49 protein-coding genes, 4 tRNA genes and 1 pseudogene (2 of these 54 only partly in view) are annotated in these 57,260 nt (G+C 69.0%); 21 read left to right on the plus strand and 33 right to left on the minus strand.

Going from position 1 to position 57,260, the window contains the following annotated elements:
• The 3 genes from recN to ligA form a co-directional block, all read left to right on the plus strand.
• Positions 1–386: the end of a DNA repair protein RecN gene (gene recN, locus DBV35_RS04145; protein ID WP_108658961.1), read on the plus strand. Its footprint begins 1,270 nt before the window's first position; the window shows 386 of its 1,656 coding nt (coding positions 1,271–1,656); its start codon lies beyond the left edge, outside the window; the stop codon is at positions 384–386.
• A gap of 69 nt (positions 387–455) precedes the next feature.
• Entirely contained in the window at positions 456–851 is a 396-nt protein-coding gene (locus tag DBV35_RS04150) for a hypothetical protein (protein ID WP_157961573.1), read from the plus strand.
• A gap of 15 nt (positions 852–866) precedes the next feature.
• The gene (gene ligA / locus DBV35_RS04155) at positions 867–3,032 is read left to right on the plus strand and encodes an NAD-dependent DNA ligase LigA (RefSeq protein WP_108658963.1); all 2,166 of its coding nucleotides are present in this window, start codon (positions 867–869) and stop codon (positions 3,030–3,032) included.
• Between the two features lie 19 nt (positions 3,033–3,051).
• On the opposite strand, the gene DBV35_RS04160 is transcribed toward ligA, so the two are convergent.
• Complete coding sequence (locus tag DBV35_RS04160; protein WP_157961574.1) at positions 3,052–3,741, minus strand: hypothetical protein; 690 nt, start codon at positions 3,739–3,741, stop codon at positions 3,052–3,054.
• Between the two features lie 279 nt (positions 3,742–4,020).
• Between DBV35_RS04160 and DBV35_RS04165 the strand changes: the two genes are divergently transcribed.
• From DBV35_RS04165 to DBV35_RS31365, 5 genes are all read left to right on the plus strand, one after another.
• Positions 4,021–4,096 (plus strand) — tRNA-Ala (locus DBV35_RS04165).
• 61 nt (positions 4,097–4,157) lie between these two features.
• Positions 4,158–5,111: a GDP-L-fucose synthase gene (gene fcl, locus DBV35_RS04170; RefSeq protein WP_108658965.1), complete on the plus strand. Its 954-nt coding sequence runs from the start codon at positions 4,158–4,160 to the stop codon at positions 5,109–5,111.
• Positions 5,112–5,135: 24 nt separating this feature from the next.
• On the plus strand, positions 5,136–6,674 hold the full coding sequence (locus DBV35_RS04175) for a glycosyltransferase (RefSeq protein ID WP_108658966.1): 1,539 nt from the start codon (positions 5,136–5,138) through the stop codon (positions 6,672–6,674).
• 43 nt (positions 6,675–6,717) lie between these two features.
• Entirely contained in the window at positions 6,718–7,761 is a 1,044-nt protein-coding gene (locus DBV35_RS04180; protein WP_108658967.1) for a glycosyltransferase, read from the plus strand.
• 120 nt (positions 7,762–7,881) lie between these two features.
• Positions 7,882–9,486: a hypothetical protein gene (locus DBV35_RS31365; protein WP_342752346.1), complete on the plus strand. Its 1,605-nt coding sequence runs from the start codon at positions 7,882–7,884 to the stop codon at positions 9,484–9,486.
• 252 nt (positions 9,487–9,738) lie between these two features.
• Here DBV35_RS31365 and DBV35_RS04195 read toward each other — a convergent pair whose 3' ends face one another.
• Entirely contained in the window at positions 9,739–10,953 is a 1,215-nt protein-coding gene (locus DBV35_RS04195) for an NADP-dependent isocitrate dehydrogenase (protein WP_108658968.1), read from the minus strand.
• Positions 10,954–11,018: 65 nt separating this feature from the next.
• Between DBV35_RS04195 and DBV35_RS04200 the strand changes: the two genes are divergently transcribed.
• Together DBV35_RS04200 and DBV35_RS04205 are read left to right on the plus strand one after the other, a co-directional pair.
• A complete protein-coding gene (locus DBV35_RS04200) occupies positions 11,019–11,786 on the plus strand; it encodes an RNA methyltransferase (RefSeq protein WP_108658969.1) in 768 nt (255 codons plus the stop codon).
• 19 nt (positions 11,787–11,805) lie between these two features.
• The gene (locus DBV35_RS04205) at positions 11,806–12,102 is read left to right on the plus strand and encodes a HigA family addiction module antitoxin (RefSeq protein ID WP_108660543.1); all 297 of its coding nucleotides are present in this window, start codon (positions 11,806–11,808) and stop codon (positions 12,100–12,102) included.
• Positions 12,103–12,112: 10 nt separating this feature from the next.
• On the opposite strand, the gene DBV35_RS30125 is transcribed toward DBV35_RS04205, so the two are convergent.
• Complete coding sequence (locus DBV35_RS30125; protein ID WP_170134868.1) at positions 12,113–12,784, minus strand: hypothetical protein; 672 nt, start codon at positions 12,782–12,784, stop codon at positions 12,113–12,115.
• A gap of 92 nt (positions 12,785–12,876) precedes the next feature.
• Between DBV35_RS30125 and DBV35_RS04215 the strand changes: the two genes are divergently transcribed.
• Entirely contained in the window at positions 12,877–13,275 is a 399-nt protein-coding gene (locus DBV35_RS04215) for a DUF6915 family protein (RefSeq protein ID WP_108658971.1), read from the plus strand.
• Here DBV35_RS04215 and DBV35_RS04220 read toward each other — a convergent pair.
• The 9 genes from DBV35_RS04220 to DBV35_RS04260 form a co-directional block, all read right to left on the minus strand.
• On the minus strand, positions 13,272–13,766 hold the full coding sequence (locus DBV35_RS04220) for a redoxin domain-containing protein (protein WP_157961576.1): 495 nt from the start codon (positions 13,764–13,766) through the stop codon (positions 13,272–13,274). The genes DBV35_RS04215 and DBV35_RS04220 overlap by 4 nt on opposite strands.
• A 23-nt stretch (positions 13,767–13,789) precedes the next feature.
• Positions 13,790–14,548: a 2-keto-4-pentenoate hydratase gene (locus tag DBV35_RS04225; protein WP_108658973.1), complete on the minus strand. Its 759-nt coding sequence runs from the start codon at positions 14,546–14,548 to the stop codon at positions 13,790–13,792.
• A 5-nt stretch (positions 14,549–14,553) separates the two neighbouring features.
• Complete coding sequence (locus DBV35_RS04230; protein WP_108658974.1) at positions 14,554–15,993, minus strand: aldehyde dehydrogenase family protein; 1,440 nt, start codon at positions 15,991–15,993, stop codon at positions 14,554–14,556.
• Positions 15,994–16,199: 206 nt separating this feature from the next.
• A complete protein-coding gene (locus DBV35_RS04235; RefSeq protein WP_108658975.1) occupies positions 16,200–17,174 on the minus strand; it encodes an aldose epimerase family protein in 975 nt (324 codons plus the stop codon).
• A 13-nt stretch (positions 17,175–17,187) separates the two neighbouring features.
• Positions 17,188–17,814, minus strand: coding sequence for a LysE family translocator (locus DBV35_RS04240; protein ID WP_170134869.1), 627 nt, complete (start codon positions 17,812–17,814; stop codon positions 17,188–17,190).
• Positions 17,815–17,846: 32 nt separating this feature from the next.
• Entirely contained in the window at positions 17,847–18,659 is an 813-nt protein-coding gene (locus tag DBV35_RS04245) for an NAD-dependent epimerase/dehydratase family protein (protein WP_108660545.1), read from the minus strand.
• Positions 18,660–18,772: 113 nt separating this feature from the next.
• Positions 18,773–19,744 carry a GNAT family N-acetyltransferase gene (locus DBV35_RS04250; RefSeq protein WP_108658976.1) on the minus strand — a complete coding sequence of 324 codons (972 nt, stop codon included), beginning with the start codon at positions 19,742–19,744 and terminating at the stop codon, positions 18,773–18,775.
• On the minus strand, positions 19,707–21,197 hold the full coding sequence (locus DBV35_RS04255; RefSeq protein WP_108658977.1) for a radical SAM family RiPP maturation amino acid epimerase: 1,491 nt from the start codon (positions 21,195–21,197) through the stop codon (positions 19,707–19,709). The genes DBV35_RS04250 and DBV35_RS04255 overlap by 38 nt, the downstream gene beginning before the upstream one ends.
• A gap of 100 nt (positions 21,198–21,297) precedes the next feature.
• Positions 21,298–21,708 carry a Nif11-like leader peptide family RiPP precursor gene (locus DBV35_RS04260; RefSeq protein WP_108658978.1) on the minus strand — a complete coding sequence of 137 codons (411 nt, stop codon included), beginning with the start codon at positions 21,706–21,708 and terminating at the stop codon, positions 21,298–21,300.
• 243 nt (positions 21,709–21,951) lie between these two features.
• Between DBV35_RS04260 and DBV35_RS04265 the strand changes: the two genes are divergently transcribed.
• Positions 21,952–23,919: a RiPP maturation radical SAM C-methyltransferase gene (locus DBV35_RS04265; RefSeq protein WP_205648463.1), complete on the plus strand. Its 1,968-nt coding sequence runs from the start codon at positions 21,952–21,954 to the stop codon at positions 23,917–23,919.
• Positions 23,891–25,036 (plus strand): homoserine O-acetyltransferase MetX, encoded by a 1,146-nt coding sequence (gene metX, locus DBV35_RS04270; protein WP_157961577.1) that lies wholly within the window; start codon positions 23,891–23,893, stop codon positions 25,034–25,036. Before DBV35_RS04265 ends, metX begins: the two co-directional genes overlap by 29 nt.
• On the opposite strand, the gene DBV35_RS04275 is transcribed toward metX, so the two are convergent.
• The 9 genes from DBV35_RS04275 to DBV35_RS04315 all read right to left on the minus strand — a co-directional run bounded on the left by DBV35_RS04275 (position 25,008) and on the right by DBV35_RS04315 (position 37,484).
• Positions 25,008–26,486 (minus strand): AprA-related methyltransferase, encoded by a 1,479-nt coding sequence (locus DBV35_RS04275; RefSeq protein WP_108658980.1) that lies wholly within the window; start codon positions 26,484–26,486, stop codon positions 25,008–25,010. The genes metX and DBV35_RS04275 overlap by 29 nt on opposite strands.
• On the minus strand, positions 26,483–29,344 hold the full coding sequence (locus DBV35_RS04280) for an ATP-binding cassette domain-containing protein (protein ID WP_108658981.1): 2,862 nt from the start codon (positions 29,342–29,344) through the stop codon (positions 26,483–26,485). The genes DBV35_RS04275 and DBV35_RS04280 overlap by 4 nt, the downstream gene beginning before the upstream one ends.
• The gene (locus DBV35_RS04285; protein ID WP_157961578.1) at positions 29,341–31,581 is read right to left on the minus strand and encodes an NHLP family bacteriocin export ABC transporter peptidase/permease/ATPase subunit; all 2,241 of its coding nucleotides are present in this window, start codon (positions 31,579–31,581) and stop codon (positions 29,341–29,343) included. The genes DBV35_RS04280 and DBV35_RS04285 overlap by 4 nt, the downstream gene beginning before the upstream one ends.
• A gap of 34 nt (positions 31,582–31,615) precedes the next feature.
• The gene (locus DBV35_RS04290; RefSeq protein ID WP_108658983.1) at positions 31,616–32,866 is read right to left on the minus strand and encodes an NHLP bacteriocin system secretion protein; all 1,251 of its coding nucleotides are present in this window, start codon (positions 32,864–32,866) and stop codon (positions 31,616–31,618) included.
• 31 nt (positions 32,867–32,897) lie between these two features.
• A complete protein-coding gene (locus DBV35_RS04295) occupies positions 32,898–33,686 on the minus strand; it encodes a CPBP family glutamic-type intramembrane protease (protein WP_108658984.1) in 789 nt (262 codons plus the stop codon).
• A gap of 385 nt (positions 33,687–34,071) precedes the next feature.
• Positions 34,072–34,146: transfer RNA gene (locus tag DBV35_RS04300), tRNA-Glu, on the minus strand.
• Between the two features lie 204 nt (positions 34,147–34,350).
• Positions 34,351–35,817, minus strand: a complete 1,467-nt coding sequence (locus DBV35_RS04305) for a lipopolysaccharide biosynthesis protein (protein ID WP_108658985.1) — start codon at positions 35,815–35,817, stop codon at positions 34,351–34,353.
• A gap of 12 nt (positions 35,818–35,829) precedes the next feature.
• The gene (locus DBV35_RS04310) at positions 35,830–37,089 is read right to left on the minus strand and encodes a polysaccharide pyruvyl transferase family protein (RefSeq protein WP_108658986.1); all 1,260 of its coding nucleotides are present in this window, start codon (positions 37,087–37,089) and stop codon (positions 35,830–35,832) included.
• Positions 37,090–37,409: 320 nt separating this feature from the next.
• Positions 37,410–37,484: transfer RNA gene (locus DBV35_RS04315), tRNA-Glu, on the minus strand.
• 206 nt (positions 37,485–37,690) lie between these two features.
• Here DBV35_RS04315 and DBV35_RS04320 point away from each other — a divergent pair.
• Complete coding sequence (locus DBV35_RS04320) at positions 37,691–38,788, plus strand: ABC transporter ATP-binding protein (protein WP_245943834.1); 1,098 nt, start codon at positions 37,691–37,693, stop codon at positions 38,786–38,788.
• 6 nt (positions 38,789–38,794) lie between these two features.
• Here the strand turns inward: DBV35_RS04320 and DBV35_RS04325 are convergent, their stop codons facing one another.
• From DBV35_RS04325 to DBV35_RS04335, 3 genes are read right to left on the minus strand one after another with little or no spacing between them, the layout of a single operon-like run.
• Positions 38,795–40,498, minus strand: coding sequence for an ABC transporter permease (locus DBV35_RS04325; RefSeq protein WP_108658988.1), 1,704 nt, complete (start codon positions 40,496–40,498; stop codon positions 38,795–38,797).
• A 1-nt stretch (position 40,499) separates the two neighbouring features.
• Positions 40,500–41,474: an ABC transporter substrate-binding protein gene (locus DBV35_RS04330; protein WP_108658989.1), complete on the minus strand. Its 975-nt coding sequence runs from the start codon at positions 41,472–41,474 to the stop codon at positions 40,500–40,502.
• 55 nt (positions 41,475–41,529) lie between these two features.
• Complete coding sequence (locus DBV35_RS04335; protein ID WP_157961579.1) at positions 41,530–43,374, minus strand: patatin-like phospholipase family protein; 1,845 nt, start codon at positions 43,372–43,374, stop codon at positions 41,530–41,532.
• Between the two features lie 352 nt (positions 43,375–43,726).
• On the opposite strand from DBV35_RS04335, the gene rpsD reads away from it, so the two are divergent.
• Positions 43,727–44,344 carry a 30S ribosomal protein S4 gene (gene rpsD / locus DBV35_RS04340; RefSeq protein ID WP_108658991.1) on the plus strand — a complete coding sequence of 206 codons (618 nt, stop codon included), beginning with the start codon at positions 43,727–43,729 and terminating at the stop codon, positions 44,342–44,344.
• Between the two features lie 160 nt (positions 44,345–44,504).
• On the opposite strand, the gene DBV35_RS04345 is transcribed toward rpsD, so the two are convergent.
• Entirely contained in the window at positions 44,505–45,071 is a 567-nt protein-coding gene (locus DBV35_RS04345) for a hypothetical protein (RefSeq protein ID WP_108658992.1), read from the minus strand.
• Between the two features lie 298 nt (positions 45,072–45,369).
• Here DBV35_RS04345 and DBV35_RS04350 point away from each other — a divergent pair, with 298 nt between their 5' ends.
• A complete protein-coding gene (locus DBV35_RS04350; RefSeq protein ID WP_108658993.1) occupies positions 45,370–45,636 on the plus strand; it encodes a hypothetical protein in 267 nt (88 codons plus the stop codon).
• Positions 45,637–45,736: 100 nt separating this feature from the next.
• Positions 45,737–47,224, plus strand: coding sequence for an Asp-tRNA(Asn)/Glu-tRNA(Gln) amidotransferase subunit GatB (gene gatB, locus DBV35_RS04355; protein ID WP_108658994.1), 1,488 nt, complete (start codon positions 45,737–45,739; stop codon positions 47,222–47,224).
• A 39-nt stretch (positions 47,225–47,263) separates the two neighbouring features.
• Here the strand turns inward: gatB and DBV35_RS04360 are convergent, their stop codons facing one another.
• Both DBV35_RS04360 and DBV35_RS04365 read right to left on the minus strand, forming a co-directional pair.
• Positions 47,264–48,184, minus strand: coding sequence for a hypothetical protein (locus tag DBV35_RS04360; RefSeq protein WP_157961580.1), 921 nt, complete (start codon positions 48,182–48,184; stop codon positions 47,264–47,266).
• Positions 48,181–49,245, minus strand: a complete 1,065-nt coding sequence (locus DBV35_RS04365) for a GSCFA domain-containing protein (RefSeq protein WP_108658996.1) — start codon at positions 49,243–49,245, stop codon at positions 48,181–48,183. The genes DBV35_RS04360 and DBV35_RS04365 overlap by 4 nt, the downstream gene beginning before the upstream one ends.
• A gap of 221 nt (positions 49,246–49,466) precedes the next feature.
• Here DBV35_RS04365 and DBV35_RS04370 point away from each other — a divergent pair, with 221 nt between their 5' ends.
• Both DBV35_RS04370 and DBV35_RS04375 read left to right on the plus strand, forming a co-directional pair.
• Positions 49,467–50,636, plus strand: a complete 1,170-nt coding sequence (locus DBV35_RS04370) for an isovaleryl-CoA dehydrogenase (RefSeq protein WP_108658997.1) — start codon at positions 49,467–49,469, stop codon at positions 50,634–50,636.
• Positions 50,637–50,640: 4 nt separating this feature from the next.
• Positions 50,641–51,186: an AAA family ATPase gene (locus DBV35_RS04375; RefSeq protein WP_108658998.1), complete on the plus strand. Its 546-nt coding sequence runs from the start codon at positions 50,641–50,643 to the stop codon at positions 51,184–51,186.
• On the opposite strand, the gene DBV35_RS04380 is transcribed toward DBV35_RS04375, so the two are convergent.
• Positions 51,170–52,123 carry a glycosyltransferase gene (locus tag DBV35_RS04380; RefSeq protein ID WP_108658999.1) on the minus strand — a complete coding sequence of 318 codons (954 nt, stop codon included), beginning with the start codon at positions 52,121–52,123 and terminating at the stop codon, positions 51,170–51,172. The two genes, DBV35_RS04375 and DBV35_RS04380, sit on opposite strands and share 17 nt — an antisense overlap.
• On the minus strand, positions 52,102–53,082 hold the full coding sequence (locus tag DBV35_RS04385; protein WP_108659000.1) for a LysR family transcriptional regulator: 981 nt from the start codon (positions 53,080–53,082) through the stop codon (positions 52,102–52,104). Before DBV35_RS04385 ends, DBV35_RS04380 begins: the two co-directional genes overlap by 22 nt.
• Positions 53,083–53,594: 512 nt before the next feature.
• Here DBV35_RS04385 and DBV35_RS04390 point away from each other — a divergent pair.
• Positions 53,595–53,975: a VOC family protein gene (locus DBV35_RS04390; RefSeq protein ID WP_108659001.1), complete on the plus strand. Its 381-nt coding sequence runs from the start codon at positions 53,595–53,597 to the stop codon at positions 53,973–53,975.
• Between the two features lie 30 nt (positions 53,976–54,005).
• Here the strand turns inward: DBV35_RS04390 and mgtE are convergent, their stop codons facing one another.
• Together mgtE and DBV35_RS04400 are read right to left on the minus strand one after the other, a co-directional pair.
• A complete protein-coding gene (gene mgtE, locus DBV35_RS04395) occupies positions 54,006–55,376 on the minus strand; it encodes a magnesium transporter (protein ID WP_108659002.1) in 1,371 nt (456 codons plus the stop codon).
• Between the two features lie 268 nt (positions 55,377–55,644).
• Positions 55,645–55,729: transfer RNA gene (locus DBV35_RS04400), tRNA-Leu, on the minus strand.
• Positions 55,730–55,859: 130 nt separating this feature from the next.
• On the opposite strand from DBV35_RS04400, the pseudogene lipB reads away from it, so the two are divergent.
• A pseudogene (gene lipB, locus DBV35_RS04405) lies at positions 55,860–56,546 on the plus strand (lipoyl(octanoyl) transferase LipB); the annotation flags it as partial.
• Positions 56,547–56,551: 5 nt separating this feature from the next.
• On the opposite strand, the gene DBV35_RS04410 reads toward lipB, so the two are convergent.
• Both DBV35_RS04410 and DBV35_RS04415 read right to left on the minus strand, forming a co-directional pair.
• Positions 56,552–56,827: an acylphosphatase gene (locus tag DBV35_RS04410; RefSeq protein WP_108659004.1), complete on the minus strand. Its 276-nt coding sequence runs from the start codon at positions 56,825–56,827 to the stop codon at positions 56,552–56,554.
• On the minus strand, positions 56,824–57,260 hold the end of the coding sequence (locus DBV35_RS04415) for an acetyl-CoA carboxylase biotin carboxylase subunit (RefSeq protein WP_108659005.1). It continues 1,546 nt past the right edge of the window; 437 of the gene's 1,983 nt are visible here — the last part of the coding sequence; its start codon lies off the right edge, out of view; it ends in the stop codon at positions 56,824–56,826. The genes DBV35_RS04410 and DBV35_RS04415 overlap by 4 nt, the downstream gene beginning before the upstream one ends.

Raw genomic sequence — 57,260 nt, forward strand, 5'->3', positions numbered from 1 at the left:
TCATGAAGATCGCCTCCGGCGGCGAGCTCTCGCGCTTCCTCCTCGCCCTCAAGGTCTGCCTCGCGGACAAGGGGTCGGCCTCGACTCTCATCTTCGACGAGATCGACACTGGGGTCGGCGGCGCCGTCTCCGACGCGATCGGCGCGCGCATGGCCCGCCTCGCCGAGGCCGTCCAGGTCATCTCCATCACCCACGCCCCGCAGGTCGCGGCGCGGGCGGAGAGCCATCTCCTCATCGCCAAGGCCCACGGCAACGGCGCGACCACCTCCACGAGCGTGCGTCCGCTGGAAGGGGAGGCGCGGCGCGAGGAGATCGCCCGCATGCTCGCCGGCGCCACCATCACCGACGAGGCACGCGCCGCCGCGGACAAACTGATCAGCGCATAAGTCGCCCTTCCGGGACGACGCGCGCGAAACTTCGCGTATGGTGTCGGCGGCTCAAGGAGGGGGTGTCCGATGCGTTCGTTGTGCGTCGTCGCGTTTGCGCTGCTGGCCGGTCCTGCCCTCGCGTCCGGGACGACGGACTGCGAGGCGCCCGAGGATCCGGCGGTCTTTGTCCACCTCTCCACCACGCGCGCGGGCGGCGACATTCTCGGCATCCTGTCCGCCGAGTTCGAGGCGGAGGGCCAGGCCTGGTCGACTGTGGAGGCCGAAGGGAAGACCCCGCTCCTGATCGCCCATTCCTTCCTCGATGCGCGCACCTTGATCGCGGAGTTCACCGATCCAAATGTCGAACGCATCGCGGTGTCGCTGCGCCTGCAGCGCGGGGCGACGGAAGATTTCTATGCGGAGGCCGGGGTTCTCCTCATCGAAGGGGTCGGGGCCTGGGCCGTCACCTGCATTGATGGCTGAGGCAAGAGGACGGCCGTGACCGACGACACGATCAAGGCGCGCCACGCCGCGCTCGCCGCCGAAATCGCCGAGCACGACAAGCGCTACTTCCAGGAAGACAACCCGTCCATCTCGGACGCGGATTACGACGCGCTGCGCCGCGAGCTGGAGGACATCGAGTCCGACCATCCCGAGCTCGCCGACGGGTCGATCACATCCGGCATCGGCGCGGCCCCGTCGGGCGCGTTCGCGACCGTCGAGCATCCGGTGCCGATGCTGTCGCTGAACAAGGCGCTCGCCGAGAGCGAGGTCGCCGACTTCATCACCCGCGTGCGCCGCTTCCTGCGCCTCGGCGCGGACGACCCGCTCGCCTACACCGCCGAGCCGAAGATCGACGGCCTCTCGATCAGCCTTCGCTACGAAGCGCGCAAGCTCGTCGTCGCCGCGACGCGCGGGGATGGCGCGCAGGGCGAGAACGTCACCGCCAACATCGCCTATGTCGACGCCGTGCCGCAGACGCTCGGCAAGGACGCGCCCGACGTGTTCGAGGTGCGCGGCGAGATCTACATGACCCACGCCGACTTCGAGGCGCTGAACCGGCGACTCCTGGAAGACGGCAAGCGCCCCGTCGCCAACCCCCGCAACGCGGCGGCCGGGTCGCTGCGCCAGGTCGATGCGGCGAAGACCGGCGACCGCCCGCTCCAATTCTTCGCCTATGGGTGGGGCGAGGTGAGCGTGCTGCCCGCCGACACGCAGGAGGGGATGATCGCGGCGCTGAGGGCCTATGGCCTCCCGGTCAACCCGCTGACGCGCCATTGCGAGAGCCTCGACGAACTGTTGGCGGCCTATCTCGCGGTCGAGACCGAGCGGGCGAACCTGCCCTATGACATCGACGGCATGGTCTACAAGATCGACCGGCTCGACCTGCAGCGCCGGCTCGGCGAGCGGGAGCGGCGGCCGCGCTGGGCGATCGCGCACAAATTCCCCGCAGAGCGCGCCATCACCGAGCTGGAGGCGATCGAGATCCAGGTCGGGCGGACGGGCGCGCTGACGCCGGTCGCGCGGCTCCTGCCGATCACCGTCGGCGGCGTCGTCGTGCGCAACGCGACGCTCCACAATGCCGACGAGATCGCGCGGCTCGACGTGCGGCCGGGCGACACGGTGGAGATCCAGCGCGCCGGCGACGTCATCCCGCAGGTCGTGCGGGTCTTGAAGGAGAAGCGGCCGAAGGGCACCGAGCCCTACGTCTTCCCCGACCATTGCCCCGTGTGCGGCAGCCAGGTGGTCGCGGAGATGAACCCGCGCACCGGGCGGCCCGACGTCGTGCGCCGCTGCACCGGCGGCCTCGTGTGCGAGGCGCAGCAGGTCGAGCGGCTGAAGCACTTCGTGAGCCGCGCCGCCTTCGACATCGAAGGCCTTGGCGCGAAGCAGATCGCCGCCTTCCACGCCGAGAAGCTGATCAAGACGCCGGCCGACATCTTCACCCTCGCCGCGCGTGACGCCGCGCGGCCGGAAGCGGAGCGCCTCGTCAACAAGGAGGGCTATGGCGAGACGAGCGTCCAGAACCTCTTCGCCTCCATCGAGAGCCGGCGCACGATCTCGCTGCGGCGCGTGATCTACGCGCTCGGCATCCGCCGTGTCGGCGAGATCTCCTCGCGCGTGCTGGCGCTCCACTTCAAGACGTGGGAGGCATTCCGCGAGGCGATGGGCCTGCTCGCGACCGCCGCGAAGGAGCGGAGCGCGCGGGAGGAGGCGATCGCCAAGGGCACTTCGCTCGACGACGTCGCCGGATGGAGCGAGGCGGCCGAGAAGGGCCTTGCCGTGCGCGCGGAGCTGGAATCGATCGACGGCCTCGGCGCGGTCGTCGCCGACGCGCTGGAGGCCTTCTTCGGCGAACAGCACAATATCGACGCAGTGGACGACCTCGCGGGCGAGATCAACGTGGAGGACGAGGTGGCGCGCGCCGTCGACTCGCCAATCGCCGGCAAGGCGATCGTCTTCACCGGCTCGCTGGAGGGGATGACGCGCGACGAGGCGAAGGCGCGGGCCGAGGCGCTCGGCGCGCGCGTCGTGGGGTCGATCTCCAAGAAGACCGACATCGTCGTCGCGGGGCCGGGCGCGGGCTCGAAGCTCGCCAAGGCCCAGGCGCTCGGGCTCGAGATCTGGGACGAGGAATCCTGGATGAAGAACGCGCGGGGCTGATCCCCGCGCGGGCGACGGCTCAGGCCTTCGCCTTGCCCTTCGTGCGCAACACCTTCGCCCCGGCCATCAACTCCTTCTCGATGACGTGCATCAGGTGGATGTCGTGGCCGTTGGCGGTGGTGAGGAGCTCCCGCAGGTCGGGCGCGAGGCGCGCGGGCTGGCGCAGGCGAAAGCCGCGCGGCTCGATCGTCCCGCTCGGCAGGTCGAGCGCCTTGCAGAGCGCCTCGGTGAAGGCGCGCGGGTGGTCCGGATGGCCGACGAGGAAGGGCCGCTCCTTGAGCGCCGCGAGCGCGCTCGCCGCCGACACCGTCTCCCCGGCGGGGGTGAGGGCGAGGGTCGTCCCGTTGCAGAACTGGCCACGGAGCGGGTGCTGCTCCTCGATCATCTCGCGCAGCGTGAAGGTGTGCGTGACGGCGTGGAAGGGGTGGTTCGGATCGCGCGAGACGCGCTCCCACATCGTCACCGTCCGCGCGACCGGGTCGGACAGCATGATCGCGAAAAGGTCGACCTCGCCGAGCTTCTGCGTGCAGTTGAGGCCGAACGGGCCGCCGAGGATCTTGGGCCTCGCCTCGCCGAGGCCGGACTCGCGCAGCACCTTGATGCGGAGCGTGCGCCCGACCCAGACGACGTCCTCCTCGGCCATCGCGGGGGTCAGCATGTCGTAGAGGGTTCCGCCGGGGCCCATCGGCACTTGCAGGTAAACGATCACACCACGCTCTTCATCAACGACCATCATCATACGCCGGGGCCCGCCGGGCGGCGAAATCCCCTGCGGGGCGGCATTCCTTAGCGTGCTTTGGCGCCGAGGGGAATCGACCGGCGCAATGTCCCGCCCAGCCAGCCGCCGGGGTGCGGCGAGTCGTCCCTCTCCGTGGCGCGCCGCGTGCCTCTCGACATCGCCGCGAACGCCGCCACCTGTGTGTGCCTGACACGACTTGCATTCTTCGTGTTGACATTGTCGTCGGGCGATCACATACGAGCGCCCAGAGGGGCCGTAGCTCAGTTGGGAGAGCGCTGCAATCGCACTGCAGAGGTCAGGGGTTCGAATCCCCTCGGCTCCACCAGCCAGCTGACAGCGGGGCGTCCTTCCCCTAAAGTTCGCGCCGACCATCGACGTGGGGAAGAATGCGCGAACTCTTCAGCCTCAACGGGAAACGAGTCTGGGTTGCCGGCCACCGCGGTATGGTGGGCCAGGCGATCGTCCGCCGTCTCGCCGAGGAGGGCTGCTCGGAAATCCTCACCGTCTCGCGCGCCGAACTCGACCTTCGTGACCGCGCGGCCGTGAAGGCCTGGCTCGCCAAGCACCGCCCGGACGTGGTGTTCGACGCCGCGGCCCGCGTCGGCGGCATCCTCGCCAACGACACCTATCCCGCCGATTTCCTGTTCGACAATCTGGAGATCGAGACCGCGATCATCCGCGGCGCGTTCGAGGAGGGGGTCGAGCGGCTGATCTTCCTCGGCTCGTCCTGCATCTATCCGAAATTCGCCGAGCAGCCGCTGCGCGAGGACTCGCTCCTCACCGGCCCGCTGGAGCCGACCAACGAGTGGTACGCGATCGCCAAGATCGCCGGCATCAAGATGTGCCAGGCGCTGAACCGCCAATATGGCGCGCGCTACATCTCGGTGATGCCGACCAACCTCTACGGCCCGGGCGACAATTTCGACCTCCAGTCCAGCCACGTGATCCCCGCCCTGATGCGCAAGGCGCACGAGGCGAAGGCGGCGAACGCCGACCACATGGTGATCTGGGGCTCCGGCACGCCGAAGCGCGAGTTCATGCACGTCGACGATTGCGCCGCCGGCATCGTCCACGCCGCGAAATATTATGACGCGTTCGAGCACCTCAATATCGGCATCGGCGAGGACGTGACGATCCGCGAGATCGCCGAGCTTGTGATGGAGACGGTCGGCTTCGGCGGCCGCCTGGAGCTCGACACCTCCAAGCCCGACGGGACGCCGCGCAAGCTGATGGACGCGTCCCGCCTGATGGCGCTCGGCTGGCGCCCGCAAATCAGTCTTCGCGACGGCCTCAAATCAACCTATGAGTGGTTCGTCGAACACCACGCCGCCGTGGCCTGACCCCACACCGGACCACTGATTCCTATGAGCATCACTGTCGCGACGGTCGCCCTCAACGCTGCCGAAGACCTTCCGATCACGCTCGAAAGCATCATTGCGCAGGACCATCCCGATATCGAGCTGCTCGTCGTCGACGGCAGCAGCTGGGACCACACGCACGAGATCCTGGATCTCTATCGCGATGACATCGACCGGCTCGAGATCATCGAGGATGCGGGCATCTTCGACGCGATGAACCGGGCCGCCGAGTTCGCGTCGAAGGACTACATCATCTTCCTGAATGCCGGCGACCGCTTCTATACCGAGCGCTCGCTGTCGAAGATCTGGGAGCGGCGGCGCGAGTCGGCCGACATCATCTTCGGAAACCACGTCTATCGCGCCGGCGGCGTCGACCGGTTCGAGGCGTCGAGCGATTTTCACGACCACATGGCGCAGCTTCGCAAGGGTGAGCTGACGGCCTCCTGGCTCTCCCACTTCCCGGCGCACCAGGCGACCTTCACGCGCACCTCGCTCCTGCGCCAGGAGAAGTACGACACGGCGCTGCGCATCTGCGCGGACCACGACTTCCTCCTGCGCGCCGTCTACAAGGGCGCCGAGCCGCAGTACATCGACGAGATTGTCAGCCACTATATGGGCGGCGGCTTCTCGGCCCAGCGCACGGACCTGTGCCGGCTCGAATGGAACGCCGTCTATCGCCGCTATTCGGAGCGGCCGGAGGCGATCGACCGCTTCTTCTATCGCGACCACTCGCCCTTCGCGCGCAAGCGCTCGCCGCTCGCGGGCGAGGTCCTCATGGGCCTCGAGGCGCCGCGTACCGACGAGGAGATCCTCGACTACGAGGAGGAGTTCGACTGGGTGGTCGGCTCGGGCCTGCGCCTCGTCAGCCCCGAGCACCGGGCCGCGACGGCGCTCCACATCAGCGGCTTCAACCATTTCGCCTCGCAGACGGTCGAGGTCGTCGACAACGGGCGCGTCATCGCGCGCCAGCGCGTCCCGACCGGCGAGTTCCACACCGAGGTGAGCTTCGGCCGTCCGGTCGAGCCCGGCACCATCATCGACCTCATCCCGTCGGACTCGGTGCGCCTGCCCGAATCCTCGGTCATCGCCGCCTTCGCGCTGTCGGAGCTGCGCTTCGAGATCGAGGCGGAGATCATGCCGCGCGCGGTGAACGACCCGATCTTCTTCACCGTGCAGACCGCGCACGAGACGGAGAATTATCTGATGTCCGGCTGGTGGACGCCGGAATCGACGCACGTCTGGTCGAAGGGCGACAGCAGCGACCTGAAGCTGTCCTCGCTGGAATCGGTCAGCGCCCTCGCGATCCGTGCGCGCGCCAACCCGGCGGTGCCCGGCCAGACGCTGCAGATCTCGGTCAACGGCAAGGTGGTCGGCGAGAGCGGGACGACGAGCGGCAGCGAGTTCTATCTCGTCCTCCCCGTCGCCCAGCATTGGCGCGGCGCGGGCTACGCGAACCGCATCACGCTGCGGCCGTCCCGCGCGTCGAATGTCGGCGCGGACCATCGCGTCCTCGGCGTGTCCCTCGTGAGCGTGGAGCTCAAATGACGCAGCAATTTCTTGCGATCCGGACGAGCCGGGGAGTGGCGCGGTGAAGATCTGTTTCGTCGGACACACCTTCCACGGGCGCACGAAGTCGAGCGCGTTCATGCAGGACATCCTGCGCGGGCTCGGCGACCTCACGGTGCTGAACTCCTCGCCGGACGATGCGGGGGTCTCGGACGACGCGATCATCGAGCACTATCTCAACAACACCTACGACCTGTGGGTCTTCTGGCAGACCGAATATGTCGCCGCGCGGCTCATCCCGCTTGGCCTGCGCAACGCGGTCATCGCGCCGATGTATGACGGCGCCTGGGCGCGGCCCGACGCCTTCTTCCAGCAGTTCGTCACCTGCCGCTTCGCGTCCTTCTCGCGCGAGCTGCACAAGCGCCTCCTGACGCTCGACTGCCGCTCGGCCTGCTTCGAATATTGGCCGGAGCCGGGCGAGGCGATGGAGCGCTCGTTCGACCGCACCAAGTGGTCCGCCTTCTTCTGGGAGCGCCGCCCGCAGGAGACGCCGAACGCGCGCACCGTGATCCAGCAGTGCCGCACGCTCAGCATCGGCAAGCTGCACCTTCACGCCGCGCCCGACTTCCCGAAGGACGCGCTCGGCGCGCACGGCTACCGCTTCCGCGAGAAGGTCAACGGCGTGAACGTCACCGCCACGACCTGGTTCGAGGATCCGGGCGAGTATCACGCGGTGAGCACGACGCCGCTCTTCTACTTCGCCCCGCGCCTCTATGAGGGCATCGGCATGGCGACGCTGGAGGCGATGGCGCGCGGGCAGATCGTGGTCGCGCCCGACAAGCCGACGGCGAACCAATATATCGGCCAGCTCTCGAGCGGGATCCTCTACGACCCGGCGCGGCCCTACGCGCTGCCCATCGTCAACGAGACCCAGGCGGCCGAATTGTCGCGTGCGGCACGCACGCGCGTCGCGCGCGGCCGCGAGGAGTGGGAGATGGATCGCGAGCGCCTCGTCTCGTTCCTCCTCGAAGACGGACGGCGCTGGGCGAACACCGATTTGTCTGCCCATTTCGGAAACAGACTTCGCCGCGCGGTGCGCGATCGGCGGTTGAAAGGTGCGAAATAAGCGGTTGGATTCCAGCTTTGCGAAAGCTTAAGCTGGTGGAATATCCGAGAATCTATCATTCTGACCCTTGAGGGTGCAGGCCCGCGCCGTACTTGCGCCTTTGAGCGGAGGATTGGTGACATGATGGAAGCGGACGTCACGCGCGATCGCGAACGGATCAAGGCCTGGGCAGAAGAACGAGGGGCGCGGCCCTCCGTTGTGACCGACACGGCCAACAACGGTCGCGACGGCGCCATTCTGAGATTTGATTTCGGGAAGAAGGACGACTCGCTCAGCGAAGTGAGCTGGGCCGAGTTCTTCACGATCTTCGATGACAACAAGCTCGCCCTCGTCCTGCAGGACAAGACGAAGGCCGGGAAGGTGAGCCGGCTCTGCCGCTTCGTCGACGCCGAGGCGCACGGCCTCTCCGTCGAGGCGCCGAAGGCGGCGCCCGCGGCGAAGAAGGCCCCGGCCAAGAAGGCGGCAGCCCCCAAGGCGGCAGCGAAGCCCGCGAGCGCGAAGAGCGCGCCGGCGAAGGCGCCTGCCGCGAAGGCGAAGGCGGCGCCCAAAGCCGCGCCGAAGGCTAGCCCCGCGAAATCCGCGACCACGAAGAGCGCGCCGGCAAAGGCCGCCGCCACGAAGGCCGCACCGGCAAAGGCTGCTGCCGCGAAGGCGTCGCCTGCAAAGGCCGCCGCCGCGAAGGCCGCGCCCGCGAAAACCGCTGCTGCGAAGGCCGCGCCGGCGAAGGCCGCGACCAAGTCCGCGGCGAAGCCTGAGGCCGCGAAGAGCGCCCCGGCAAAGGCGAGCGCCCCCAAGGCCGCGGCCAAGTCCGCCGCGCCGAAGAGCGCCCCGAAGGCCGCTGCGAAGCCCGCACCGGCCGCCCCCGCAGGCGACCCGTCCGAAGCCGTGATGCTGACCGACCACGACGCCATCAAGGCCTGGGCCGATGCGCGCGGCGGACGGCCCGCCGTCGTCAGCGAGACGCAGGGCAAGGGCAGCGGCGGCGTTCTGCGCCTCGATTTCGGCAAGCCCGATCCGAAACTCTCCGAGATCGGATGGGACGAGTTCTTCAGCACCTTCGACCAGAGCGGTGTCGCCTTCCTTTGTCAGGAGAAGACGAAGGCCGGCAAGATCAGCCGCTTCAACAAGTTTGTGGAGCCAGCGATGACGTCAGCGCCCGCTGCGAAGGCACCGGCCAAGAAAGCCACCGCGCCGAAGGCCGCGGCGGCGAAGTCCGCCTCGACCACGACGAAGTCGCCGCCTGAGAGGGCCGCGAAGGCCCCGGCGAAGCCGAAGGCCGCCGCGAAGGCCCCCGCCAAGGCGGCCGCGACGAAGACCCCCGCCGCGAAGGCCCCGGCCAAGGCGAAGGCGAGCACGGCGAAGGCCGCGCCGGCCAAGAAGTCCGCGCCGAAGGCTGCGGCGGCGAAGGCCCCCGCGGCGAAGGCGAGCGAGCCGGCCAAGGCCGCGACCGCCGAGAAGAAGGCGCCGGCGAAGAAGGCCGCGCCCGCGAAGGCCGCGACGAAGGCGGCCCCCGCCAAGGCCGCGACGAAGGCCAGCCCCGCCAAGGCCAAGGCCGCTCCGAAGGCCGCGCCCGTGAAGGCCGAGAGCGACACCGCGAAGGCTCCGGCCGCCAAGTCCGCGCCGAAGACCAAGACGGCGGCGGCCAAGGAGGCGGCGAAGCCCGCGGCCGCGACCGCGGCGAAGAAGCCCGCCGCCAAGAAGCCCGCCAAGCCGAAGGCCAGCTAAAGCCGCTCTCGCTCGACCGGGCTCGAGAGAGCGGGAAGCCGCTCGGGCATTGACGGCCGGATCACCCGGTCCGCGCTCGATCGGGCGCGCGATGATCTGACCGGCCATCCGCACGCGGCCCTCGTGGCCGCGAACGGTCCAACAAAAAACGGCGGCCCGCTCGGGACCGCCGTTTTTTGCGTTCTGTGCCGGGCGGACCGCCCGGCCGACTGGCAGGCGCCGCCCGGAGGCGACGCCCGCGCGGGGCGGTGATCAGGCCGCCATTTCCTTCTCGAGGCGCTTCGCGACCGAGTCGAGGAAGCCGGTGGTCGACTCCCACGCCTGGTCCGCGCCGACGAGGAGGGCGAGGTCCTTCGTCATGTGGCCGTCCTCGATGCAGCCGACGGTCGCCTTCTCCAGCGTCTCGGCGAAGGCCTTGAGGTCGGCATTGTCGTCGAGCTTGGCGCGGTGGGCGAGGCCACGCGACCAGGCGAAGATCGAGGCGGTCGAGTTGGTCGACGTGTCCTGGCCCTTCTGGTGCTGGCGGTAGTGGCGCGTCACGGTGCCGTGCGCGGCCTCGGCCTCGACGGTCTGTCCGTCCGGGGTCATCAGCACCGAGGTCATCAGGCCGAGCGAGCCGAAGCCCTGGGCGACGGTGTCGGACTGGACGTCGCCGTCATAGTTCTTGCAGGCCCAGACATAGCCGCCCGACCACTTCATCGCGGAGGCGACCATGTCGTCGATCAGGCGGTGCTCGTAGACGAGGCCCTTCTTGTCGAACTCGGCCTTGAACTCGGACTCGTAGATGGCCTGGAAGATGTCCTTGAAGCGCCCGTCATAGGCCTTCAGGATCGTGTTCTTCGTGGACATGTAGACCGGGTAGCCGCGCAGGAGGCCGTAGTTCAGCGAGGCGCGGGCGAAGTCGATGATCGACTCGTCGATGTTGTACATCGACATCGCGACGCCGGGGCCCTTGAAGTCGTAGACCTCACGCGTCTCCGGCTCGCCGCCTTCCGGGGTGAAGGTGACGGTGAGCTTGCCCGGACCGGGGACGACGAAGTCGGTCGCGCGATACTGGTCGCCGAAGGCGTGGCGGCCGATGATGATCGGCTGCGTCCAGCCCGGAACGAGGCGCGGGACGTTCTTGCAGATGATCGGCTCGCGGAAAATCACGCCGCCGAGGATGTTGCGGATCGTTCCGTTGGGGGAACGCCACATTTTCTTCAGCCCGAACTCTTCGACTCGGGCCTCATCCGGCGTAATGGTGGCGCACTTGACGCCGACGCCGTGCTTCTTGATGGCGTTGGCGGCGTCGACGGTCACCTGGTCGTCGGTGGCGTCGCGGTGTTCCATGCCGAGATCGTAGTATTCGAGCTGGATGTCGAGATAGGGGTGGATGAGCTTGTCTTTAATGTACGCCCAAATGATGCGGGTCATCTCGTCCCCGTCCAGTTCCACGACGGGGTTTGCCACCTTGATCTTCGCCATTCCAGGACCTTGCGCGTTGTACGATTGGGATTGCCGCGATAGCCGCGGCCTGAGTGGCGTTTAGCATGGTCGACCTGATGGGGGAAGCAGCCGGAGCCCCGCCGGCCATCGTTCTTGTCGAGCCCCAGCTCGGCGAAAACATAGGGACGGCCGCGCGCGCGATGGCGAATTTCGGCGTGACCGACCTGCGGCTCGTGACGCCCCGCGACGGCTGGCCGAACGAGAAGGCCGTCTACGCCTCCGCGGGCGCGGTCCACGTGATCGAGAATGCGCGCGTGTTCGACACGCTCGACGCCGCGATCGCCGACCTTTCCTTCGTGATCGCGACGACGCGTCGCCCCCGCCACATGACGAAGCGCGTGGAGGGGCCGGCCGAGGGGCTCGCCGAGCTGACCGCCGTCGCGCGCGCCGGCCACGGCACGGGCATCCTCTTCGGGCGCGAGCGCTGGGGGCTCGAGAATGACGAGATCGCGCGCGCGAACATCATCGTGTCCTTCCCGGTGGATCCGACCTTCGCCTCGCTGAACATCGCCCAGTCGGTGCTCCTGATGGCGTACGAGTGGCGCCGCATCGCCGCCGCCGCGCCGACGCTGCCGGAGCCGAAGAACCCGCCCGCGACGCGCGAGGAGGTGACCGGCCTCTGGGAGCACTTCAAGCGCGTCCTCACCCCGACCGGCTATTTCCGCCCGCCCGACATGGCCGAGAAGATGGAGCGCAACCTCCTCCTCCTCCTCTCCGACGCCAACTGGGACCGCCAGCAGGTGCGAACCCTGCGCGGCGTGCTGGGACATATCGAGAAGCCGCGCGGGGAGGGGGATGACGGGGAGGGGTGATGGATCGAGGGATGCAATGATGTTCGCACGCACCGTCCATCCGGGCGCGGTCCTGAAGGAGGAGTTTGGCGAAGCCGGTCTTTCCGTCGCCGCGTTCGCGCGTCAGATCGCCGTGCCCCCCGACCGGATCCGCCAGATCATGGCCGGCAAGCGCGCGATCACCGGCGACACGGCCCTGCGCCTCGGCCACTGGTTCGGCATGGAGCCGCAATTCTGGCTGAACCTGCAAACCCAGCACGACCTCGCGCAGGCGGCGAAGGATGCCGGCGAGGCGATCCAGCGCCTGCCGACGCGGCTGCGCGGAACTCCATCCTAGCGTTACCCCGTCACCCTGGAGGGGGGCCGATATCCATCTCATCCCGGATCACACACGTGACCAGGTCGACACGGATCGCGCCGTACGTCATTGGCTGGGCCGTCCCATAGTAAGGGAGCATGAGGCACCAGACGAACAGCAGCGCAATTGCGGTCTCGAGCGCGTCGAAGGCGGGGTCGCGCGAGAAGGTAATCAATCCGACCGCTTGGCCAAGTTCGGCGAGTTTGTCATTCGCGCTCTTGTCGAGGACCGAGTCGACGAATGCGCGTGGATCCAACTGGCGGTTGTCCGCGAGACGAAGCCACTCCACCTTGGCGAAGCCTTCATCACCCCCGCCATTGTACCGGCACCGCAATTCGACGACGCCGACTTCTCGCGCGAGCTTGACGAAAAACTGCAGCAATCTGAGCTGTGCCTCGGTCTCCTCAACGCTGCTAAAGCGAGGTGGTATCACCGATGGGTTGAGTGTACCGGTTGTCACGTCGGCAAATGACAATGGACTGGGATTGCCGCCGAGTTCGGGCGGTGTAAGGTATTCTGGATCAGAATAAATCGGCGGTGGAAGTTTTTTGTGAAGTTCTAATAGATCGAACGTCTGATTTTTTGCGATCGAATCCATGATTAGCTTATCATAGGCTTCTTCAATTTCGTCAGCATTCGTTTCTTCATAAGTATAAGGCAAAGTATTCTCCATTCATTGACAGAGAACCTGCATAAATTCGTTTTCGGAATGGGCTGCGGCCGACGAAGCGATCCATCCCAAAGGAGACAGCCGTGGCTCATCCCTATCAGCATGCCGTTCGCTCGAGCCGGCTGTTCGGGGGCGTCCCCGAGGACTACCTCGCGATCCATGCCTGGTTTGACGAGAGCAAAGCGCATTTCGCTGATCTGCGCCATCGCGCGTTGCGCCATCACAGCGAAGGCATTTTCCTGGCCGAGGCGACGTTTGGCGTCACCGTGACGAACAGCGACGGGAAGGTCGTGCCCGTTCGCACGGTCGGGGAGCAGCACGTTCTCGACGATCTCGGATGGATCCCGAGCGTGAAAGATTGGCTCCAGCACATTCAGTTCCAGCCCTGGATGGGCCGAACGCCCTTCCGCCCGAGCAGCGATCAGGCCGGTGCGGAAAAGGCGGAAGAGGCAGGTGAGGCGAGCCGGACGCAGCCCGCCTAGCCAAGCCCCCGCAGCCCGCGGATCGGCAGATCATTCTCCTGCGTGCTGATGATCCCGTCGAGGAGGACGTCGAGGTCGGGGCGGCAGGAGGCGGTGTTCGAGACGCTGAGGATGTGGATCAGCCCGTTCGGGTTGATCACGAAGAGGCCGGGCTCGGCGAAGGGGCGGTCGGTCTCGGTCGGGGAACGCGGGTCGGAGATGTAGAGGCCGAGCGCCTCCATGTCCGCGAGCGACAGGGAGTGGCCGATCCCGAAGCGCCAGCCGAACTCGCGGAAATCCGCCTCGGCCTTCTCGCGCGGATCGGCCGAAGTCGCGACGACGCTCACCCGACGCGCGGTGAACGCGTCGAGCAGGCTGTCGAGCTTGCTGAGGTAGGTCCTGCAGCGCGGGCAGTGCCGGCCGCGATAGACGACCAGCATCGTCCAGCCCGGATAATCGAGGCCGAAATGCCGGACGGTGCCGTCCAGCAATTCGACCTTGATGGGCGGCATGGGATTTCCAGGCCGCGCCGGGATCATGACCAGGGCTCGGAGAGGCGGGTCGCGACGTGGCCGATGCCCTCGAACGTCGCCACCACGAGGCCGGGGCCGGTCGGTGTCGGCGCCGTGTGGGTGCCGGTCGTGATGATGAGCCCCGCGGGCAGGCGATGGCCGCGCTCCGACACGAAGCGGGAGAGGAAGGCGATGACGCCGAGCGGGTCGGGCCGGCCCTCCGCCGGAAGCGCCGGCACGATCGTCCCGTCGCCGAGCTTGGTCGTCACCGTTGCCGCGATCGCCTCCTCGAGCTTCTCGATCGGCATCAGCTCGCCGACGACGAGGAGGCCGCACGAGTTCATGTCGGCGATGTTCGAGGGAATGCCCATCCCCTTCTTGTCGACATAGCGCGTGTCGGCGATCTCGATCGCGAGGCGGATGCCCTTCGCGGCCGCGCGGACCTCTTCGCGGCTCACCGGCCCGTCGATATCACGGGCGAGCTCGATCGCGATCTCGGCCTCGGCCTCGGGCTTGTAGAAGCGGCCCGGCCCGAAGGCGGTGTCGGTGTCGACGATCATCTCCTCGAGGAGAGGGGCGACCGTCGGCGCGTCGATCCCGGCGGCCTTCTGGGCGCCGGGCGTCGTCTGGGCAAGCTTCCAGCCGATGATCTTGCCGCCGATTTCGCCGCGCACCTTGTCCTGCAGGTCGTAACCCTCGGCGACGGTGGCGGGACGGTTGTCGAGCCCGGCGAGCGGGCCCTCGCCGCGGAATGCCGCGGCGAGATTCTTGGCGTCTGACATCGGGATCAGGGCAGCAGGTAGCTGGTCTTGACGGTCGTGTAGAACTCCGCCGCGTACCGGCCCTGCTCGCGCGGACCGTAGCTGGAGCCCTTGCGCCCGCCGAACGGCACGTGCGGATCGACGCCCGCGGTCGGCAGGTTGACCATCACCATGCCGGCCTCCGCGTTCCGCTTGAAGTCGGACGCGTATTTGAGGCTCGACGTGCAGATGCCGGAGGAGAGACCGAACGGGGTGTCGTTCGCGGTGGCGAGCGCCTCGTCATAGTCCTTCACGCGGATCACGGTCGCGACGGGACCGAAGATCTCCTCGCGGTTGATGCGCATGTCGTTGGTGGTCTCGGTGAAGAGGGCCGGCTGGAGGTAGAAGCCGGGCGTGCCGCGGTTCAGCCGCTCGCCGCCCCAGGCGAGCTTCGCGTTGTCCTCGGTGCGGCCGATCTCGATGTAGTTCATGTCGGTGTCGAGCTGCTTCTGGTCGACGACCGGGCCGATGTGCGTGCCGTCCTTGCGCGCATCGTCGACGACGAGCGACTTCAGCTTCTCGATGCAGGCGTCGACGAACTTGTCGTGGATGCCTTCCTGCACGATGAGGCGGGAGGAGGCGGTGCAGCGCTGGCCGGTGGAGAAGAACGCGCCATTGACCGCGCAGTCGACCGCGATGCCGAGATTGGCGTCGTCGAGGACCACGAGCGGGTTCTTGCCGCCCATCTCGAGCTGGACCTTGCGCATATTCTCGGCGCACTTCATCGCGACGTGCTTGCCGGTGCCGACCGAGCCGGTGAAGGACACGGCGTCGACGTCACGCGAATCGAGGATCGCCTCGCCGACGACCGAGCCGCGGCCCATGACGAGGTTGAAGACGCCGTCGGGCAGGCCCGCGCGCTTCAGGATGTCGGCGATCGCCCAGGCGCAGCCCGGCACGAGGTCGGCCGGCTTCATCACCACCGTGTTGCCGTAGCAGAGCGCCGGGGCGATCTTCCAGGCCGGGATGGCGATCGGGAAGTTCCACGGCGTGATGAGGCCGATGACGCCCATCGGCTCGCGCGTGATCTCGATCTCGACGCCCGGACGGATGGAGGGGAGCTTCTCGCCCGCAAGGCGCAGCGCCTCGCCGGCGAAGAAGGAGAAGATCTGCGCGGCGCGGCCGGCCTCGCCGATGCCCTCGGCGAGCGTCTTGCCCTCTTCGCGCGCGAGGAGGTCGCCGAGCTCCTTGGAGCGGGCCATGATCTCATTCGCGGCGGCCTGGAGGATGTTGTGGCGCTGCATCGGGTTCGAGCGCGCCCACGAATACGAGGCGGCCTTGGCGGCGGCGATCGCCTGGCGCGTCTGCTCGGCGTCGGCGCGGGTGTAGCGGCCGACCACATCGTCCGTGTTCGACGGGTTGATGTTCTCAGATGCGTCAGGACCGCTCGTCCATTCGCCGCCGATGAGATTTTGGTGAAGGTCCATGGCGTCGTCCTATTCGTCTAATGGGGCCGGGTTGTAGGTGGCGGGTCCCCCGGGCCCGTCAAGGCTCGGGGCGGCCACGGTCCGCGGCCGGGGCGATGGGGATGCGACGTGAGACTGCAACACTGCGACCGGTCCCCCCATCATTCATTTTGATTCGGCGTAGCCGACCGGGGGAGGGGGCGCAAGGTGCGCGCGCCCCCGCCGCCTCAGCGCGGCACGATGTTGATCGACGTCGTCTGCCGGTAGGGTGCGTCCGGCGTGCGGATGATGTTCGGGAAGGCGGGGTTGTTGAGCGCGTCCGGCCAGTCCTGCGCCTCGAGCGCGATGCCGGCGAACGCGCCGTAGTGGACGCCGCCGAGCCCCGGCACCGGGACGGGCGGCATGTCGTAGGCATCGTAGACCTGCACGCCGGGCCGGTCGGTCGAGAGGGTGAGGCGCATCGCGTCGCCTTCGAGGGTCATGGCCGGATCGCGCGCGGTGAGGCAGAAATTGATGTCGATCTCCGTCGACCCGATCGCGCGCGGGGTGCGGAAGTCGAACGGCGTGCCCTCGACGGGGAGGAGATTCCCGGTCGGGATCTTGCCGGCACCGGTCTCGGTCACGCGGTCGGCGTTGATCATCATGCGGTGCGTCGCGACGGGGCCGCCGAGGAGAAAATAAGAATGCTGGGCGAGCGCGATCGGGGTCGGCCGGTCGGGCACGCCATTCATGTCGAAGGTGATGGTGTTTCCGGCGAGCGTCATCGTCACCGTGAAGGCGACTTCGCCGGGGTAGCCCATCGCCCCGTCCGGGCTCGTGAGGGTGAGGCGCGCGCTGGTGGCGTCCGCCTCCATGTCCCAGAGCTGCCGGCCGAGGCCCTTCGCGCCGCCGTGGATGTGGTTGACGCCGCGCTCGTTGCGGTCGAGCTGATAGGTCGTCCCGTCGAGCGTGAAGCGCCCGTCCTTCACGCGGTTCGCGATGCGCCCGGCGATGATGCCGAAGGAGCGGCTGTGCAGCGGGTAGGGGTCGAACGTCTCGAAGCCGAGCGTCACCGGGAAGGGCGCGCCGGCGCTGTCCGGCACGCGCCAGTCCCGCACCACGGCGCCATAGTTGAGCACCTTCACCTCGACGCCGGTGTCGGAGGTGAGGGTCGCCTCGTAGACGGGCTTGTCCTCGAAGGTGCCGAAGCGCGTCAGTGTCATCTGTCTCTCCCGGTCAGGCGCGGTGCGAGCTCGTTGCGAGGAGCCCGGCCGCGCCGAGAAGCATCCCGCCGGAGATCCGGTTCATGAGGCGGATCCGCCCCGGATTCATCTCGAAGCGGCGCAGCATCGCGCCGGCGAGGGCGTAGCCGCCCGCCATCGCGAACTCGATCACGAGATAGAGCGCGCCGAGCGCGAAGAGCTGCGGCGCGACCGGCCCGCTGGTGTCGACGAATTGGGGGATGAAGGCGGTGAAGAGGAGCATCGCCTTCGGGTTCGTCATCGCGACCCAGAACTCCTTGCGGGCGAGGAGGAGGCCGGTCTTGCCGCCGGTGTCCGCCGCGACCGTGAGGGTGCGCGAGCGCCAGACCTTCACGCCGATATAAGCGAGGTAGGCGACGCCCACCCACTTCAGGATCGTGAAGGCGATCTCCGAGGCGCTGAGGAGCGCGCCGAGGCCCGCCGCCGCCAGCGTGACGAGGATCGCGAAGGCCGCGAGGCGCCCGCAGACGCCGATCATCGTCGGCACGAAGCCCGCCCGGATCCCATGCCCGAGCGACAGGAGATTGTTGGCCCCCGGCGTCGCCGCGACGAGCGCGGCGGCGGGGACGAAGAGCGTGAGCGTGCTGAGCGCGATCGACAAGGGTGCCTCCCGATGCCCCGCGGGGCGTTCGTCTAGCGCGGCAGGCGCGCGGTCAGGGTGCGTTCGAAATCGCCGGAGAAGCCGTCCGAGCAGAAGCCGCCGCCCTGGAGGCGGTCGCCGATCGGATCGGCCGGCAGCTTCGCCTGCTCGGCCATCGCGTAGGCGACATGGTCCTCGGCGTGGTGCTCCGGCTCGTAGCCGAGGGCGAAGGCGGTGCCGTTGTCCCACCAGGCGCGCTCGTTGTGCGAGGCGCCGTAGACGATCGCGTGGTGGATGTCCGGATGCTCGAGGCCGATCCCGATGAGCTGCATCAGGTCGTCCGGGTGCTGCCAGATCGACAGGCGCCGGTGGTCGGCCGGCTTGTAGCCGATATTGCCGATCCGGATCGACATCACGCGCAGCCCGTGCTTGTCGGCGAAGAGCGAGCCGATCGCCTCGCCGAAGGCCTTGGAGAGGCCGTAGAGCCCGTCCGGCCGCACCGGCTCGTTGATCCCGATCCGGCGCGCACGCGGGTAGAAGCCGACCGCGTGGTTCGACGAGGCGAAGATGACGCGCGGCACGCCGACCTCGCGGCAGGCGTCGAAAATGTTCCACACGCCCTGGATGTTGGGCGCGTGCACCGTCTCCCAATCGGCCTCGACCGACTGGCCGCCGAGATGGATGAGTCCGTCCGCCCCCTTGAGGAGCGCGCCGATGGCGGCGCGGTCGGTGAGGTCGGCCTTCACCCAGGTCTCGTTGGGGCCGAGGTCGCCGGGCGCCTCGACGATGTCGGACAGGATCATCGTGTACCGGTCGGCGAGCAGCGGGCGCAGCATCTTCGCAACGCCGCCGGCAGCACCGGTCATCACAATCGTCCGCTTTGTCATTGAGGCTTCCTCCCGTCCTGGTTGGGGGGGAGGTAAGACGGGATGCCGCAGATTTACAATGGGTCGGGTTGCCGAAATCGCGATCGCCGCGGTCAGCGCGGCCCTTGGTACGGACCGTGGAGCTTCTCCGTCGTGCATCCATAGCGAAGGCCCGTCAGCCACGGGCGCATCCGCCGGATCGCGAACTTCGCCATGCGCGGCTTCTCCACCGGAACCGCGAAGGTGAAGCGCTGCGGACCCGCGAGCGCGCGCTGCCGCCGCGCGCATTCGAGCCAGAGCGGCACGATGCGGGCGCGCCCCTCAAGGCGCGGATCGACGAAGGAGCACGTCCAGCGGAGGACGTCCTCACTGATGCGGTGGGTGACGATCCAGCCGCGCACCGCGTCCCCGGCCGCGCTGTCGATCAGCGCGACGCTGGTGGACGGGTCGGCGTCCGGCTCGAAATCGTAGGGGTTGAGGTCGGGCGCGACCCAGCCGCCGAGCCCCGCCTCGATCGCCTCCCGCGCTGAGTGGGAGACGTCGTGCCAGGCGGTGATGCGGAAGCGTGGGTCGAGCGTCGCGCCGATCAGCCAGGGCGTGCGGAAGGCGCTCTCCATGGTGGATTCGCAGATCAGCCGGTTGATCCAGGGCCGCCGCCATCCGGCCCGCATCAGGAGGATCGCAAGGTCCTGCGCGTCCGGGTCGACGGTCAGGTGGGCGACGCCGACGCTCGCCCCTTGCGCGAGGTAGATTGCCTCCAGCCGGTCGAGGAGGCGGCGTCCCAGCCCCCGGCCGCGATGGAAGGGGGAGACGAAGAGGGAGAGGAGCTCGTAGTCGCGGTTGGGCCCGCCGACGCCGACGGCGAGCCCGCACGCAAAGTCGCCATCGTACGCGACGACAAGGTTCGACTTCGCGCGGTGCCGGCCGATGGCGGCGACGACCGACGGGGAGGTGAGGTGCGCGACGGTCGCGATCGCGTCCGCCGGCAGGTCGGCGAGCGGCAGCGCCGGTTCCGGGGCCGGCCCCTGCGCCGCGAGGGGCGCGGCGTCAGGCCTCGACAGGCTCGGCGCGCTCTCGCGTTGCATCGGTGATCGCGCCCGGACGGTCGGGCTCCTCCAGAAGGCCGGACATGTAGACGGTGTCGAGCATGTCGGCGACGGTGAACATGCTCGCCCCCTCGTCGACGAGGGTGGCGACGATCTCGCGGATCGTGCGGTCCCCCTCGTGGAGCATCCCCCCGACGCGCTTGCCGCACGCGGCATTGGTGACGACGTGCTCCATGCAGCGCGAGCGCAGCAGGAAGCCCGTGTCCTGCGGGCTGTATTCGAGGTCCTCGCGGAAGCGGGCGGGCCACCAGCCGGGCACGTCGGTCGGCATGTGCTCGTCGATCAGGCTCTCGATCGCGGCGCGGAAGGAGGCGGCGTCGGTGAAATTCCGCTCATCGAAGATGCGGTAGCCGCGCGGGTAGCGCTCGCTCCCCGGCACCGGGGAGACGAGCTGGATCCGCCGCTTCGGCATCGACACCAGGAAGCCGGAGACGCAGGCGATCGTCGTGTGGTCGATCTCGATCGTGGCGATCTTGTCGGGCTTGCCGGCCGCGCGCAGCTTGAGGATCCGCTCGCGCGCGCGCCCCGCATTCGCCTTCGCGGCAAGCGCCTCGCGGTTCTGGAGCACCAGCTCCACGCCGAGAAGCTCCTCCGGCGTGAAGGCGGCGTGGATCTTGTCCATGTGCTTCACCGAGAGGACCGAGAAGCGGTTGGTGACGGTGCGATACTGGTCGAAGAGGGCGAGGATGCGGCGGGTGAGGGCCGGGTCCTTCAGCGGCGCGGCGGTGGTCGTCTGCGGGAGCGCGCCGGTGATGTGGTAATAATCCTCGATGAAGCGGTCATAGTCCGGGTTGTCGCACGGGTCGGTCGCCCAGTAGCAGAAGCCGGTCTGCACCGCGGTGCCGAAGAGGTCGTGCATCGTGCCGACGACGCCCTGCCACAATGTCGCGTGCTCGGGCGTGTAGGGGAAGTTGCCGGCGAAGCGGTCGGCCGAGATCCCGCAGAACCAGCAGCCGACCGAACAGCCGTCGCTGAGCTCGAACGCGACGACCGGGTGGACGATCGCGTCGGCCGATCCGCCGAGCTCGCTCATCGAGCGGGCCACCTGGCGGGTGCGCCAGCGGTCGAAGCGAGGGTGGAGTTCGCGCGTGTTGCCGGTGTCGCGGATGAGGCCGCGGTGGGCGATCATCTCTTTGATCCAGCGGTCCCACGCGTTCGCCTTCGGCCAGCGCGCGTCCGCCTCCTCGGTCCCGCGATATTTGAGGTGGCTGCGCCGCCAGAGCGGCATGATCTCGGCGGGGTCGATGTCGATGCCGAGCGCGGCCGTCACGCCGGCCGGGCTGTCGACATTCTCCTTCAGCGCCTCGCGGAATTTCGGGTCGCCCGCCATGCGCTCCATGAAGCGCTTCAGGTGCGCAAGATCGCGAAGCTCTTCCGGCGAGCGGTTGTCGAACATCGCCCGATAGTGACGCGTGGCCTCGGTGATCGTCATGGAACCACTCTCGTGTGACGCTGGCCTGCGCCGCCTGCGCGCGCAGGATGACAGGGTGGCGGGCGGCGTGCGCCCGCCACGGCCGGCCCGGTTGCCGGGGTCAGGTGAGGACGGCGGCGGCGACCGCGACGATCTCCGCGGCCGCGGCCACGTCCGCCGCAGCTTCGGCGACCTGCACAGCGGAGGTCGCGACTTCCGCGGCCTCGGCGGCGCTGGTCGCGACGCCCGCGGTCTGCACCGTGGTGGAGCTCGTGGAGCTGTGGCTCTTGCCGCCGGCGACGGCGTCGAGCTGTTCGTCGGTCAATTCTTTCGGGGTGCGGGACTGGATGAAGTCTTTCGCCTCATCGACGTTGAAATCGTACCCGCGCTCCTTGGCAAAATCGACGACCGAGGCAAGGCCGGTCGCACTATCCTTCAGCTCGGCCGCCATCGTTCGGTCGGCGACGAGATCATCCGCGAACCGTTTCGCTTCCGAAAGGGACATGGGCTTGGCACCTTCGTTTGTGATCATCCCAGGCGGGGCCGCTGACTACTTGCGGTAACGAACATGAAAATGCCCGGACACACTTCATGAGACTTGCTCTTGTTCTGTAAGTCAAGCATCTTCGATGCTCTGGGGCGAATATCGATTTCAACTGTGAAGTTGATTTAAACTCTCGTTTGAATCAGCCTGACATATCGAGAAGATTTGTGGTGACGATCTTCCACCTGTGCACAAAAGTGCACGATATGCTGCGCCGCATAAGGAGAGACCTTGGACGCGCCGTCATCTAATCCAGGCTTCGCTCCGGTCGTCTTCGTCAACATGCCCGTGGCCGGGATCGAGCGTCCGTCGATCGCGCTCGGCCTGATGAAATCGATCCTGGCGCAGGAGGGGATCGCGAGCGAGGTCGCCTACGCGAACCTCTGGTTCCTCGACTATTTCAACATCGGCATCGCGCAGGCCCTCGCCGTGGTCGCGCCGGAGCACGCGGTGGTCGACTGGCTCTTCGCCGCCGCCGCCTTCCCCGATTTCGAGCCCGACCACGACGCCTATCTCGACCGGCTCCTCCCGCTCGCCCCCCATTTCGCACGCGCGAAGCTCGACCGGGCGGGATTGCTGCGCGTGCGCGGCCAGATCCCGGCCTTCGTGGACTGGACCGCCCGGCGCATCCTCGCGCGCAAGCCGCGCATTGTCGGCTGCACGTCGATGTTCCAGCAGCACGTCGCCTCGCTGGCGCTCCTGCGCCGCGTGCGCGAGCTCGCCCCCTCAGTCGTCACGATGCTCGGCGGCGCCAATTGCGAGTCCGTCATGGGCCGGACCACCCACGCCCACCATGATTGGGTCGACTATGTCGTCTCGGGCGAGGCGGACCAGTTCATCGCGCCCTTCATGGCCGACGTGCTCGCTGCCGGAGCGGACGAGATCGCGGCCGACCGCCTGCCTTTCGGCGTCTTCGGCCCGGTCCACCGGCGCGTCAACTATCCGGTGACGGGTGAGGGCGACGGCGTGCCGCGCGCGGTGACGGACGATCTGCGGCAACTGCCGCTGCCGGACTATTACGAATATTTCGACGAGCTGAAATCTTCTCTCTACGCGAACCTCATCTTGCCCGGACTGCCGATGGAGTTCTCGCGCGGGTGCTGGTGGGGGGCGAAGAGCCACTGCACCTTCTGCGGCCTCAATGGCGGCAACATGGCCTTCCGCGCCAAGGCCCCGGCCATCGTCGCGGGCGAGATCGACACGCTGTCGGCCCGCCACGGGGTGAAGCGGATCGAGGCCGTCGATAACATCATGGACATGGCCTACTTCAAGGAGGTCCTGCCGACGCTCGCCGCGCGCGAGACCCCGCTCACGATCTTCTTCGAGACGAAGTCGAACCTGAAGAAGGCGCAGGTGAAGGCGCTCGCCGATGCCGGGGTCAAATGGATCCAGCCGGGGATCGAGAGCCTCGATTCGCGCGTCCTGACGCTGATGCGAAAGGGCTGCACGGCGGCGCAGAACATCCTCCTCCTCAAATGGTGCCGCCAGTACGGGATCCGCACGAGCTGGAGCATCATCACCGAGTTTCCGGGCGAGGAGGACGGCTGGTACGCGGAGATGGCCGCGATCATGCCCGCCCTCGTCCACCTCCAGGCGGGGGTGAGTGTCCCGCTGCGCTACGACCGCTACTCGCCCTATTTCACCGCGCCAGATCAGTTCGGCGTCGCGCTCGCCCCGTCCCCCTTCTACGCCTACGCCTATCCGCTCGACGCCGCCGCGCTCGCCGATCAGGTCTATTTCTTCGAGAACGCGAATGCCGCGCCGTCGGGGCCCGAGGTGCGGCCGGGGCTCGCGGCCGTGCGCCAGGCGGTTCTCGAATGGCGGCGCGCCTGGCTCTCCGGCCCGCCCGTCCTCACGATGAGCGAGACCGCCGACGGCCTCCTCGTGGAGGACACGCGCCCCGGCGGGACCGATCGCACGCTGACGGGCCTTGCCCGCGCGCTGATCCTCGCCGCCGATGACGGGCCGCCTGAGGCCGCCGTGAATGCGGCGATGGCGCGGGAGGGTTTTGCCGGCGAGGCGGTGGAGGCGGCGGTGGCGGCGCTCGTCGCGGACCGGCTGCTCCTGCGCCTCGACGGGCGTCTCATCGGGCTGCCGCTGACGAAGCCGCACACGCTGATCCCCGCCCCGTCCGCCTTTCCGGGCGGCTATGTCGCGAAGGGGGCCGGGCTTGCAGAACAGTTTCTCGCCACCGTCTGAGGGCGACCGGCTCGGCCGCAGGGTCCGCACCGTCCGCCTCGATGCGCCGCTGGCGCTGACGGCGGGCGGCGCGCTCACCCCCGTCGACATCGTATTCGAGACCTATGGGCGGCTGAACGCGCGGCGCGACAACGCGATCCTCGTCCTCCACGGCCTCACCGGCGACCATCACGCGGCCGGCCCCGTCGCCGCGCCGCACGTGAAGCCCGGCTGGTGGGACGGCGCGATCGGCCCCGGCCGCGCGCTCGACACCGACCGCTTTTGCGTCATCGCCCCCAACGCCGTCGGCGGCGCGTTCTCCACCGGGCCGCACAGCCCCGACCCCGCCACCGGCGCGCCCTATGGCCTCCGCTTCCCCGTCCTCACCATCGCCGACATGGCGCGGGCGGGGATCGGGCTCGCGGACGCGCTCGGCATCGAGCGGGTCCACGCGCTGGTGGGCGGCTGCTTCGGGGGCTTCCAGATCCTCGAATGGCTCGCGCAGGCGCCCGAGCGCGTCGGATCCGCCGCCATCATCAGTGCGACGGCCCGCACGAGCGCGCACAATCTCGCCCTCTTCAGCGTCCTGCGCGCCGCGATCATGAGCGACCCCGCCTTCCGCGGCGGCGACTACTACGACGCGGGCCAGCCGGCCGCCGGCCTCGGCCTCCTCGCCATGACCGGCGCGCTCCACTGGATGGGCCGCGACACGTGGGAGCGCCGCTTCGGCACCGCGCCGCTCCGCCCCGGCCCGCCGCGCTACACGCTGGAGCCGGACTTCGCGGTCGATGGCTTCCTCGCCGAGGTCGGCGCGAACGCCAGCAGAGGCACGCTCGACGCGAACAGCCTCCTCTACCTCACCCGCGCGATCGACTATTTCGACATGGCCCGCGACCACGGCTCGCTGGAGGCCGCCCTCGCGGGGGCGCACGCGCCCGTCCTCCTCGTCAGCTACGAGACGGATTGGCGCTATCCGCCCGCCGAGATGGCTGAGATCGGCGCCGCGCTGCCTGAGGCCACGCCGTGCCGGCACCTCGTCCTCGCGAGCGGCATCGGCCACGGCGCGTTCCTCTACGAGTTCGCCTCGCTGGAGCCGCACCTGCGCGCCTTCATCGACGGGACCCTTCCGCCGGAATGAGGTCGTCGACCGAGAGGATCGGCTCCCCCATCATCGCCGCGCCGAGATCGACGCGCGCGCGCGTTGCGAGACCCGCTTCGGCGGCGGCCGCGCGATGGACGCCGATCTCGACGAGATATTGGCGCGAGAAGCCGTGCCCGGCATCGAGGCTCGTGACGAGGCTGCGCCCGATATGGCAGGCGGCGGCGGTGGGGTTCACCGTGTGCGCCTCGATCGAGACCATGCCGTGCCGGGCGATCAGCGGCCGCCACGCCTCGAACAGCGCGACGAGGGCCGAATAGGCCTCATCCGCCGGGATGAAGCGCCCGTCGCGGCCGGTGAACACCGCCTCCGTCGCCGGGGCCTTAAGGATCCGCCCCGGCCGCTTGTGGCGGCGATTGTGGAGGACGGACTTGTTGACGTGGAGCGCGTCGGCCGCGTCGACGCCCTGCGCCGACAGCGCCTCGGCGATGGCGCCCGGCTCGCCGATATCGCCCGCGATGGTGACGAACGGCGCGTCGAGCGTCGCGAGGCGGGCGGCGGTCGCGCGCTCCGCGACGGAATTGTACTCGACGCCCGCGAGCGTCAGCGGGCGGCGGTCGAGGTGGCGGCCGCGCAGCGTGCGCGTGCGGATCGCCTCGTAGGTGACCGCGAGGACGGTGCCGTCGCCCGACCCCGTGTCGACGAGCGCGGCGGGCTGCACCTCGAGCGGCGCATCGAAGCGGGGCAGGACCGCGTCGAGGAAGGGCTCGCGGCAGGTGGCGTTGAAGACGTCGCCGCTGAAGGCGATGTCGAGCGCGCGGTCGACGTGCGCCTCCTCGCCGGGGGCGGGCGGGGTCGGGGCGGGAAAGCCGCGGATGAGGTCCGCCACCCGCTCAAAGGTCGCGAGATAGGAGAGGGGGTAGGCGTATTGGCACGCGAAGGGGACGGCGTGCCGTCCGTCCTCGGTGAGGCGCGCGGCGCTGCACGCCCCCTCCATCCAGCCGACGGCCTCCAGCACCGCGAACGCCTCCGGCGACACCGCACCTTCGCCTTCGGGGAGCCCGGCGCGCGAAAGGTGGAACCAGAGCGCCGCCGCCTCGGGGCCGAGACGCTGCTGGCGCACGCGCGGCGGCGCGCCGGCGGGGGGCGGCGTCGGCGCGGGCGTCTCGCCCGCGAGCCATGCCTCGGCCCGGCGGACCGACTGGCGCGCGCCGTCGAACCATTGCGGGTTGGCGGCGACCGCCTCGCCATAGGGGGTGAGGCCGGCGCGCGCCCAGCTCCCCGCCGCGATCCCCTGGCCGACGAGGAGTTTCAGCGCGAGCGCCGCGTCACCCTCGCCAAGGCCGAAGCCCGCGAGCTCGACATGGGTGAGCGGGCCGCGGGCGAGTGCGGCCATCGCCCCGTTCGCGTGCAGCGCTTCGAGGAGCGTCCCGGTCGCGATCCCGTCTGTGTGGTGGCACAGGCTCGCCCAGGCGCTCGCCCTGCTCATTGGACCTGCCGCTCGACGAGGCGCGCGAAGAGGCCGTTCCTGGCCATGAGGGCCTTATAGTCGCCTTCCTCGACGACCTCGCCCTCGTCGAGGACGACGATCTTGTCCGCGTCGATGATCGTGGAGAGGCGGTGGGCGATGACGATCTGCGTCGCCTTCATCGTCTTGAGGTTCTTCGTGACGAGGGCCTGGGTCACGTTGTCGAGCGCGCTCGTTCCCTCGTCCATGATGAGGACCTTCGGCTTGCGCACGATGGCGCGCGCGATCATCAGGCGCTGGCTCTGGCCACGCGAGATCACCGAGGTGCCGGTCCCGACCTGGGTGTTGAGGCCCATCGGCCAGGATTTCAGCTCCTCGGCGAGGCCGGCCTGGGTCAGCGCCTCGGTCACCTCCTCCGGCGAGACGGGGAGGCCCGCCGCGACATTGTCGTAGATCGACCCCGACAGCAGGCCGCCATCCTGGAGGACGACGCCGAAGGCTTGGCGCAGGTCCCAGCGGTTCACGAAGCGGATGTCGTTGCCGTCGACGAAGACGGACCCGGTCTCGGGCGTCTCGAACCCGAGGAGGAGGCGCACGACCGAGGACTTGCCCGCCCCCGAGGGGCCGACGATCGCGGTCATCTTCCCCGCCTCAGCGCGGAAGGAGACGTCCTTCAGCGCGAGCGGCGCGCCGGGGGCGTAGCGGAAGCCGACATTGCGCAATTCGATCTCGCCATGCACCTCGCCGAGATGGCCGAAGCGCGACTGCGGCTCGGGCGCGGCGTCGAGGATCGGCCGCACACGCTTGAAGAGGGGGTGGAGCATCGAGAAGTGCAGGATGGCGCGCGTCGCGGAGAACATCGCGGCGGTGAACTGGCCGAGCGCGACGTTGAAGGCCACGAACTGCGCGGTCGACATCGGCGAAGGCGGCACGACCGAGGGCGGCGCGCTGTCGAAGAAGGCGAAGAGCGTCTTCATCTGGAGGCCGATCGTCGCCAGCACCGCGACGGTCACGAGATAGGGGAAGACCGACCGCAGGACGAGGAGGCGGTTGTTGAGGACGCGCTGGCGCAGCGACAGCGCGACGAGGTCGCGGTAGTCCTCCAGCCACCGCAGGAAGGCGCGCTGCTCCGCGCCCGCGACGCGCAACTTGCCGATCGCCCCCACCATCTGCAGGACGACGCCCTGCACCTTGCCGCCGAGGTCGAGCGTGCGGCGGTTGTAGGCGAGGATCGACCGGCCGAGGAGGACCGCGACGATGGAGAAGAGCGCCGCGATCAGGAAGGCGATGAGCGAGGCCTCCCAGTCGAAATAGACCATCAGCCCGAGGCTGAAGAGCGCGCCGACGATGCTCGTCAGCACGAGGTGGGAGGCGTTGCCGAGGATGCCGCGCATCGAATCGATGCTGTCCGTGCGGTTGGCGAGGTCGCCGGCGGTGAAGTCGCGGAAGAAGGGGGCGGGCAGGCTGAGTAGGCGGATCCAGACCGCGCCCTGCACGCGGTTCTCCATCTGCCCCTCGATGCGCAGGAGCGAGAGGGACTGGACGAGCCCGGTCATCGCCGTCGCCCCGGCCGTGAGGAGGAGGAGCGCGCCGATGACGGCCACCTGATGGATCTCGGCGCTCGGTACGATCGGATCGAGGAGCCAGCCGAGCGCGATCGGGGTCACGAGCGAGAAGCCGCCGAGCATGATCATGCTGATGATGATGTTGCGCACGTCCCGCCCCGCGCCGAAGAGGCTGTATCGCAGGAGCCGCCACGGGGTGAGCGTCTCGGCCGGGAGCGGCACCTGGAAGAGGTGGACGACGCGGTCGATCGTCTTCGCCACCGCGCCGGTGACGCGGATGCGGCCCTCCGCGCCGACGAGGTCGTAGCCGCCGGGGCGGGGGATGAGCGCCACCGGCTCGCGCTCCGCGCCGCGGAAGCCGAGGAGGGGGCCGTGGTCGATGCGCCACCAGTCGTCGAGAAGGGTGACGGTGCGGCTCATCATCCCGTTGTTGCGCGCATAGCGCTGGATGAGGGAGCGCTCGGAGGCGCCGGGCGAGACCATCACGTCCACCGGCTCGCCCGCCCCGCCGGTGGCGCGGTAGACGATGCGGGCGATGGCGTTGAAGTCGGCGCCGAGATTGTCGAGCGAATGGTCGCGCCGGTCGATGAGGGCGGCGGTCTGGCGAAGCCGCGCGCCGAAGCGCTGGCGCGTCTCGGCGCTCACCGTCTCCGACCGCGTCCGCCGCGCCGCGCGCCGCGCCGAGAGGCCCTGGCGCGCTCCCTCGACCACCAGCGCGTTGATATGGTCGAGCGGGGCCTGCCAGTCGGCGTGCGCCTCGGCGGCTGTCGCAGGGGCCGCCGGGTCGGCGTGTGGGGGCGAAGGGGTGGCCTCGCCCTGCTGCGCGCCGCTCGCGGGCGGGGCGGTGGCGGGCGCTGCGCCGGCGGATGGCGCGCCGGTGAGCCCGGTCGCCTTCATCAGGTCGACCCAGCCGCGGAAGAGGTGCTGGACCGCCTCGCGGCCCTCCGGCGTCGCGGCGTGGGCGGCGAGGTCGGCGCGCGTTGTCGTTGCGAGCTCGGTGTCCTCGGTCGGGATCGCGATCACGGCCCCGTCCGAATCCGTCTCGGTCATCGCGTCGGCGAGGCCCCCGGCCTCGACGCGGGCGATGAAGGTCCGCCCCCGCTGGTCGCTCCACAGGAGGTCGAGCGCGCCGGAGAGGACGAGCCAGCACTGGCCGCGCCCGACGAGGGGGAAGCGGTCCGACGCGTCCACCACGCGGCGCGCATCCGAGACGCCGAGCGCCCGCGCCACCGACGCGGCCGGATCCTTCCACTTCGCCTCAAGGATCGCGTCGAGCGAGTGTTCGCCGCCGAGAAAATCCGCGAGGAAGCTCATCGCGCGCCCACCAGCTCGGCATAGAGGCCGCGCTCGTGCATCAGCTTGCGGTGGCCGCCATGCTCGACCACCTCGCCGTTGGAGATGACGTAGATCGCCTCGCAGTCGCGGATCGTCGACATGCGGTGCGCGACGTTGATGTTCGTGATCCCCCGTCGCTGGATGTTGCGCCCGATGGCGGCCTCGGTGAAGGAATCGAGCGCCGAGGTCGCCTCGTCGAGGACGATGATGGAGGGCTGGCGCGCGAGCGCCCGCGCGATCTCCAGCCGCTGGCGCTGGCCGCCCGAGAAGTTGCGCCCGCCCTCGTCGACGATCCCCTCATAGGCGCCGGGGCGGGCCATGATCGTGTCGTGGATCGCCGCGTCCCGCGCCGCCTCGACCACCGCCTGCCAGGGGGCGAAGGGGTCCCACAGGGTCAGATTGTCGAAGATGGTGCCAGCGAAGAGGATCGTCTCCTGGTCCACCCAGGCGATGGAGGAGACCATCGCGCTGCGCCCGATCTCGGTGAGCGGCCGCCCGTCATAGAGGATCTCCCCCTCGGACGGCTCGTAGAGGCCGAGGATGAGGCGCAGGAGCGTCGACTTCCCGCTGCCGCTCGGACCCACGAGCGCGACCCGCTCGCCGGGCTCGATCGTCATGTTCACGTTGCGGATGAAGGGCGGGTCGAGCCGGGTGAAGGCGTAGGAGACGTTGCGCAGTTCGATCCGCCCCGTGAGGAGGTCGCGCAAGGGCGCGGCGTCGACCGCCGGGGCGGCCGCGCGGCGGCGGAAGGGGTTCGCGAGCGCGGTCCCTTTCGCCCGTTCGGTCGGCGCCTGATCGGCCGCGATCTGGGCGGTCACGACCGGGTCGATCCGCGTGTTGAAGACGTCGTTCAGCCGGCTCACATGGCCGTTCGCCTGCTGGAGCTGCACGTTGAAGCCGATCAGCGAGTTGATCGGGCCGACGAAGTTGCTGAGCAGCATCTTGAAGGCGACGAGCCCGCCGATCGACAGCGAGCCCTCGATGATGAGGAGCGCACCCACCGCGACCACCGCCGCCGTCGTCGCCGCGCTGAGGAAGGAAGGCACCGCCTGGAGGAGGATCGTCGTGCGGTGGAGGCGCTGGGCGGTGGTGATCGAGTTGGTCTGGTAGCCCGACCAGACGCGGAAGAAGTCGTTCTCCGTCCCCATCGCCTTGATGGTCTCGATCGTCTGGAGGCCGGCCATCGCCGCGCCCGTCACCTTGGCCTGCGTGTTCAGGAGCGAGGCGTTGAGGTCGCGGATGCGGCGCTGGACCCAGCCGACCGCGATGAGGCTGATCGCGGTGAGGGCGAGGGCGATGAGCGTCAGCTCCGCGCTGAAGAGCCAGAGCACCGCCACGTAGAAGATCGCGGTGAAGGCGTTCACCAGCACCATCGGCATCGGCCCGGAGAGCATCCCCGCGAGCGCGTTCGCCGAGTTCACGCGCGAGACGATGTCGCCGCCGAAGCGCTGGGTGAAGAAGGTCACCGGCAGGCGCAGCATGTGCCACAGGAATTGCGTGGCGATGGTGATGGTGAACTTCATCTGGAGGCGCAGGAGCACCGATTGCTGGAACCAGACGAGCGCCCCGTTGAGGATGCCGGCGAGGAAGAGGCCGAGAACCAGCGGGAAGAGCCACTCGTCGAACCGGCGCACCAGCACCTCGTCGACGAAGATCTTGAGGAGGGCCGGCAAGAGGATCGTGGGCACGATGAGGAGGAGGCTGATCGCCGCGATGAGGACGAGCGCCCAGCGCGAGCCCTCCGTCCACTGCACGAGCGCGGGGAGGACGCGGCGGCGCGTGCCGCCGGTGCGGAAGTCCGGCCCCCGCTTGAAGGTGAGGGCTATGCCGGAGAAGGCATCGTCGAACTCGCGGCGGGTGACGGTGCGCTGCCCCATCGCGGGGTCGTTGAGATAGACGCGCCCGCGCTCGCGCCCCTCCACGACGAGGAAGTGGTTCTCGTTCCAGAAGACGATGAAGGGCGGCGCGAGCTTCAGCGCCGCGTCGGCGTCGAGCTGGAGCGCCTTCACCTTGAGGCCGTAACCCTCGGCGGCGGTCTTGATGTGGGAGACCTTCACCCCGTCGCGCGAGACGCCGGTGGTCTCGCGCAATTCCTCCAGCGGCACGAAGCGGCGATAGTAGCCGAGCACGATGCCGAGGGCCGCCGCCCCGCACTCCGTCGCCTCCATCTGGAGGACGGTGGGGGTCGAGACCCGTCGCGGGCGCCCCCTCAGCACGGCGCGTCCCGGCGGCGGGGGGCGGGGCGCGGGCTCAATTGTCGTCGAACCAGGTCTGGAGGATCGGCAGCACGAGGCTGATCGGGCGGCGCCGCTCGGTGAGGACGCGCACGTCGGTGGTGGTGCCGGGCGTCAGCTCGATCGGCGGGCCGGCCGAGGAGGTCCAGCGGAAGCCGCTCTCGGTGGACGCGTCGGGGACGAGCGCCACGACCACCTCGATCGGCGCGCCCTGGACCATCAGCTGGTTCACGAGCGCCTCGTTGCCGAGCACGTTCTGGAGGGCGGGCGCCGTGAGGGGGAGGCGGCTCACGTCCGTCACCGTGCCGCGCGCCGAGCCGTAGATGTCCCGCTCCACCGAGGTGGGGGAGATCTCGGCCGCCATGTCGGGTTCGACCTGCTTGCCCTTTCCGATCGGCAGGTAGCCGCGCACGATCAGCGCGTTGCCGCCGGACTCGATGGTCGCGAGCTGGGTGCCGGCGGCGATCACCGCCTCGAGCTCGGTGGTGATCTCGGTGACGAGGCCGGAGGAGGGGGCGAGGATCGCGCCGCCGAACTTCAGTTGCGCGTTGAGATCGTCGAGCTGGCCGTTCGTGGAAAGAAGCGAGATCCGAAGGTCCGCCTGGTTCTTCTCCACCTGGTCCTCGAAACTCACCTGGTCGAGCGTCAGCGAGGAGAGCTCGGTCTCGATCTCGCGGATCTCCTGGCGCACGGTCACCACGTCCGAGAAGACGGCCTGGACCTGGGGCTGGGTGGTGAGGCCGCGCTTGAGGAGGTCGCGCTGCGAGGTGAGGATCTCCTGGAGGAGCTTCAGATCCTGCTTCCGCTCGGTGAGGTCGTCGTTGAGCGACTTGGTGCGCTGGGTGACGTTCTCGCGCCGCTGCGCGACTTCGGCGTCGGACCGGCGCTTGTACTCGTCGAACTCGGCCTGCTGGCTTTTCAGCGTGGCGGCGGTGGCGTCGCGCCGGGCGCGAAGGACGAGCTGGTCGACCTCGAACATCGTGTCGCCTTCCTTCACCTCGTCGCCGAGCTTGACGCGGATCGTCTTCACCGTGCCGTCGGCGGTGGCGTTGACGTCGTAGTTCACGCCGTCCGCGAGCTGGAGGATGCCCGGCCCGTTCACATAGACGTCGAGCCGGCCGAGGAAGCTCCAGGCGACGATCGCGGCGACGCACACCGCGAGGACGAGGAGGAGGAGCCAGGCCGAGGGCGAGGTGAGGCGGATCGCCCGATTGAGCTGATCGGGCGTCGCCATCTGCCGCCGGGCGCCGAGATCGATGCTGCTCATGGCGCCCCGGCCTTATGGGGGATGCGGTCTGTCATGGCGCGATCAGAAGCACTCCCAGCTGGATCGGAATGTGCGCCGCCGCGTGCGACAGCGCGGCGGCCTCGAAACCATAGCGGACGTAGAGCCCGCCCGCGACGAGGCCGACGATGGCGTTGAGCACGATGGCGCGCGCGACGATGAGCGGGGTGATCGCCGTCATCGTCGACGTGATCGGAAGGTGGAGGAGGCCGAAGATCACCGCCGCGAGGATGATGGCGGTCCAGACGAGGGCGGGCCGCGCCGCGCCCGGCCGGCCGAAGACGAAGCCCCCGAGATAGACGAGCGCCGAGACGAGGAAGAGGCGCAGCATGATCTCCTCGTTGATACCGCCATAAAGGAGGCCGCCGGCGAGATTGGTCCAGAACGCGGCCGTCGCCCTGGTGCTGCCCTCGGCCCCGGTGTCGGCGGCGATCGTCGCCGCCCCGGCGTGGAAGCCGTAGAGGTCGACGAGGAAGACGGCCGCGCCCGCGAGGAGGCCGAGGAGGAGGGCGAGAAGGAAGGCGCGCGCGAGCGGCGGCGCCGGCGGTCCACCGGCCCACGCGCCGACGAGCGGCGCCCCCGGCAGCCCCGCGCCCCGCGCGGCCCGCAGGCCGAGGAAGGCCGTGATCCCGAAGAGGATGACCGACTGGACGATCGCGGTGGCGTAGACCTCCCAAGCCGGCGTCGCTGCCGCCGCCGCCGTGTGCGCGCGCGCCGCGAAGATCGCCGGCATCACCGAAAGCGATCCGATGATCGAGGCCAGGGTGAGGATGGCCGTCGTTCGAAGGTCCGTCTTCAGCATCGCGTCCCCGAGAGCTGGCCTCTCGCGCTGGAGACCTCAACATTCGCCAGTATGGACGCAATCGGCGCGAGTAGAAACCGGCGCCCGGCGAACTAATCCAAAGGCTTAATGTAGTCTAAGCTCAAGGAAGGAGGCGCGGCGACCTCGCCGCCGGCGCGCGCGATCCCCGCGAGGTGCTCGATGGGCGGGCGATCACCGTCGCGCGGCCCCGTTCTGGCTTCAAAAGGGTGTGATGGGGCCGTTGGTCAACTTGGTCGCGGCTGGGCCGCATAGGCCGCGCCGAGGGTCGTTCAGGCGGACGCCCACGGCGAATGGCGCACGCGTGACGGGGGCGTGTGGCGGAGCGATCGGCGCAGGGAGAAAAGTCAAACGACGCTGAGCGTTTTGGCACGCCCTAGGGGAATCGAACCCCTCTTTCCAGAATGAGAATCTGGCGTCCTAACCGATAGACGAAGGGCGCGTTTGAGAGGGCGGAGATAATCGGTTTCGGCTGGTTCGCCAAGAGGGAAAATCGAAAAAAGCGGGAAGCGACCTGTTGAAGATCGCCGCACCGCTCGCGGGCCCCCGGTGTCGGCCGGTTGAGGGGAACGGAGTGTTGCAATGTTGCACCCGTCGCGCCGCCCGTTCGGCGTACCCGTCGCCTTCGTCGCGTGAGCCGCGCCGCTCAGCGGGCGGGGACGGCCTTGTGGAAAAGGCTCGTCCTGAGGCTCAGAGCGGTGCCGAGGAGGAGGCGGCGCGAGGGCGGGTAGATCGCCGCGCACAGGAGCGCGAAGGCGTAGTTGAGGACGCCCGCCGTCACCACCGTCGCGAGGCTCTGATAGGCCGGAACGGTCGGCACCACGTGCGGCAGTGCCGCCCAGGAGAGGAGCGCGGCGACGCCGTAGACGCCGACCACCGACACGAACTCCAGCCCCCGCACCGGCCCGACCCGGTCGATCGCGATCGCGAGCACCGGCAGGCGCAGGAGGAAGGCGCTGACCGTGTAGGCCGCCGCGACGCCGACCGCCCCCCAGGGGAGGCCCGCCGCGAAGGAGAGGACGGTCACCGCCGAGGTGTAGACGCCGACCCGGAAGAGGATCTTCGTCTTGCCCTGGCAGATGAAGATCCACCCGTTGGTGTTGGTGACGACCTGGGCGAAGCCCGCGATGCCGAGCCAGGCGAAGATCGGCGCGATGCCGATCCACCGCTCGCCGAAGAGGAGGAGGACGATGTCCTGCGACGTCATCGTCAGCGCCGCGATCGGCGGCATCATCACGAGGCCGAGCGTCCACGAGATCCGCATGTAGATCTCGCGGAAGCGCGCCTTGTCCTCCTGGATCCGGCTGAGGAGCGGGATCATCAGGCGCGAGAGGGGCTGCGTGACGTTCTGGATCGGGAAGAGGAGGAGCTTGTAGGCGCGGTCATAGTAGCCGAGCGCGCTCATGCCTGCGAAGCGGCCGATCAGGATGTTGTCGCCGTTGCGGGCGAAGAAGTTGACGAGGTTGAAGCCGGTGAGGTTGACGCCGAATGAGAGGAGGTCGGCGTCGGCGCGCAGGGTCGGCCGCTTCGGCCGCCAGGGCGCGGCGAGCCAGGCCATCGTCGTGCCGCAGATCCCGGCCGCGACGGGCGCGACGAGCAGCGACCAGTAGCCGAGCCCTGCGAGCGCGGCGACGACGGCGGCGGCGAAGCCCGCGACCGACAGGATGATCTCGTAGACCGCGAGCGCGCCGTAGCGAAGGTTCCGGTTGAGGAGGCTGAGCGGCACGGAGGCGAGGCTGCCGAGCACCACCGGCGCGGCGGCGAGGATCATCAGCCCGCTGATGCGCTCGTCGCCATAGAAGGCGGCGGCGAGGGGCGCCGCGGCGATGATGATGATCGCCGCGAGGAGGCCGATCAGCGCGCTGATCCAGAAGGTCTGGTTGAGGTGCGCGTCCTCGATCGTCGGCCGCTGCACGATGGCCTGCTGGAGGCCGAGATTCTGGAAGAGGCCGACGAAGGCGATCACCGGCGCGATCGACGCGGCGAGGCCGAAATCCTCGGGCAGCAGCAGGCGGGCGAGGACCACGACCGACAGGGTGCTGACGAACACCTTGACGATCTGCGCCCCGCCGGTGAGGAGCCCGCCCTTGAGAGCGATCCGCCCGAGGTCCATACGCGCGGCCCGTCAGGCGCCGGCCGCGACGCGGCTGCCACCGCGTGCGGCTGCGGCGCGCGGCGGCTTGCCCGGCATCGCGAAGTTCGCGAGCGACATCGCCCGCACGCCGGGGAGCGCGGCCTCCAGCGTCGCCGCGTGCGTTTTCGCCTCGTCGAGCCCGGCGAGGATGTTCGCCAGGATCTCGTCGAAGCGGGAGACGATGTCGGCCGGGTTTTCGAGCAGCTTTTCGGCGGGGAGGCCGAGGAGCTTGTAGAGCCCCTCGAACTTGCCCTGGTAGCCGAAGCTGTAGGCCGGCACCCCCGCCCCCATGCCGAGGATCGCGACGTGCATCCGTCCGGTCACGATGAAATCGCACATCGCAAGGATGGCCTTCACCGCGCGCGGGTCGGTCGGCTCGCAATAGCGCACGCGGTCCGCAGACCCGGCCGGCAGCGCCGCCATGATCTCCTCGACCACGACGACGTCGGAGCGCTTCGTGCGCGTGTCGTGCGGCACGAAGATGAGCGAGGTGTTCGCGTCGAGGAGGGCGCGGGCGATGTCGACGTGCTTGGCGGTGTAGCCGGGCACCTTCGCGTCGTTGTGGTAGTTCGCGTTGATCGCGACGATCCGGTCGCCGGCCGCGCGGCGCGCCGCGATCCAGGTCTCGAAGTCGCGCGCCTGGGGGACGGTCGGGTCGGGCTGGGCGAGGAAGGCGACGTCGGCGACAAGGGTGATCGGGCGTTCGAGAAAGCGCTCCATGCGTGCCTTCGACACCGGGTCGCGCGCGTTGATGGTCGCGTTGGCCGGAAAGGCCCGCAGCGTCTCGCAGCAGAGCGCGTTCGGCGTCTCGGTGAAGCTGCTGCCGAGGACGGTGGCGGTCTTGCCCTGGGCGGCGAACCAGTCGAGCACCTGGAGCCGCCGCGCGACGGAGCCGGCATTGTAGGTGCCGTCCAGCACGTCGGCGCCGACGAAGAAGACGGCCTCGTAGTCGCGCACCTTCCACAGGAGACGGGCCAGCGAGCGCATGTTGCCGTCGAAGAAGTGGTCGTCGGCCCAATAGTAGGCATCGAACACGCCGGAATCGGCCCATTCGGCGGACGAGACGCAGGACACCCTGTCGAAGCCCTGGTCCTTCAGCGTCTGATAGGCCGCGATCAGCATGGCCGCGTCGCCGAGGCTGCCGACATCGGTCGGCGCGATCACGAGCGCGGCACGCTCCGACGGGCGGCGCATCGCGACGACGGGGGCGGACAGGCGCGCGGCGATCCGCACCGGGTCGATCTTGGCCATGGCCGTCTCTCCTCGCTGCCACCCCGGATGGGGCGGAACTCATGCCGCACCGCACGCGGATCCGGCTACGATCAAATCCGTCGAATGTGGCTCATCGATGTCGGATCAGGGGCGCGTCCGGGTCGATCGTCGCCGCCCGCCGCGCGTGCCGGTTCGATCCGGGCCGGTGCGGACGTCGACTTCGCCAGTGCAGCACGTCGGTGTTGCGGCGCATTATCATTTGGTGGTTTTGGCGGCCCGAACGCGCGCGATCGCGTCGTGAGAAACGGAACCGAGGAGGAGGTGAGACAGCGCGCCTGACCGCAGGAGGGTGCGCGATTTGGCACGCCCTAGGGGAGTCGAACCCCTCTTTCCAGAATGAAAATCTGGCGTCCTAACCGATAGACGAAGGGCGCGTGTTGCGAGGGGGCTTAACCGGTTTTTCCCGGCTCGCCAAGAGGGAATTGGGCGGAGCCTGCGCGAAAGTCCCCCGCCCGCCACCTTCCGCCGCAGGGGCTGTGGATAGAGGCGGCGCGCGCACGCCTCGAACGACGGGCCGTCATCGGCTATGGCTTGCCGCACTGAGGAGGGCGCGCGCCGCCCGCCACGCAAAGGATGCGTCGTGAGTGTCATCGAGGCCAATCCGTACGCCCCCGCCGCCGAGGGCGCCCGCGCCGACGCGCCGGGGATCGCGCTCGCGGGCGTCACGAAAAAGTTCGGCCGCGCCGTCGCGGTCGACGACGTGACGCTCGACATCGCGCCGGGGGATTTCTTCGCGGTGGTCGGCCCGTCGGGCTGCGGCAAGAGCACGCTTTTGCGCCTCGTCGCGGGGCTCGAGCCGCTCGACGCGGGGCGGATCGGGATCGCGGGGATTCCGGTCGCCGGGCCGGGCCTCCACGTTGCGCCCGAGCGGCGGTCGGTGGCGGTGGTGTTCCAGTCCTACGCGCTGTGGCCGCACATGAGCGTCGCGCAGAATGTCGCCTTCCCGGTGGAATCGGCCGGGCTCCCGCGTCAGGAGGCGCGCGGCATCGTCGCCGACGCGCTGGAGACGGTGGCGCTCACCCCCTTCGCCGACCGCAAGCCCGCCGCGCTCTCCGGCGGGCAGCAGCAGCGCGTCGCGCTCGCCCGCTGCCTCGCCTCGCGCGCGTCCACCGTCCTCATGGACGAGCCGCTAGCCAATCTCGACCCGCATCTGCGCCACGCGATGGAGGCGGAGCTGACGCGCGTCCACGCCAAGACGGGCGCCACGACCCTCTACATCACCCACGACCAGCGCGAGGCGATGGCGCTCGCGACGCGGATCGCGGTGATGCAGGCTGGCCGCTTCCTCCAGGTCGACACGCCCGAGACCGTCTATGAGCGGCCGCTGAGCGAGGACGTGGCGCGCTTCATCGGCCGCAGCACCATCGTCGACGCGGTGGTGGAGAGCGTCGCGGGGGAGCGGGCGCGTGTCCTCGTGGGCGAGGCGCGTCTCGAGGCGGCGTGCCCGGCGGGGACGCTGCCGGGGCCGGCGCGCCTCGTGATCCGCCCGCACCAGCTCCGCTTCGCCGATGACGGGCCGTTCACCGCGCGCGTCGCCGCCGAGATCTATCGCGGCGGCATGTGGGACGTGACGCTTGAGGCGCCGGACCTCCCGCCCTTCGCGGCCGAGGCGCGGCGGCCGCTGCGCGTCGGCGCCGTGCGCTTCGCGATCGACGGCGGATGGGTGCTGCCGGGCTGACGCGCGTCAGCGCCAGGGCACGCAGCCGGGCGGCAGGCGCCGCCCCATCCGGTCGAGCAGGATCATCAGGAGCACCGTGATCGCGACCGTGACGGCCGACATCGCCGCCGCGAGGTTCGTCGAGCCGCCGTCCTCGTAGTTGAAGATGGTCGTGCCGATCGTCTCGTTGCCGGGCGACCAGAGGAGGGCCGAGACGGTGATCTCGTTGTAGGCCGTGAGGAAGACGAGGATCGCGCCCGAAGCCGCCGCCGGGGCCACCAGCGGGGCGAAAATCCGCCGCATCCGCCGCCCATAGCCAGCCCCCGCGACCCGCGCCGCATCCTCCAGCGAGGGGTCGAGCTGGGCGAACGCTGCCGCGACCGGCTTCACCGCGATCGCGAGGAAGGCGGTGACGTAGGCGAGCGCGATGATCGCGAGCGTGTTGTAGAGCGAGACGCCCGTGAAGGGCAGCGGGCGGATGAAGGTCAGGATGAAGGCGATCGACAGGACGATCCCCGGCACCGCGTAGGTGACGTCCCCGAGCCGCTCCACGATCCGCCCGACCGTCCGGCTCGCCGGCGCGGTGCCGCTGATCATGTGGCTCACCACGATCGCGATCGCGCCGAGGGCGACGGCGGCGATCCCCGCGGCGAGGGTGGAGTTCAGGAAGGCGCGGACCGTCACCTGCTGGCGTACCAGGATCTCCGCGAAATTGTCGAAGGTCAGCGTGTCGAGATTGAGCGGCAGGCCGTAGGTGCGCACGAGCGCGGTCGCGAGCAGCGAGGCGAGCGGCAGGACGAGCACCGCCGCGATGAAGAGCCAGAGGCCGGCTTCGGCGAAAGGCCGCGCACGGCCGAGGCGGATCGTCAGCGGCGGGCGCGGCGGGCCGATGAGAGCGGCGCGGCCGAGCCTCTGGAGGAGGCCGAGCCCGACGGTCGCGACGATCGCGACGGCGGCCATGATCATCGCGATCACCGCGACGCCCGTCAGCATCCCGACGCCGAAGCTCGCCATGCGCTGCCAGACGAGCACGGGCAGCGTCGTGTAGCGGCCCGGAATGCCGAGGAGGGCGGGGATGCCGAAATTGCCGATCGCCGAGACGAAGGCGAGCGCATAGGCCGCGACGAGGGCGGGGAAGAGGAGAGGGAGGACGACGCGGGTGAGGACGCGCCACGGCGAGGCGCCGGCGATGCGCGCCGCGTCCGAGAGCTCGCGCGGCTGCGCGCGGAGCGCGGCCCGCACCACCAGGAAGACGAGCGGCGTGTGCTGGAGCGACAGGAGCAGGATCACCCCCTCGCGCGAATAGAGCGGGTGCGTCGTGCCGATCTCGGGGGCGAGGCCGAGGGAGCGGAGCAGCGGGCTCGACGGGCCGAGCGCCTGGATCCACGAGATCGCCGTCACGTGCGGCGGGATCATCATCGGCACGAGGATCAGGAAGACGAGGATCGCCTTGCCGCGAATGTCGGTGAGGCCGACGAGGAGGGCGAGAAGCGTGCCGAGGAGGGTCGCGATCGCGGCCGAGAAGGTGGCCGATTCGACGCTGTTCCAGAGCGCGCGCTGGGTGGAGCGGGCTTCGAGCGCGGAGAGGAGCGGCTCCAGCGTGAGCGCGCCGTCCGGGGCGACGCCGAGCGCGAAGAGGCGCCAGAGCGGCAGGACGAAGAGCGCGGCCGCGAGAAGGAGGAGGGCGGCGAGAGCGATCGTCTCGCCGCCCGATGGGCGGAGCGTGCGAATATCAGCCGCCGAACATCTCGGTGAAGCGCAGCTTCATCTCCTGGTCCTCGGCGAGGGCCTTCGCGGGATCGAACTTCATCAGCTTGATCTCGCTGCGGGGCGGGAAGCCGGCGGGCGGGGTGACGCCCGGATGAGCCGGGAGATAGCCCTGCTTCGCGGCGAGCGCCTGGCCGTCCTCGGACAGGAGGAAGTCGACGAACGCCTTCGCGGCCTCGGGGTTCGCGGCGGTTTTCAGGATCGCGACCGGCTCGGTCACGTAGGAGACGCCTTCGGTCGGGAACACGAACTCGATGGGCGCGCCCTCGTCGCGGCTGCGGATGGCGAGATAGTCGACGAGGAAGCCGTAGAGCTTCTCACCGCCCGCGACCGCCTTGAAGACGCCGCCATTGCCGCCATCGGCGAGCGTGTCCTGCTCGGCGAGGCCCTCATAATAGTCCCAGCCGAGTTCCGGGTCGCTCGTGATGGTCGCCATCGTGATCGTCGCGGCGCCGGAGGTCAGCGGCGAGGGGATCGCGATCTTGCCGGCGGCCTCGGGGGCGAGGAGGTCCTTGTAGGAGACGGGCTTCAGCGGCGCGGCGGTGTTGTAGACGATGCCGGTGGTGATGAGCTTCGTCGAGAAATAATAGCCCTCCTCGTCCATCAGGCCGGCCTCGTAGGCGGAGACGTCGGCTTCCGGATAGGCGAGGAGGCGGTCCTGCGCCTCGAGGCCTTCCATCGTCACCGTATCGGCGATGAGGAGGACGTCGGGCTGCGGGCTGCCGGCGGCGAACTCGCTCTCGAGCTTCGCCATCACCTTCGTCGTCCCGTCGCGGAAGAACTCCACCTCGACGCCCGGATAGGCCTCCATGAAGGCGTCGATGGTCGCCTGGGCGTCGGCGTTCGGCTGCGAGGTGTAGAGGAGCAGCTTGCCAGACGGCTCTGCGGCGGCGGCGCTGGCGACGAGGCTCGCGACGGCGGTCAGGATGAGGAGGCGCATGGGAAACTCCTGTGAAACGGCGGTTCGAGCTATCTGACGCGCCTTTGTGACAGTCTCATAACGCTGCTTCGGCCGGAGCCATATCCCGGTGGGTGGCGGCGGGGGAAGCGAGCATCGCCTCGATGCCGCCCGCCGCCTCGATGAGGGCGGCGGTGTGGCGGTAGGCGGCCTCCTCCTGCTCGCGCCCGCGCTGCCAGTCGAGAATGTTCATGCCGTCGAGAATCGGCGGCACGATGCGGATATCGTCGCCGATCTTCATCTCGTGGAGGCCGCGATAGCTCGCGATCATCATGGAGCGCAGCAGCACCTCCATGATTTTCGGAAAGCCGCCGACGCGCCGGCGCATCACAATGTCGCGCACGAGACGGGCCCGGCGCGGCAGCGTCGCGTAGTCGGCATCGACGCGCCAGTCGCGCGCCGCCGAGAAGGTGACGACGATGTTGGGGCCGGGCTTCAGCTCGCGCATCACGTCGATCGGCTGGTTGTCGAGGATGGCCCCGTCGACGAGCACCTCGCCCGCCTCCGTCACGAAGGGCGGGAGGGCCGCAGGGATCGAGGCGGAAGCGCGCACCGCGCGCCACAACGGGCCGCGCCGGTGGAGGAAGGAGCGGTTCTGCGACAGGCTCGTCGACACGGCGAAGGCGTTGGTCGGCAAATTCTCGAAGGTGAGGTCGCCGAAATGGCGCTGGAGCTCGGCATCGAGACGGTGATGGTCGAGGATCGAGAAGACCGGCACCGTCAGGCGGCGCATCGCCCCGCTCTCGACGAAGATCTGGTCGGCGATCGCCATCATCTCCTGTGGCGAGACGCCGGAGGCGAGCGCCACCGCCATCGCCGCGCCGACGCTGGTGCCGCCCAGAATGTCGAGCTCCGCGCCCGCCTCCTTCAGCGCACGCACGACGCCGAGATGGGCGCACCCGAGCGCGCCGCCGCCCGACATCACGAGGCCGAGCGCGCGGCCGGTGAGGAAGCGTCCGACGCGCTGGAGGTCCTGCGGGCGGTCGAGCGCCACATGATGGTGGAAATGGACGGGCCGTTCGGCGAGCCACGCCTCGCTCCCGGTGATCGGCGCCGCCGCACTCTCGCGCCACAGGACGAGGGTGCTGTCGGCCGGGCGGAAGAGGTCGAGCGCGTAGCGTTCGAGCGGGCTGTGGGAAACCGGCCCGCCCTCGGCCGCGCCGAGCCGGCCGACGAGGACGAGCCCGTCGCTCTGGCGCAGCGCCGTGCGGTCCCAGGCCGTGTCCGTGCCGGCCGCGACGAGGAGGATGCGCGCGCCCTGCCGCTCCAGCGCCTGGAGGTGGCCGGCGATCGCGCTCTCGGCCTCGGCATCGAGCGACGGCGGCAGGTCCTCGCGCCGCATCACCACGAGTGGACCGTGCGCGGCGAGGGCGGCGGTGAGCTGGTCGACGATCGCCGGCGGGATGGGCTCGCCGCCGGCCGGACACAGCACCATCGTCACCGGCGGCTTCGGCTCCATCGCGGGGGCGGCGGGCGTTGCGTGGCCGAGCCGCTCGGCGAGGACGCGCAGGATCGCGCGCGGGATGGCGGGCACCTCCTCGGCGAGCGCGTCATAGTCGCGACGGGTGAGGCCCGCGACCTCGCTGTCGCGCGCGGCGACGACGCGCGCCGTCCGCGTGCCGCCGGCGAAGAAGGCGATCTCGCCGACGGGCTCGGACGGGCCGATCTCCGCGATCACGCGCGCCCCGTCATCGACGAGGACGTGGAAGCGGCCGCCGAGCACGATATAGAGCGTGTCCGCCGGCTCCCCGGCCTCCATCAGCGTCTCGCCCCGGTGGAGGCGGCGCGGCACCATGCGCTGCGCGAAGGCCTGGAGCGCGGCGGGCGACAGCTCCGAAAGGGCGCCGATCTCGGCCAGCAATGTTTCGATCGGCTGGGTCAAGCCGCGTTCTCCGGTCGCCTCGACACGTGTTTCGCTCCTTTGCTCTAATATGCAAAAGCGTGAAGCGACATGCCGTTCGACGGCGGGACCGCGCCCCGCCGGCGCGGTCGTGGGGCGTGTGTGCCACGGATGCCGCGCTCAATCTCGGCCGCCGGCGTTGACGCGGCGGATGAGTGTCGCTATGTGACCGGCTCTGCCCAACAGCAGGACTACGCACCCGTGGACACGGTGGTCGCTTGCCGCCGCGGTCCTGTCAGTGTTTCGCATGAGGCACAGAGGAGGGGCGTCTTCAGCCGGTTCGCCGGCATCACCAGCGTCCGGGATCCGCCCGGCGCACCATGAAAGACGTGAAATGACGAAGCGCCATAGCCAGAAGTACAAAATCGACCGCCGGATGGGCGAAAACATCTGGGGTCGTCCGAAGAGCCCGATCAACAAGCGCGAATACGGCCCCGGCCAGCACGGCCAGCGCCGCAAGGGCAAGATGAGCGACTTCGGCCTGCAGCTCCGCGCCAAGCAGAAGCTGAAGGGCTATTACGGCTCGATCTCCGAGAAGCAGTTCCGCGGCATCTATGACGAAGCCGTCCGCCGCCGCGGCGACACCTCGGAAAACCTGATCGGCCTGCTCGAGAGCCGCCTCGACGCGGTCGTGTATCGCGCGAAGTTCGTGCCGACCGTGTTCGCCGCCCGCCAGTTCGTGAGCCACGGCCACATGAAGGTGAACGGCAAGCGCGTGAACATCCCGTCCTACCGCTGCAAGCCGGGCGACGTGATCGAGATCCGTGAGAAGTCGAAGAACCTCCTGTGCGTCCTCGAGGCGATCAGCCTCGCCGAGCGCGACGTGCCGGAATATCTCGACGTCGACCACTCGAAGATGACCGTGAACCTCGTTCGCCTTCCGACCCTCGGCGACGTGCCCTACGCCGCGACGATGGAACCGAACCTCGTCATCGAATTCTATTCGCGCTGATTTCGGCCGCTTGGCGGGACGCGCGTCCCGCCTGCGCCGCAGCGACGGCAACGAAAAAGCGGCGGTCCAATGGGCCGCCGCTTTTCTTTTTTGCCCTGTCGGCCCGGTTCGCGCCGAGCCTCGGGTGGCTATGGCCCGGCTCGCGCCGGGCCGGAACCGATCAGCGCGGGTCGATGTCGATCGAGTCGAAATAGGTCAGCTCGAAGAAAGCGCCGGGCTTTACGTCGAGGGCTTCGAGCTTCGCCGGATCGGCGAACATGCCGCGCCGCATGTCACCCGAGGGGGCGAGGAAGGTCACGTAGCCGGTCGACTTGTCGACCGATTCGATGGTGGTGACGACGGTCAGCTGGCGCACGAGCACGTCGCTCGGGATCCCGGCGAAATCGTCGGCATCGCCGATGACGGCGTAGCTGTAGCTGGGCTCAGCGGTGACGGCGTCGGTCACCTCGATGACGAGACCCTGCGTGATGGAGACCGTCACGAGCGCGTTCTCGCGCCACATGGCGAGGTCCGAGCCGGCGGGGACCGGCACAGCGTACTGATTGTTGTTCGGCAGCTTCACGAGCACTTCGGAGCGCGCGGGATAGGTGCCGGCGACCTGGGCGTCGATGGACACGGTCTCGGCCGAGGCGAAGATGGTCTCATACTCGTATTTCGCGGCCGAGGCGCTGGTTGCCACGAGCGAGGATGCGAGAGCAAAGGCGCAGAAGAGACGGGAATGAAACATTCTTGTTGTCCTTTGTGGCGGTCTATGTTCCGGGCGGGACTGAATTCGACGCGGTCGCCCAGTTCCGCCGTCTTAGCGGGGTGGGGGGACCATGCCTATAGCGTGCCGATCGTTGAGCATTGATGTTCGCTGAATAAGGAGTCATCGCCACCGTTGGTTCCCGCCGAGGCCGCCACCGCGCCTCGGCCCGTTGCGTCCGACCCGGCCGAATTCAAGCATGCCCGTCATTTTCTCCCATCGCTCACACCCCACCGCGTGCCGTTCGCCGGCCAGGCGATCCGGTTGGATCCTTGCCGCCTTGCTGGCCGCGACGCTCGCCACGCCGGCGCGGGCCGCCGACCCCGTCCCCGAATCGGCCGCGCCGGAGGCGGAGGGCGAGTGGACGTGCCGTGTCTCATTCAACTATTCCCTCCACGCCTTCAGCCGCACGCAGCGCTTCGCCGATCTTGAAGAGGGGGAGCGGTGGGTCGGGCGGCACACCGGCCGCGCGAACGGGCAGATCCGGCTCGCCGAGTGCCAGCGCGGGTCGGAGCGGCGCCGGCTCGGCCTTCATTTCGGCGGCTGAGGCGGCCGGCGGCGGCGAATCGTCGATCCGCGCATCCTAGATGTTGCAGCGGGCCCGCGGTTGGCACTAGGTGATCTGGCGACGAGGAAGGATCGGACCGATGAACGAACATGTGCGCGAGCCGAAGCCCGCCAAGCTCATCAAGGGCGCGGTGGACGACTGGGAAGTCGTCATCGGCTTGGAGATTCACGCGCAGGTCCAGTCGAACGCGAAGCTCTTCTCCGGCGCCTCCACGGCGTTCGGCGGCGAGCCGAACGATCATGTGAGCCTCGTGGACGCGGCGATGCCGGGGATGCTGCCCGTGATCAACGAGGCCTGCGTCGAGCAGGCGATCCGCACCGGTCTCGGCCTCAAGGCCAAGATCAACCACGTCTCGCGGTTCGACCGGAAGAATTATTTCTACCCCGACCTGCCGCAGGGCTACCAGATCTCGCAGTACCAGTACCCGATCGTGGGCGAGGGCGAGGTCATCGTCGACATGCTCGACGGGGAGCGCATCGTCGTCGGGATCGAGCGGCTGCACCTCGAGCAGGACGCCGGCAAGTCGCTGCACGACCAGCACGCGACGAAGAGCTATGTCGACCTCAACCGCTCCGGCGTCGCGCTGATGGAGATCGTCTCGCGCCCGGACCTGCGCTCCGCGGACGAGGCGAAGGCCTATATCTCCAAGATGCGCACGATCCTGCGCTATCTCGGCACGTCCGACGCCGACATGGACAAGGGCAATTTGCGCGCTGACATCAACGTCTCGGTCCGCCGTCCGGGCGAGCCGCTCGGCACGCGCTGCGAGATCAAGAACGTCAACTCCATCCGCTTCGCCGGCCAGGCGATCGACTACGAGGCGCGCCGCCAGATCGGCATCCTCGAGGATGGCGGCTCGATCGCGCAGGAGACGCGCCTCTTCGACGCCAACAGGGGCGAGACGCGCTCGATGCGCTCGAAGGAAGAGGCGCACGATTACCGCTACTTCCCCGATCCCGACCTCCTGCCGCTCGTGATCGAGGACGACCTCATCGAGCGCATCAGGGCGAGCCTGCCGGAGCTGCCGGACGAGAAGCGCGCCCGCTATGTCGAGACGCTCGGCCTCACCCCCTATGACGCGAGCGTGCTCGTGGTCGACGCGGCGGCGGCGGACTATTTCGAGAAGGTCGCCACCGGCCGCGATCCGAAGGCGGCGGCGAACTGGGTGATCAACGAGCTGTTCGGCCGCCTCAACAAGGAAGGGCTCGACATCTCGGAGAGCCCGATCTCGGCCGATCAGCTCGGCGGCATCCTCGACTTGCTCGGCGAGAAGGTCATCTCCGGCAAGATCGCGAAGGACCTCTTCGAGATCGTCTGGAGCGAGGGCGGCGATCCGGCCACGATCGTCGAGGCGCGCGGCATGAAGCAGGTGACCGACACCGGCGCGATCGAGACGGCGGTGGACGCGGTGATCGCGGCGAACCCGGACAAGGCCGAGCAGGCGAAGGCGAAGCCGAACCTCGCCGGCTGGTTCGTGGGTCAGGTGATGAAGGCGACCGGCGGCAAGGCGAACCCGCAGGCCGTGCAGGAGATCATCCGCGAGAAGCTCGGCATCACCGACGCCTGAGCCACACGGCGGGCGCCCCGCGCCCGCCGGCACGCCGCATCAGGCGGCGTTCGACCCCAGCGCGCCCGAGGCCGGGCCGACGGCGCGCGGCGGTGCGCCGGCCGCCTCCAGGATCGCCGGCAGCGCGATCATTCCGAAATCCAGATTCATGTGGACCCGCTCCTCCTCCTCGTGCGCGACCCCGGCGAGGGTCTGCGAGGCGCGGGCGAAGCGCTCGGACGTGGACGAGGAATCGACCACCGTCTCGACCGGCTGGGCGAGGGTCGCGAGGCCGCGTTCCTTGAAGGCGCTCTCGATGAGGGCGATCGCGTCCGTGTAGGCCGCGTCCATCGCCGCCTGATCCTCGACCGTGACGGGGATCGCCGGGAGCGGCGCCGCGAGGGCCACGACAGGCTTTCCGCTCGCCTTGCGGATCGCCCGGCCGAGCGTCACGCCATGGTCGCGCTCGATCATCATCTCGACGCCGCTCTCGATATAGCCGCGCGTGTAGGCGCGCGAGGTGGCGTGCGCGTAGAGGGCCGACAGGATGTAGTTCGTGCGCAGCGTGCCGACGACGACGAAGGCGTCGAACTCCTCGTAGCGGATGACGTCGGTCAACGGGTTCCACATCGGGCGGGCGTTGCGGTTGTCGGTGAGGAGCTTCTCGGGATCGACGCGCACGCCCTTCGGCCGCGCCTCGATCGCCGCGAACTCACGCCCGGCCATGCCCTGGAAATGCACGTAGAGCCCGTCCCGCGCGCCCATCTCGTCGGCGGCGAGCTTGTAGGCCACCATGTGGCTCGACCCGATGACGCAGATGCGGTGGCCTTCGGTGGGCGTTTCCCGCGTGGGACGGGGCCGCGCGGGTGCGGTCGCGCGGGCGCGCTTCGCGGGGCCGGGCTTCGCCGCAGGCGCGCGCTTCCCGCCGAAGAGGTTGAAGAGGCCCTTCATGCGGCCGCCTGGGTCGTCCTTGGGACTCATCGGTTCGCGGCAGCCTCCAGCATCACTTCCTCGCAGACGAGATCGTCCTCCGCGTCGCTTGCGCGCTGCTCGCGCTTGCGCGGCGCGTCGTCCTCGTCCGCCACGCTGTCGTCCCCGTGCGCCTTGAAGAAGTGGGACATCACGAACGCGACGCCCTCCTTTTTCACCGTGCGCATGTTGTCGTCGTAGAACATCGCCTTGAAGGGCGGCTGGAAGATGAACTCGAAGCTCGGGAAATAGTCGACGAAATCGTGTTCCTCGGACAGCGTCGCCGCGACGGTGCGCAGGAGGCACTTGGACCGCGAGTTCGCCGACAGCACGTGGTCCCCGGTTGCGGTCGCCGTCAGCGGTACCGGCGAGACGGTGAAGAGGATCTTCATCGCCGGGTTCAGCTCCCGCAGGATGGCGATCGCCTCCTCCATGTCGGCAAGGCACTCGCGGACGCTGTAGTTCCGGAAGACATGGCGGTCCGGGTCGAACTGGCCGCCGGCGGTGCCGGGGCACATCGGGTAGACGACGCCGGTCTCCCGGTCCTCCCACGCCTCGGTGAGGCCGAAGGTGAAGATGAAGAGGTCGATTTCGGGCAGCGACTCGCGCATCCGCTCAATCATGTGGGCGCGCGCGTCGAGCATCTCCTTGGCGCTCTGATAGCCCTCCGGCTCGACGGCGGGGCGGAACGGGTCGACGGTCGCGCCGTCGCGCCGCGACCACACCGTGTCCGGCGCCGCCGCGCGGCCCGAGCCCCAGCGCAGCCACTGGAGGAGCAGGCGCGGGGTGTAGATGTTGCCGGTGCGGAAGGAGAAGACGCCATAATTGTAGGGCCGGTTGAGCTGGGCCGGGAAGTGCGGGAAGGGGAGCTCCGCCTCGAACCAGTCATACCCCCGTGCGACGAACTGACGCCCGATATGCTGGGAAAAGCACGAGCCTTGCGTCACAACCCGCATCGTCTTGTCGATCGGAAATTTGGGCCGGTAGACATCGCTGATCGATGTCGGCTCCAGGTCCGCGACGGCGGGGCGCCAGAAGGCGCGTTCGGGAAGGGTCTGATAGGGGTTCTTCAATGCGCCACCCGTCTGTCATGCCTCGCGTCGTCTCATCGAAGGCGATTTGGTCCGCACGATCGCCTTCGCAAGACCGGATACACGACCATAACGCAATTGCGAATGCCCCCGATCCCATACCCGCATGCGACGGGGCGTGCGTACGGGCGACATCGTCGCCCTATTGGCTATAGTCGCGCCATGAGACATGCGGTCCGATCGAAGGACCTCGGGAGGATGGAATGCGCAACGATATGGGTGGGTTCGACTTCGGTCTCGGCGAAGACCTCGACATGTTGCGCGACCAGGTGCGCTCCTTCTCCGCCGACCGGATCGCGCCGATCGCGGAGGAGACCGACCGCGAGAACCGCTTCCCGCGCCATCTGTGGCCCGAGATGGGCGAGCTCGGCCTCCACGGCATCACCGTGCCGGAGGAGTTCGGCGGAGCGGGGCTCGGCTATCTCGCCCATTGCGTGGCGATGGAGGAGGTCTCGCGCGCCTCGGCCTCGGTCGGCCTCTCCTACGGCGCGCACTCGAACCTGTGCATCAACCAGATCAACCGGAACGGGACGGAGGACCAGAAGCGGCGGTACCTCCCGAAGCTGATCTCGGGCGAGCATGTGGGCGCGCTCGCGATGAGCGAGCCCGGCTCCGGCTCCGACGTCGTCTCCATGCGCACCCGCGCCGAGAAGAAGGGCGATCGCTGGGTCCTGAACGGGTCGAAATTCTGGATCACCAACGGCCCGGTCGCCGAGACGCTGGTCGTCTACGCCAAGACCGACCCGGACGCCGGCCCGCGCGGCATCACCGCCTTCCTGATCGAGAAGGAGATGAAGGGCTTCTCGACCGCGCAGAAGCTCGACAAGCTCGGCATGCGCGGCTCCGACACGTGCGAACTGATCTTCGAGGATTGCGAGGTGCCGGAGGAGAATGTCCTCGGGTCGCTGGGGCGCGGCGTCAACGTGCTGATGTCAGGTCTCGATTATGAGCGCGTGGTGCTCGCGGCCGGCCCGCTCGGCATCATGCAGGCCGCGCTCGACATCGTTCTGCCCTACGTCCACGAGCGCAAGCAGTTCGGCCAGCCGATCGGCACCTTCCAGCTCATGCAGGGCAAGATCGCCGACATGTACGTCACGATGAATGCCTGCAAGGCGTACGTCTATGCGGTGGCGCGCGCGGCCGACGCTGGCCGCACGACGCGCGAGGATGCGGCGGGCGCGATCCTCTACGCCGCCGAGAAGGCGACGCAGGTGGCGCTCGACGCGATCCAGACGCTCGGCGGCAACGGCTACATCAACGACTATCCGACCGGCCGCCTCCTGCGCGACGCGAAGCTCTACGAGATCGGCGCGGGGACGAGCGAGATCCGCCGGATGCTGATCGGGCGCGAGCTCTTCGAGAAGACCGCCTGATCCCTTGCGCCGGATCGTGCTGTCGGGCGCGTCGGGCGGGGGGAAGTCCACGCTCCTCGACGCGCTCGCCCGTCGCGGCCACGCGACGGTGGAGGAGCCGGGCCGCGCCATCGTGCGCGAGGAGTTGGCGAAGGGCGGCGACGCGCTGCCCAACGTGAACCTTCTCCTCTTCGCCGAGCGGGCGGGGGCGCGTGCGATCGCGATGCACGAGGCCGCGCGCGGCGATCTCGTCTTCTTCGACCGCTCGCTGGTCGACGCCGTCGCGGTGTTCGCCCGCCTCGGCGCGCCGCTCCCGCCCTCGCTCGACGGCGCGCTCGCCCGCGTGCGCTATGACGAGACGGTGTTCATGGTGCCGCCCTGGCCGGAGATCTTCGTCGCGGACGCGGAGCGCCGGCACGGGCTCGACGCCGCCGTCTCGGAGTACGAGCATCTCCTGACATTTTACCCGGCGGCGGGCTATCGCGTGGTGATCGTCCCGCGCGCACCGGTCTCGCGCCGCGCCGACTTCGTGGAGGGCGTCCTCGCCGGATCAATCATCCCGTCGGCCTGACGCGGCGCACGCCCATCGCGCGCAGCGCCTGCCGCCAGCGCTTCTCGAAGACGGGTTGCACGAAGCGCTCCGCCGTGCGCCGCCCCGCCTTCGCGATCGTGGCGGCGCGGGCGGGATCGGAGAGGGCGGTCAGCACCGTGTCCGCGATCGCCTCCACGGGCCCGTATCGGGTGATGAGGGCATTGCGGCCGTGGCGCATATAGTCCCGCCCCGCGATGCCATCGAGGCCGCACACGGTCGCGCCCACCCCCATCGCCTCCAGCGGCGTGAGGCCGAACCCCTCCGCCGGAACGAGGCTGAGGAGGGTCCGCGTCGTCCCGAGCCGCGCGATGAGGTCGCGATGGGAGATCTTCGCCTCGGTCCGCAAGGGTTCGAGTTGGATGGAGGGGCGGCGCGTGCGCAGGATGTCCGCGACGCGCTCCCCGATGCCGCGCGCCAGGTGATCGCGCCCCTTCACATGGAGGAGGACGCGCTCGGCCGGCCGCGCCTCCCACGCGGGAGGCGCCTCGTCGGGCAGTGTGACATAGGCGGGAATGATGGGGGTCTTGAGGCGGTAGGTGCGCGCGAGGAAGTCGCGCACCACCCGGCTCACGCTCACATAATGGTCGAAATAGAGGTCGAGCAGGCTGAACGTCTTGAAGTCCTGCACGTACATGATCTTGCGCCCCGGAAAGCGCAGGCCGAACCCGTTGTTGGAGAAGGACGGGTTCGACAGGAGGATGTCGTCCGGCCCCGCCGCCTCCATCATCTCGATGATGCTGAGGGCGGGGAAGCGGTGCGGGTAGGTGAAGATCCCGTTGTCCGGGCCGTGCTCGTTCACCGACACGCACGCCCCGTCATAGCCGAACGTCTCGTGGAGGATGCGGCCCACCTCGTAGGCCATCATCGTCCCCCCGTTCGGGACGTACCCGCCGACTATGAAGACGGTGGGCGCCATGGCGGGATCTCGGTGGTGTCGGTCTCGTTGCGCGATGGGGCGGGCACCGCGTGGGCGCCGGCGCCGGCGAGTGTGTCGCGCGCGGCGTCCATGATCCGCACGACGTCATTGTAGCGCTCGCGCCCGGCGCGCACGACGAGCTGGATCTGCCGCCCCTCGTCCGCCGGCTCCAGCGTCGCGACCGACAGCCCGTCGAGCGCCGCGCCCGACTGGCGCACGAACGGCTCCGGCAGGATCGTGTCACCGAGCCCGTCGCGCACGAGGCTGAGGAGGGTCGAGAAGGAGGACGGGCCGATCCGCGTCGGCACCTTCGAGCCGGAGCGCGCGTGCGAGCGGCGGATCGCCTCCTGCACCACCTCGCGGAAGCAGTGCCCCTCCTGCATCAGGAGGAGGGGGCGGCTCATCGTGTCGATGGTCACCACATCCGGCAGCGGCTCGGCGCTGACCGCGACGAGGCGCTCGTCGACCAGCGGGATCGCCGCCAGCGAGGGCAGGCGCGGCAGCGTGGCGGTGACCGCGAAGTCGAGCGCGTCGGCGTTGACGGCCGCCTCCAGCGCATCGCTCCGGTCCTCGATGAAGTTGACCTCGGTGTTGCCGTTCAGATCGGCGAGGCGCTTCAGGAAGCCCGACGCGAAATAGGGCGCGATCGTCGGCAGCACGCCGAAGCGCAGCGGCCGCCCGAGGAGGACGCCGTCGCCGCGCGTGGTGCGCTGGACGCGATAGAAGGCCTCCATGATCTCGCGGGCGGCGGCCAGCACCTCGCTGCCCTCCACGGTGACCGAGACCGACCCGTGCCGGCGCTCGATGAGGGTGAGGCCGAGGAGTTCCTCCATCCGCCGCAGCTGGGCGGACAGGGTGGGCTGGCTGATGCCACAGTGCTCCGCCGCGCGGGAAAATGATCCGTGCTCGGCGATGGCGATGAAATATTCGAGGTCACGAAATCGCAGAAGACGCATCATGCGCGGAGCCCTCCGACATGGGAGGTCGAAAGAGAAAAAATAAGCAAATGGGAGTGTAAATTGGGAAAATTATTGTACATTTTTCTTCCGTAGAAGCTGATCTTATTGTTGGTCTTGTTCGCTCGCGCGGGTCTCCTCTGATCGAAATAGGCGTTTCGTTGTCTTCGTAGGCTAAAAGCCTCGGCGCGACCTGTCCAGAAGGGGCGCGCTGCGAAGCGAAACCGTTCAGAGATCCGCCAGCTTAACGAGCGTAATCGCACTTAGCGTTATGGTTCAATTCCCCTAAACTTGCAACAAAACGCATACATTTCCGCAGCGGACGCGCCGTTTCCCGGCGACGGCGATGCCATCCGGTGCGTGCGGGAATTGGGTGCGTCGCAGCAAGAATTGCTTTCGCGAGTTCTTCCCGCGCGCGACATTGCGGTGTCTTCGACGGGGTGTAGGCTGCACGCCGCCAACGAGGCCCATGCCGCGCCGCGAAGCGGGAGGGCCGCAGCCCCTGGGAGGAGCGGATGGCGCACGGATCGATCTATTGGTCGGAGCTCGCGACGAGCGATGTGGAGGCCGCCAAGGACCACTACGCGAAGATAGCGGGGTGGACCTTCGAAGGCATGGATATGGGCGGCGGCACCTACTGGGTCGCCTCGCACGATGGCCGGGCGATCGCCGGGATCATGGACCTGAAGCTCATTCCCCACCCCGTTCCGCCCCACTGGCTGACCTATGTCGCCGTGGACGACATGGACGCGGCGATGGGGATCGTCGCCGACACCGGCGGAAAGGTGATCCGCGAGCCGTTCGACGTGCCGGGCGTCGGCATCATCGCGATCGTGTCGGAACCGGGTGGCGGCGGATATGGGCTGATCGAGCCTGCCCCGATGCCGGCGAGCTAAAGGCGCGCGGCCGGCGGTTCGGCGGACCCGTCAGGGAAAGCCGAACCACCATTGGGCGAGGCCGAGAAAGGCGAGGAAGCCGATCACGTCCGTCAGCGTCGTCAGGAACACGGACGAGGCGACGGCGGGGTCGACGCCGATCCGGTCGAGGATCATCGGCATCGTCGCGCCGAAGAAGCCGGCGCAGAAGATGTTGAAGACGATCGCGCTCGCGATCACGATGCCGAGCTGCGGGCTGCCGAACCAGATCGCGGCGACCACCCCGACCGAGATCGCCACCGCGCCGCCATTCATCAGCGCCACCAGCACCTCGCGGAAGATCACGCGCAGCACGTTGCGCTTGGTGATCTGGCGCTGCGAGATCGCGCGCACCGTGACGGTCATCGCCTGAATGCCGGCATTGCCGCCGAGGGCGGTCACGACCGGCATCAGGATCGCGAGCGCCACCATCGCCGCGATCGTGTCGTCGAAGAGGGCGATGACGCCGGACGCGAGGAAGGCGGTGACCATGTTGATCATCAGCCACGGGATGCGAGTCTTGGCGACGTAGAGCGGCGTGTCGGACAGTTCGGCGTCACCGGCGCCGGCGAGGGCGCGGATGTCCTCGTCTGCCTCCGCCTCGATGACGTCGACGATGTCGTCGATGGTGAGGATGCCGACGAGGCGGTCGCCGTCGTCCACGACAGCGGCCGACAGAAGGTCGTAGCGCTGGAAGAGGTGGGCGGCCTCTTCCTGGTCCTCGTCGGCCCGGATCGTGATCGGCTCCTCGTCCATGATCTCGGTGATCTTCACCGGACGGCGGGTGCGCAGGAGCCGGTCGAGCGCGACCGTGCCGAGGAGACGGAAGGCGGCGTCGACGACGTAGATTTCGGTGAACTCGTCGGGGAGGTCTTCCTCCTCGCGCAGGGTGTCGATCACCTGGCCGACGGTCCAGAAGGGCGGCATCGCGACGAAGTCGGTCTGCATCCGCCGCCCGGCGCTCTCCTCCGGAAAGTCCAGGGAGCGCTTGAGGCGGTGGCGCATCGCGAACGGGAGCTGCGCCAGGATCGCTTCGGACTGCTCGTCCTCGAGGTCCTCCAGGATGTAGACCGCGTCGTCCGAATCGAGGTCGGCGAGACCGTCTGCGACGGCCTTCGGCTCGAGCTCGGACAGGATCTGGAGGCGGACCGGCTCTTCGAGCTCGGTGAGGGCGGTGAAGTCGAAATCCTCACCGAGCAGGCGGACGAGCTCGACGCGCTCCTCCGGCTCGAGGCGGGACAGAAGCTCGGCGAGATCGCTCTCGTGCAACGGCTCGACGAGCTCGACGAGGCGCTCGCCATCGCCGGCATCGACGAGAGAGGAGACCTCGTCGCGCAGCTCGTCGCTGACGGTCGCCTCGTCTTCCGTGTTGGTATCAGCCATTCCGCACCCTTGGTTTGGCTGAAGAAGGCAACCGCCCGCTTCGCGTGTCCCGTCGTTGGGGAGGTGGATAGCACGCCCGTCAGCTTCGCGCAGGCACTCGATGGGAAAGCCGACCCGTCGGCGGGGTCCGTCACGCGCGGCGCGTTGATGCGGTGCACACAGGCCACACAATCAATATCGGGCCGGCGAAACGAAAAAGCCCCCGGGTGCCAAGCACGCCGAGGGCTTTTCGGTTCCATGCCACCGATCCGATGGATCAGCCGGTGTATGGTGCGGTCGAGAAGACTCGAACTTCCACGGGTTGCCCCACAGCGACCTCAACGCTGCGCGTCTACCAATTCCGCCACGACCGCGGTGAGCCGGGGAACTAGCATCCCCTTTCCGACCTTTCAAGCGCCCAAGTGGCCGTCTAAATGAGGTTTCTCACAGGGCAGGGACAGAACGGGCAAAAATCGGCCCGCTCCCGGGCGAGAGGACAGTGCGATGCATCCGGTGGACTGGGCGATTTCGGAACAGCTTGTGGATTATCAACAGGCTGTGGCCGAAATGGAGGCGCGCGTGGCCGCGGTGACCGAAGGCCGCGCGCCGGAGCTCGTCTGGCTCCTGGAGCATCCGCCCTGCTACACCGCCGGCACCAGCGCCAAGGTGGAGGATCTCGTCGCCCCCGACCGCTTCCCGGTGATCAAGACCGGGCGCGGCGGCCAGTACACGTATCATGGCCCAGGACAAAGGGTCGCGTACGCGATGATGGACCTCAAGGGCCGCGGGCGCGACGTGCGCTGCTATGTCCACCACCTCGAAGGCTGGCTCATCGACACGCTGAAGGCGTTCGGCGTGGACGGCGAGCGGCGCGAGGGGCGCGTCGGCGTCTGGGTCCGCCGGCCGGACGGATCGGGCGAGGACAAGATCGCCGCGATCGGCGTGCGCGTGCGGCGCTGGGTCACGCTCCACGGCATCTCGCTGAACGTGGAGCCGGACCTTGAGCATTTCTCCGGCATCGTCCCGTGCGGGGTGCGCCAGCACGGCGTGACGAGCCTCGTCGGTCTCGGTCGCATCGTCACGATGGAAGAGGTGGATGCGGCGCTTGAGACGGCCTTCCGCGCCCGCTTCGGCAAGACGCGGCGGGTGGCCCCGCCGATCGGCGCGACGGCGCTCCACAGCGCCGCCTGAGGCGCTCAGCGGGTCGGCAGGATCACGAAGCCGTCGACGTGCGGCATCTCGACGGGATCGAGGCCGATGGCGTCGACGCGCGCGGCGGGAGGGCCGCTCCGGCACGCCTCCAGCATCGCGTCGACCGCCGCATACTCACCGATGATGACGGCCTCCACGCTGCCGTCCGCCAGATTGCGTACGGTGCCCCTCAGCCCGCGCGCCACCGCCTCGCGGCGGCACCATTCGCGATAGCCGACCCCCTGGACGCGGCCGGAGATCAGGAACCGCGTCGCGCTCACTCGAACTCCAGGATCACCGTGTCGACGGCGAGGCTGGCGCCCTCGCTGACATGGACCGCCTTCACCTTGCCGGAGCGTTCGGCGCGGATGACGTTCTCCATCTTCATCGCCTCGATGACGGCGAGCGGCTGACCGTCCTCCACCGAATCACCGGCCTTGACGCTCAGCGAGACGACGAGGCCCGGCATCGGGCACAGGACCTTCTTCCCGCCGTCGGCCGCGGACACCTCCGGCATCAGCGCCGTGAGGTCGGCGACGCGCGGGCGGCGCACCTTCACCCCGGCGCGCATGCCGCGCCAGGTGAGGGCGGTGTGCTTGGCGTTGCGGTGAAGGCCCATGACGACAGGCGTGCCGCCGACATGGCCCGACCAGACGCGCTGGCTGCCGGTCTCGTCGGGGACGACGTCGAACTCGGCCTCGCCGAAGGTGATCG

The organism is Acuticoccus kandeliae, from assembly GCF_003073115.1.

Coding starts and splice junctions, on each gene's coding strand:
- DBV35_RS04150 (WP_157961573.1), top strand. CDS start 456: ATGCGTTCGTTGTGCGTCGTCGCGTTTGCGCTGCTGGCCGGTCCTGCC.
- fcl (WP_108658965.1), top strand. CDS start 4,158: ATGCGCGAACTCTTCAGCCTCAACGGGAAACGAGTCTGGGTTGCCGGC.
- DBV35_RS04175 (WP_108658966.1), top strand. CDS start 5,136: ATGAGCATCACTGTCGCGACGGTCGCCCTCAACGCTGCCGAAGACCTT.
- DBV35_RS31365 (WP_342752346.1), top strand. CDS start 7,882: ATGATGGAAGCGGACGTCACGCGCGATCGCGAACGGATCAAGGCCTGG.
- DBV35_RS04195 (WP_108658968.1), bottom strand. CDS start 10,953: ATGGCGAAGATCAAGGTGGCAAACCCCGTCGTGGAACTGGACGGGGAC.
- DBV35_RS04200 (WP_108658969.1), top strand. CDS start 11,019: ATGGTCGACCTGATGGGGGAAGCAGCCGGAGCCCCGCCGGCCATCGTT.
- DBV35_RS04205 (WP_108660543.1), top strand. CDS start 11,806: ATGTTCGCACGCACCGTCCATCCGGGCGCGGTCCTGAAGGAGGAGTTT.
- DBV35_RS04220 (WP_157961576.1), bottom strand. CDS start 13,766: ATGCCGCCCATCAAGGTCGAATTGCTGGACGGCACCGTCCGGCATTTC.
- DBV35_RS04225 (WP_108658973.1), bottom strand. CDS start 14,548: ATGTCAGACGCCAAGAATCTCGCCGCGGCATTCCGCGGCGAGGGCCCG.
- DBV35_RS04230 (WP_108658974.1), bottom strand. CDS start 15,993: ATGGACCTTCACCAAAATCTCATCGGCGGCGAATGGACGAGCGGTCCT.
- DBV35_RS04235 (WP_108658975.1), bottom strand. CDS start 17,174: ATGACACTGACGCGCTTCGGCACCTTCGAGGACAAGCCCGTCTACGAG.
- DBV35_RS04245 (WP_108660545.1), bottom strand. CDS start 18,659: ATGACCGGTGCTGCCGGCGGCGTTGCGAAGATGCTGCGCCCGCTGCTC.
- DBV35_RS04250 (WP_108658976.1), bottom strand. CDS start 19,744: ATGCAACGCGAGAGCGCGCCGAGCCTGTCGAGGCCTGACGCCGCGCCC.
- DBV35_RS04255 (WP_108658977.1), bottom strand. CDS start 21,197: ATGACGATCACCGAGGCCACGCGTCACTATCGGGCGATGTTCGACAAC.
- DBV35_RS04260 (WP_108658978.1), bottom strand. CDS start 21,708: ATGATCACAAACGAAGGTGCCAAGCCCATGTCCCTTTCGGAAGCGAAA.
- DBV35_RS04275 (WP_108658980.1), bottom strand. CDS start 26,486: ATGAGCAGGGCGAGCGCCTGGGCGAGCCTGTGCCACCACACAGACGGG.
- DBV35_RS04280 (WP_108658981.1), bottom strand. CDS start 29,344: ATGAGCTTCCTCGCGGATTTTCTCGGCGGCGAACACTCGCTCGACGCG.
- DBV35_RS04290 (WP_108658983.1), bottom strand. CDS start 32,866: ATGAGCAGCATCGATCTCGGCGCCCGGCGGCAGATGGCGACGCCCGAT.
- DBV35_RS04295 (WP_108658984.1), bottom strand. CDS start 33,686: ATGCTGAAGACGGACCTTCGAACGACGGCCATCCTCACCCTGGCCTCG.
- DBV35_RS04305 (WP_108658985.1), bottom strand. CDS start 35,817: ATGGACCTCGGGCGGATCGCTCTCAAGGGCGGGCTCCTCACCGGCGGG.
- DBV35_RS04310 (WP_108658986.1), bottom strand. CDS start 37,089: ATGGCCAAGATCGACCCGGTGCGGATCGCCGCGCGCCTGTCCGCCCCC.
- DBV35_RS04330 (WP_108658989.1), bottom strand. CDS start 41,474: ATGCGCCTCCTCATCCTGACCGCCGTCGCGAGCCTCGTCGCCAGCGCC.
- rpsD (WP_108658991.1), top strand. CDS start 43,727: ATGACGAAGCGCCATAGCCAGAAGTACAAAATCGACCGCCGGATGGGC.
- DBV35_RS04345 (WP_108658992.1), bottom strand. CDS start 45,071: ATGTTTCATTCCCGTCTCTTCTGCGCCTTTGCTCTCGCATCCTCGCTC.
- gatB (WP_108658994.1), top strand. CDS start 45,737: ATGAACGAACATGTGCGCGAGCCGAAGCCCGCCAAGCTCATCAAGGGC.
- DBV35_RS04360 (WP_157961580.1), bottom strand. CDS start 48,184: ATGAGTCCCAAGGACGACCCAGGCGGCCGCATGAAGGGCCTCTTCAAC.
- DBV35_RS04370 (WP_108658997.1), top strand. CDS start 49,467: ATGCGCAACGATATGGGTGGGTTCGACTTCGGTCTCGGCGAAGACCTC.
- DBV35_RS04380 (WP_108658999.1), bottom strand. CDS start 52,123: ATGGCGCCCACCGTCTTCATAGTCGGCGGGTACGTCCCGAACGGGGGG.
- DBV35_RS04385 (WP_108659000.1), bottom strand. CDS start 53,082: ATGATGCGTCTTCTGCGATTTCGTGACCTCGAATATTTCATCGCCATC.
- DBV35_RS04390 (WP_108659001.1), top strand. CDS start 53,595: ATGGCGCACGGATCGATCTATTGGTCGGAGCTCGCGACGAGCGATGTG.
- mgtE (WP_108659002.1), bottom strand. CDS start 55,376: ATGGCTGATACCAACACGGAAGACGAGGCGACCGTCAGCGACGAGCTG.